The organism is Morganella sp. EGD-HP17 (assembly GCF_000512315.2).
In the GTDB taxonomy this organism is placed as follows: domain Bacteria; phylum Pseudomonadota; class Gammaproteobacteria; order Enterobacterales; family Enterobacteriaceae; genus Morganella; species Morganella morganii.
On the sequence record NZ_AZRH01000011.1, the window covers coordinates 57,672 to 115,342 of the forward strand.

Sequence of the window (57,671 nt, forward strand, 5' to 3'; positions counted from 1 at the left end):
GCCCAGGCGGTAACCCCAGCGGGCACGGCTGTCGAGCAGATACGGCGCCTGACTCATATTTTCCGTGCCGCCCGCGATAATAATGTCCGCGTCACCGCTGCTGATCGCCTGTGCGCCCAGCGCAACACTCTTCAGGCCGGAGCCGCACACTTTATTGACGGTGAAAGCACAGGCGCTTTCCGGTATACCGCTGCGCAGCAGGATCTGGCGCGCAGGGTTCTGTCCGAGTCCGGCCTGTAGCACGTTCCCCATAATCACTTCATCCACCAGCCCCGGTTCCAGCTGCGTTTTTTTCAGTAACGCGCTGACCACTGCCGAGCCGAGTTCCACGGCACTGACACCCGCCAGTGCGCCGTTAAAGTTGCCGATTGCGGTACGTACGGCACTGACAATAACGATATTTTCCATTGCGAAATCCTTACTGTTTAGTATCTGTCAGAAGAAAGCGAGGCCGATAATGAAAATCGGTGCCGAGAGCAGCAGGGCGGTGATGCAGTACCCCATAATGTCCCTGACCCCCAGCCCGGCGATCGCCAGTGCAGGAAGCGCCCAGAACGGCTGCGCCATGTTCATCCACTGTTCACCGTAGGCAATCGCCATCACGGACTTACCGAGATCAGCCCCCAGCGCCTGGGCAGCCGGAATAACAAACGGCCCCTGAATCACCCAGTGACCGCCGCCTGACGGCACGGCAAAGTTGATCAGCGCAGAGCTGAAGAACGTCATCAGCGGGAAGGTTTCTTTGTTGGCGACGTTGATAAAGAATTCAGTGATAAGCCCGCCCAGTCCGGAGCCTTCCATCATGAGCTGGATACCGGCATAGAACGGGAACTGCACGAGGATCCCGGCGGTACTGCGGGCGGCGGCACTGACGGCACGCATATACGCCATAGGGGTTTTATGCAGCAGCAGACCGGTCAGCAGGAAAATCATATTCACGGTGTTAATGGTGATGTTGAAACCGTTTTTGATGAAATACATGCCGAGGAACGTGAAGCCCAGAATCCCGATAATCCATGCGATAAGGCGGCTTTCTTCCATCCGGAGAGAAACCGGCGCGTCTTCCGGTAATTTTTTCTGGAAATCCGGCTCTTCTTCGAGCAGCGCAGGGTCGATCATCATGATGTCGTCTTTGCGCGGCATCATCATGCGGGTGACAAACGGCATCACCAGAATCAGTGTCAGGGTGATAAACAGGTTATACCCGGTGAACATGGTCTGGCTGACAGGAATAAGCCCGGCGATATGCTCGACAGGGTTACCCGGTGTGGCGGCCAGCAGCGGCATAGAGCCGGAGAAACCGCCGCCCCAGGTCATAAACCCGATATAGGCACAGGCGATCAGCAGCGGGTAGTCAGAGCCCGGTACACGGCGGGCCACTTCGCGGGCAAACATCGCCCCGACCACCAGGCCGAATCCCCAGTTAATGACACAGGCAACCGAACCGAAAAACGTCACCAGCATCACCCCCTGAACCGGGGTTTTTGCCAGTGAGGCAGTCAGCCGCAGAATACGTTTAACCGGCGGGGAGCTGGCCAGCGCGTGACCGGTCACGATGATCAGCGCCATCTGCATCCCGAACGCCAGCAGGTTCCAGAATCCGTTCCCCCATAAGTTCACCAGATCCATTGGTGTGCTTGGTGTGAGTGCCAGCGCGATGATAAACGTCAGCATGGTCAGCAGCATTGCGAAGATCAGCGGATCCGGCAGATAGCGGCTCACCACACGGGTCATGACTCGTGAGATGCGTCCTATCATACGGCTTCCCCCGCAGTCACCAGCGGCATTTCACAGACATCCGGTGACACAATAAAATGCGCTGCGGTTTTTTCGCGGATGGTATCGATATCCGTACCCGGCGCGTATTCGCACAAAATCATCTGATCGTTTTCAAAGCGGAATAACGCCAGTTCCGTCACCAGTACATCCACCGCTTTTACGGCGGTCAGCGGCATGGTGCACTCCGGCAGGATTTTGGCGGAACCGTCTTTTGCACAGTGCTCCATGGCTATGATCACTTTGCGCGCACCGGTCACGAGATCCATCGCACCGCCCATACCCGGCACCATTTTGCCCGGTACCACCCAGTTGGCGAGGTTTGCCTGTTCATCCACCTGTAAGCCGCCCAGTACGCTGGCATCCACATGACCGCCGCGGATCAGCGCGAAAGAGAAGGCGCTGTCAAACATCGACGCGCCCGGCAGGATGCCGCACGGCTGACCGCCTGCATTGACCAGATTCTTATCCGGCGTGGTTACCGGCCCGAGGCCGAGAAAGCCGTTTTCTGACTGTAATGTGATATGCACGCCTTCCGGCAGATAGTTCGCCACCTGTGTCGGCAGCCCGATCCCGAGGTTCACCACATCACCGTCATTCAGTTCAAGTGCCACACGGCGGGCGATTAATTCTTTTGCATTCATGATGTTTTCCTTATTCTGCAATCAGCCAGTCAATAATTGCCCCTGGTGTGGCAACACAATCCGGGTCGATATCCCCCACCGCGACCATTTCATCCGGCTCGGCAATGGTGATATCCGCCGCCAGTGCCATCAGCGGGTTAAAGTTGCGGGCACTGAGGTCATAGGTGAGGTTGCCGAGCGGGTCGGCTTTTTGTGCCTGAATCAGCGCCAGGTCAGCGCGGAGGGGAAGTTCGAGGAGATAATCGCGGCCATCGAGGGTAATTTTCTGTTTGCCTTCTTCCACGACCGTACCGACACCGGTCGGGGTGAGGAATCCGCCCAGCCCGGCACCGCCGCAGCGGATTTGCTCTGCCAGCGTGCCCTGCGGGATCAGCTGTACTTCCATTTCACCGGCGATCATGCGCCGCCCGGTTTCCGGGTTTGTCCCGATGTGGGAAGCGATGACTTTTTTCACCCGTCCGTTGACAATCAGCGGGCCCAGGCCGGTATCCACGAATGCGGTATCATTGGCGATAATGGTTAACTCTTTGACGCCGGATTCTAATAATTCAGTCATTAAACGCGGCGGTGTACCGACCCCCATAAATCCGCCGACCATAATTGTCATGCCGTCACGAAAAAATTCACCGGCTTTTTTCACCGTTATTTGTTTATTCTTCATAGCACTTCCCTTTTATAAAAAAATATAGACACAAAGGTAATAGCAAGCGCTATGCCAATAATAAAACCTGTATTTTGTTATATTTACATCACTCTAACTTACTGATATATATTGCTTTAAATATTATAAAAATAAACTTATTAACATATTATAAATAAATGATTCATTCCTGATGGTGAAATAAAATGCACAGTGTGAAAATTTATTCACAACAAAAAAAGCACGGTGAATTTATTTTCACCGTGCTTTTTAAAATTATTTTTATAAAATTATTATTAATTATTCAATATCGTATTCCTGCAATTTATACATTAATGCCCGGCGGCTGATCCCCAGCGCAGATGCGGTATGGGTTTTGTTATTCTGAAATTCCGCCAGGGCGGAAATAATCAGCTCTTTCTCGTAAGCTTTAATATTCTCTTTCAGGTTCAGGCCCGGCTCCTGCGTGACCGGAATCAGTGCCACCGGCTGGCTGCGGACCTGTGCCAGTAACTGCTCCGGCAGATCTTCGGGGAAAATCACATAACCGGTGCTCATAATCACTGCCCGCTCAATCACGTTGGAAATCTCCCGCACATTACCCGGCCACTGGTAGTTCATCAGTAATGCCAGCGTTTCCGGCGCCAGCTCGACAATATCGCGGTTATTTTCCTGACTGAATTTCTGCAGAAAATGGGAAGCCAGCAAACCCACATCCTCCGGCCGCTCACGCAGCGGCGGCAGATTCAGGTGAATGACATTGAGGCGGTAAAACAGATCCTGGCGGAAATACCCTTCCCGCACCCGTTCATGCATATCACGGTTGGTCGCGGCAATAATGCGGATATCCACACGGATAGTTTTACTGCCGCCGACCCGCTCGAATTCTTTCTCCTGCACCACCCGCAGCAGTTTCACCTGTAAATCCGCCGGCATCTCACCGACCTCATCAAGCAGCAGTGTACCGCCGCTGGCGCGTTCAAATAATCCCTGACGCTGTACCTGTGCCCCGGTAAATGCGCCCTTTTCATGGCCGAACAGCTCACTTTCCAGCAGCGAGCCGGGCAGCGCCCCGCAGTTCACTTTAATAAAGGGACCATTGGCTCTTTCGCTGTTGTAATGGATCGCCCGCGCCACCACTTCCTTCCCGGTGCCGCTTTCCCCGGTGATAAGCACTGTCGCCTGACTGCGCGAGACTTTGGCGATATCGCGGCAGATTTCCATCATTTTCGGGTTACGGGTCAGCACCCGTCCCCACTGGTAGCTGTCGCTCAGTTCGCGGTGCAGCAGATTGATTTCCTGTTTCATCTCCTGCAACTGTAATGCACGGGAGATAAGCAGTTTCAGCTCCGTCAGGTCAAAGGGCTTTATCACATAATCAAACGCCCCGAGACGCAGCGCGTCCACTGCGGTTTCCACAGCGGCATAGGCGGTCATCAGAATGACCGGCACTTCCGGGTTCAGCTCCCGCATCCGTTTGAGGGCCTCAATGCCGTCCAGTTTCGGCATACGGATATCCATCAGTACCACATCCGGTTTATCCTGCACAAAGCTTATCAGTGCCGCCTCGCCGTCCTCCGCCACCCGGGTTTCATGACCATCAATAGAAAAGGCGGTCTGTAACATCCGGCAGAGATTCTTTTCATCATCAACTATCAGAAGCCGGTACGATTTATGTGTAATCATTTTTCTTACCCTGCGTTATCGGCAACGTTATGGTGAACGTCGTTCCATGATGTTCCTGACTTTCAAGGAAAATATCACCGCCGTGACCGGCAATGATCCGCTGGCTGATAGCCAGTCCCAGCCCGGTTCCCGAGGCTTTGGTGGTAAAGAACGGGTCAAAAATTTTCTTCTGCAGCGCCGCCGGAATTCCGGTGCCGTCATCGCGGATCACCACCATGACCCGCTGCTCTTCCATGTAACAGGTGGAGATAAAGAGATTGCCTCTGGCCGGAATCGACTGCACCGCGTTTATCATGATATTGAGCAGCACCTGACGCAGCAGCTCGCTGTTGGCCTCAATCAGCGGCAGTGTGTCATCCGGCTCCCAGGTAAAGGTGACCCGCGCTTCCACCCCTTTGGTTTTGACCAGCACCAGGGCTTCCTCAATCAGCCGGTTGACGCTGATCGGGCGGAATGTGCCGGTCTGCGGCCGGGAGAAATCAAGCAGCTGGCGGATGATCCGGTCAATGGAATCCACTTCCTTGAGAATAATACTGATGTATTCCAGTTTATCCGGGTGATTTTCCAGTTCTTTGAGGATCTGCACGAAACCGCTGATCGCCGTCAGCGGGTTACGCACCTCATGGGCCACTCCCGCCATCAGCTCGCCGAGTGTCGCGAGTTTTTCCGCCTGCTGCATACGGCGCTGAACCTCTTTCTGCGCAGTAAGATCTTTAAATATCACCAGCGCGCCGATAAGCTCCCCGCCCGCATTACGGATGCGGCTGGTGCTGACGTTTATCTGAATGGTGCGGTCACGGGCGGGATAGGCAATTTCCAGACTGACGTGCTCAATACCGCGCTTCAGGGTATCGAGAACCGGGCTGGAGAAACTGCGCCCCTCAAAAACATCACCGTAATATTTGCCGTGCAGATCCCGCTCCAGATAGCCGGTTATCTCTTCTGCCGCCGGGTTAATCATGGTGACGCAGCCGTTGATATCCACCGCGATCACACCGTCCGCCGCACTTTCAATAATCAGTTCGTTGAGGGTTTTCATCTCCCGCAGTGTCTGTGCCAGGGCGTTGACGCTGTCGCTGATCTCCCCCATTTCCCCTTTCATCATCGGCAGATGGGTATTGAGATCACGGGAGAGATCACTGAGGCCGCTTTTTATCGCGCCGATATCCCGGCTGAAATGACGGGAAAAGACAATAATAATCAGCAGACTGAACAGGATCCCGAGAGCAATGACAGCGATAATTTTGACATCCATCGCCAGCGCCTGGCGGTCAATATCATCTGTCAGTTCATTCGCCCAGATATAGCCGATCACCTCGCCGTTACGCCTGACCGGAATCATGGCGTTCATAATATTACCGCGCACCTGGCTTCCCCAGCCGACCTCCGGCTCTCCCGTTGCCATCACATGACGGCCGGGGTGATCCTCACTGATTCGGGTGCCGGTTTTGTTACCGTAACGGGCACGCGGAGAATAGGTCACAATACCGTCAAGCTCACGGTGGTAATACCCTGCGCCGACCCCCGGGAAGGTGGAGGTGATAATTTCCGCCGCCGGATACAGCTTTTCGCTGATCAGCGCCAGGCGCTGGTCACGCGGCAGGGATGCGGCAAGGTCATATTCATCATTCAGCGCCTGTTCCAGCAACCCGGCAACAGAATAGAGTTTGTTCCGTTTCTCCTGCAACAACGCGGAACGCCCCTCTGTTTCCACAAAATAACCGATGATAAGTGTCGGTACGGTGACCAGCAGAATAGCCATCAATATGAGTTTGTCACGCAGACTGAATGGATAATATTTATGCAACACAGAAGGCCCGTCTGAAAAGCAGTATGATTCACCAGCATATACAACTGATTAAAAAATATCTTTGCGAACGGTCATAGTTCCGGAATCTCTGTAAAAACAACAGGATAATTGATGATTTAGAATGTTACAGGCAGGAGAAAACAGATAATACGGCAGCAGAGAGGGGATCTGCTGCCGGAACGGTAAAAAATCCTTACTTCACAAACTCACTGGCTTCACGCGCCAGTTTGCCGATGGCTGCCCAGTCTTTTGCTTTGATAAGCGAAGCCGGAACCATCCACGAGCCGCCGCAGGCCACAATCTGCGGGATAGCCAGATAGTCGCGGATATTGTTCAGCCCGATACCACCGGTCGGCATCACCTGTAACTGGTGATACGGCGCCAGCATGGCTTTGATCATCGGAATACCGCCTGACGGCTCCGCCGGGAAGAATTTCACAAAATCGATGCCCAGCTCCAGAGCCTGCTCAACCGCGCTCGGGTTGTTGATCCCCGGAACAATCGGGATATCAATCTGCTGACACGCCTGCACGGTGTTCGGGTTCAGACCGGGAGAGACGACAAACTGCGCCCCGGCGGCTTTCGCCTGACGCACCTGTTCGCGGTTAATCACGGTTCCCGCGCCTACCAGCATATCCGGGCGGGCTTCGCGCAGCAGTTTGATCGCTTCCGCCGCACACTCAGTACGGAAAGTGATTTCCGCCACCGGCAGACCGTTGTCCGCCAGCGCATTGCCTAACGGGATAATATCTTCCGCGTTATCCACGGCGATCACCGGCACAATTTTCAGCTGCCGGAAACGGGTAATCATTGCCTGTAATTCGGACATCTCGTTCTCCTCTTTTCCCGTTAAAACGTGTTATTCAGTAAAGTATCAGTGACCGGGCGGGTCGCCGCCTGCGGGATAATCGCCCCTTTGTGCTGAATCACCACACCCGCAAGCCGGTGGCCCATCCGGGCAGCGCGTTCAATATCCGCGCCGGTCAGCCAGCCCGCCAGGAACCCTGCGTTAAAGGCATCACCGGCAGAGGTGGTATCAACCACCTGTTCAGCCGGGGTGGTGGCAATATTGATGGCCGGTGCGTCAGTGCGCAAATCACGGTAGTCACACCCCTGAGCACCCGCTTTGATAATCGCCTGCTTCACCCCGGCTTTTGCCAGACGGGCAAAGGTGGCATTGCGGTCGCTGTCGCCCCACAGACGTGCTTCATCATCATCAGTAACCAGTGCCATGTCAGTCAGTGCATACATCGCCTGATAACAGTCACGGGTTTCATTTTCATCCGCCCACAGTGCCGGGCGGTAGTTGCTGTCAAACAGAATGGTTTTGCCCTGCTGTGACAGTGTTTTCAGGTCATCCAGCAGTTGCAGCCGGTCTTGCGGCGGCAGAATGGCGAGGCTGATCCCGCTGAGGTAGATGGCATCCATCTGCGCCATCTGTGCCAGCAGCGCCGGGTATTCCGGATGGCGGACAAGATAACGCGCTGCGGAATCATTGCGCCAGTAAAGAAACGTGCGCTCGCCCTGCTCATCCAGCTGGATAAGGTATAACCCCGGCTGATGATGCGGGTCGATCAGTACATGCGCAGTATTGACCCCTTCCGCCTGCCAGCGGCTGATCATGCCTTTACTGAGCGGGTCGGTTCCCATGGCAGAGATAAAATTCACCTCAACGGCGTCTCCGGCCGCGCGGGCCAGATAAACCGCACTGTTCAGGGCATCACCGCCGTAGCGCTGAACCATCTCCCCGAACGGCGCACCGTTGAGTTCAATCATGCACTCGCCGATCAGACCAATGCGTTTCACTGTCATTATTCACCTTTTGCAGCGGAAAAATAACGCTGTGCATTATTGAAGCAGATATCACGCACCATCTGCCCCAGCATATTCTCATCCGCCGGAATTTCACCGTTTACCGCCAGCGTGCCGAGCATATTACACAGAATGCGGCGGAAGTATTCATGACGAGTATAGGACAGGAAACTGCGTGAATCTGTCAGCATCCCGACAAACTGGCTTAACAGTCCCAGTTGTGACAGCTGTTCGAGCTGACGCTGCATGCCGTCTTTCTGGTCGTTGAACCACCAGCCGGAACCGAACTGCACTTTACCTGCGATACCGCCGCCCTGGAAGTTGCCGATCATGGTCGCCAGCACTTCGTTATCACGCGGATTCAGGCAGTAAAGGATGGTGCGCGGCAGTTCATCGGTTTTATCCATTTCATCAAGCAGACGTGAAAGCGGATAAGCCACCGGCGCGTCACCGATGGAATCAAAACCGCTGTCGGCACCGAGCAGCTTAAACATGCGCGTATTGTTGTTACGCAGCGCACCGATGTGCAGCTGCATCACCCAGCCGCGTTTCGCATACTGCTTTCCGAGCCAGACCAGCACCGCCGTTGCGAACTGCGCGGTGGCGGTTTCATCAGGGATTTCCCCGGCGAGACGTTTCTGCAGAATCGCATCCAGCACCGATTCATCCGGTACCGGTGCGTAGCGCAGGATCTCAATACCGTGGTCAGAGGCAACACAACCATGCTGCGCAAAGTGTGCCAGACGGCGTTCCAGCGCGGTCAGCAGGTCGCTGAAACGGCGGATATCCACATCGGCACTCTGTCCGAGCTTCGCGATATAGTCCGTGAAGCCGTCCAGTTCAATTTTAAAAGCGCGATCCGGACGCCAGCTCGGACGCACTTCAATATCAAAGCTGTCATCCTGTGCAATCTGCCGGTGGTATTCCAGCGAATCTGCCGGGTCATCTGTTGTGCCGACCATATGCACATTCATCTGCTGCATAATGCCGCATGAGGAAAATTCCGGCTGTGCCAGTTTTTCATTGGCTTCATCCCAGATGCTCTGCGCCGTTTCCGGCCCGAACACTTTGCCGGAGATACCGAACGGGCGGCGCAGTTCCAGATGTGTCCAGTGATAAAGCGGGTTACCCAGGGTCATCGGCACGGTTTTTGCCCACGCCTGATATTTTTCATAATCACTGCTGTCGCGCCCGGTGATAAGCTGCTCCGGGATCCCCGCCGAACGCATGCCGCGCCATTTGTAGTGATCCCCTTCCAGCCAGATCTGCCCGAGGTTATCAAAACGGCGGTTTTCCGCGATTTCACGCGGATTCAGGTGGCAGTGATAATCATAGATTGGCATGTCCGCCGCGTAGTCATGATAAAGACGGCAGGCAATGTCGCTGTGCAGTAAAAAATCTTCGCAAAGAAACTGTTTCATAAACTCTCCGGGATTACAGTGCGGCAACGGCCTGACGGGCACCGACATCAAGTAACTGCTGATACGCGCGCTTCACCGCATCAACAAAGCCCTGCTGTTTCGGCAGCTCGTTACCGAAAATGGATTCAATTGCCAGCAGCTCATCCACCACCGCCACAGACAGGCCGTGTTTTGCGTAGATTGCCGCGAAGGTTTCTGCCAGCGGGTCACGCACATCGATTTTATTGCCCTGTTCATCGGTGCCGCTGACATAACGCATCCAGCCCGCCACGCCCAGTACCAGATGGCGGTAATCACTGCCGTCCGCGATATGCTGTGCGACCGGGTCCAGCAGACGCTGCGGAAGCTTCTGGCTGCCGTCCATCGCAATCTGCCATGTCTGGTGTTTCAGGGACGGATTGGTAAAGCGGTCAATCAGGTTATCCGCATAGGCGACCAGGTCGGTTTCTTCCGGCATGGTGAGGGTCGGCGCCTGTTCATCCAGCATCAGTGCACGGGCAGCTTTGCGGTAATCCGGGTTGGTCATGGTATCGGAAATATGGGCATAACCGCCGAGATAGCCGAGATACGCCAGGAAGGAGTGACTGCCGTTGAGCATCCGCAGCTTCATTAATTCAAACGGCACCACATCCTGCACAAACTGCGCACCGGCGCAATCCCACTCAGGACGGCCGTTGACAAAATTATCTTCAATCACCCACTGACGGAACGGCTCACAGGCGATAGCACAGTTATCCTCTGTTCCCAGAAGCTGCGCGATTTCCGCCAGTGTTTCCGGGGTGGCCGCCGGAACAATACGGTCAACCATCGTGCACGGGAAAGTAACATTGGCTTCAATCCACGCCGCCAGCGCCGGATCCTGTAACCGCGCCAGGCCGAGTACGGCTTCACGGGCAACATGACCATTCTCACGGACGTTGTCACAGGAGAGCACAGTAAACGGCGGCAGACCGCGTTCACGACGGCGTTTCAGTGCTGCAGTGATGTAGCCGATAGCAGAGCGCGGGGTCTCCGGTGTGGCCAGATCCTGTTTAATCAGTGCATTTTCCGGGTCAAGCTGCCCGGTCGCCGGATCGGTGCAGTAGCCTTTTTCGGTCACAGTCAGGGAAACAATACTGACATCCGGAGACGCCATTTTCTCAATCACCGCATCAATACCGTCGATCAGCGGGTGCATCGCTTCCTTCATTGAACCAATAATTTTCAGCTCTGTTTTATCCGCCCCTTTCTCCGCCACGGTATACAGCATGGACTGGGCTTTCAGCCCTTCGATCAGTGCCGCATCCTGTGCCGACATCAGGTTAACTTCGCAGTAACCCCAGTCGCTGTCTGTTTTTTCTAATACGTGATGGGTATACAGCGCCTGATGTGCGCGGTGAAACGCGCCGCAGCCGAGGTGAACAATACGGGTGGTGAGACGATCAGTCGTCCAGTCAGGACGCGTTGCGGTGATGTCCGCAGTGACAAGATTCTTTTCCATTACAGGCTCCCGGGGAGCAGGCTGCGGGAGAGATCCCGCAGCCCGGCAGGTACAAAGGTATGAGATATTATTTTGTATAGAATGCGCGGTGAATACCCATTTCCAGACCACGGATTTCAGCCAGCCCTTTCAGACGGCCGATGGCGGAATAGCCCGGGTTGGTTTTTTTCTTCAGGTCATCCAGCATCTGATGACCGTGATCCGGACGCATCGGGATCAGAGACTCAGAGCCGCTCTCACGGCGGCGGTTCTCTTCGGCGGCAACCGCGCTGATCACATTATACATATCCACATCACCGGCCAGATGCGCCGCTTCGTGGAAGGTATTCGGGTTTTCTTCACGCATGGTTGAACGCAGATGCAGGAAGTAAATCCGCGGACCAAAGGTCTGAATCATATTGACCAGGTCGTTGTCAGCACGCACGCCGTAAGAACCGGTGCACATGGTGTAACCGTTGGCATCACTGTTGACGGTATCCGCCATCCACTGCATATCTTCAATCGTGGAGACAATGCGCGGCAGGCCGAGGATAGGACGCGGAGGATCATCAGGATGCACAGCCATTTTCAGGCCGCACTCTTCAGCCACCGGAATGATTTTATTCAGGAAATACGCAAAGTGCTCACGTAATTTCGCTTTATCGATACCGGCGTAACGTTTCAGGTGCTGGCGGAATTGTTCAAGTGTATAGCCTTCTTCCGCACCCGGAAGACCGGCAATAATATTGTTTATCAGTTTTTGTTTTTCGTCATCCCGCATCGTTTCAAAGCGGGTTTTGGCCTGCGCCAGTTCTTCTGCGGTGTAGTCCTGCTCAGCCCCTTCGCGCTGTAAGAGGTAAATTTCGAACACCGCAAATTCAATCTGATCAAAACGTAATGCTTTTGAGCCGTCCGGCAGCTCATATTCCAGGTCAGTACGGGTCCAGTCGAGAACCGGCATGAAGTTGTAGCAGACAGTATAAATCCCGCAGGCGGCGAGGTTACGCAGCGATTGCTGATAGTTGGCAATCCATTTTTCATACTCACCGGTCTGTGTTTTGATGTCTTCGTGGATAGGCACACTCTCAACCACGGTCCATTCCAGATGGTTAGCTTCAATCAGCGCCTTGCGCTTCTGAATTTCGTCTGTGGTCCAGACTTCACCGTTCGGGATATGGTGCAGCGCTGTCACGATACCGGTAGCGCCCGCCTGACGAATATCAGATAAAGTAACCGGATCTGCCGGTCCGTACCAACGCCAAGTTTGTTTCATACTAAACCTCGTTTATGCTCCGCGAATATCATCACTGTGTATTTGGTTGACCAATTAAATCCCCGGTGTGGCGAGTATTGCTGTCAAACCTTGCTGTCACGTGTACAGCGTTGTCATCTTCCTATCAACACAGAGAGACGTCAAGCCTGAAAACAATATTGGTCAACCAATATCACATTTTGTTTTATGATTAATTTATTGTTTTTACTGTAAATAAAAATACATCAACGAAAAGTGCGTTTTTGTTACTTTCATTTCACTAAATCGGTAAACCAAAACGGTCACTCATCCGGCAGGGCAGATGAGTGACAACACAGGTATTACGATGGTGTATAGTTCAGGACTAACTCAGGCAGCCACAGGCTGAGCTGAGGGAAATAGGTCACCACCGCCAGCGCCGCAATCAGTGCGATATACATCGGCACCAGTGGTTTCAGGACTTTATCAATACTGACGCCGCCCACGGAACACCCGACAAACAGTGCGCTGCCGACCGGCGGGGTACAGATACCGATAGCCAGGTTGAATGTCATGATGATCCCGAAGTGTACCGGGTCAATCCCCATATCCATGGCGACAGGCAGGAAAATCGGGGTGAAAATCAGCACCGCCGGCGTCATATCCATAAAGATACCGACAATCAGCAGGATGATGTTAATGACCAGCAGGATAGTCAGCGCATTATCGGAAATCGCCATCAGACCGTCAGCAATCAGATACGGCAGATCCGCGTTCGCCATCGCCCATGACATCCCCATGGAGGCACCGATCAGGAGCAGCACGATAGAAGTCGTCACTGCCGATTCCAGAATAATTTTCGGCAGGCGGCTGAAACTGACTTCACGATAAATAATCACGGCCAGAACAAAGCTGTAGATCACGGCAATCGCGGATGCTTCTGTCGCGGTAAAGATACCGGCGATAATCCCGCCCATAATCACCACGATCAGCATCAGTGACGGAACAGCTTTCCAGACGGTTGAGAAAAACTCATTCCATGTCGGGCGCGGTGCAACCGGATAACCGCGTTTTTTCGCGATAATCCCGGAAACGATCATCAGAGACAGCCCCATCAGGATGCCCGGAATATACCCGGCCAGGAACAGCGCGGCAATCGACGTACCACCGGAAACCAGCGAGTAAACAATCAGCGTGTTGCTCGGCGGGATCAGCAGACCTGACGGGCAGGACGCAATATTCACCGCAGCGGACAGTTCCGGGTCATACCCCTCTTTTTTCTGCATCGGGGACATGGTGCCGCCGACCGCAGCCGCAGAAGCCACAGCAGAACCGGAAATCGCACCAAACAGCATGTTCGCCATGATATTCACGTGCAGCAGTGAGCCCGGCAGACGACCGCCGATCACTTTTGCCACATTAATCAGCCGGGCTGCGATACCGCCCTGGTTCATAATGTTACCGGCCAGAATAAAGAACGGGATCGCCAGCAGCGAGAAGTTATCCACCCCTGCCGCCATACGCTGGGCGACAACGGTAATCGCGGAGTCGAGCGGCAGCGTCATGGCTATCGCCACTAACGATGACAGGCCGATAGCGAAGGAAACCGGAACACTGAGAACCAGCAGAAACGCAAAGGTGCCGAAGAGCGCGGCAATCACATACCAATCCATAATTAACCTCTCATCGCACCATTAATGGCTGTCAGTCAGTTCAGTATTTGCTGAACCCGGCTGAAAGAGTGAAAAGATATCAACCAGTGCATACATAATCATCAGTAAGCCGCTGATTGGTAAACAGAGATAGATGTAACCCATCTGCCAGCCCAGTGCCGGGGTGATCTGACCGCTTTCCAGTGTGGAAGAGACCAGTGTGCTGCCGCCGTACACCAGCACAATGCCTGCAAAGGCAATAATGGCAATCTGGATAAATAAACTGACAAACTGCTTTCTTGCACCTGACAGTTTCATAACGAGAAGATCAATCGCGAGGTGCCGGTGTTGTCCTGTGGTGTAAGCCGCACCAATCATGGCGACCCACATAAAAAGGTAACGGGCGAGTTCATCAGTAATGGTACTCGGGGAGCTGAGGATATAGCGGGATAACACCTGCCATGTCACACAGAACACCAGGAATGCTGATAAACAGATAGTAAAAACAGCAAGCCCTTTATTAATCAGCGCTACAAGGTTTTTCATTGGCCTTGTCCTTGTTTTTATTTTGGTTAACCAATTTGGCAACTGTCACACCAAATACAAATTTTGCTGTTCGAGCATAGTCTATCCCGCTGAAAACAGTGAGTGACGGTGATCACATTATGATTTGGTTAACCAGAGATTGGGGTTATTTTGTGATAGTGGTCAACCAATGAAGGTTTACCTTTTGACCACTTAGTGACTTGTGATTAAGGTGAGACAACATAATAAGAAGCTCATTTTCCTCCGGAGAACCCTAACGTGAAAAACAGCAAACGTATCCTCAGCACTGTTATCGGCGCGGTATTTGCTCTCAGCGCTACCCAGGCTTTCGCCGCCACCACGCTGAAACTCAGCCATAACCAGAACCGTGATCATGCTGTTCACAAAGCCATGACACAGTTTGCGGATGACGTAAAAACCAAAACAAACGGTGACGTCCGCATCCGTATCTACCCGGACGCGCAATTGGGCAACCAGCGTGAATCCATGGAATTAATGCAGAACGGTGCACTGGATATCGTCAAATCCAATGCTGCTGAACTGGAAGCTTTCTCACCGGCTTACTCCGTCTTTAACCTGCCTTACCTGTTCCGTGACAAACCACACTACGAAAAAATTATCTACGGTGATATCGGACAGGAGATCCTCGACTCCAGCAAAGACAGCGGGTTTGTCGGTCTGACTTACTATGATGCGGGCGCGCGCAGCTTCTATGCCAAGAAACCTATCCGCACACCGGACGATCTGAAAGGTCTGAAAATCCGCGTACAGCCGAGCCCGACGGCTATCTCAATGGTAAAAGCACTCGGCGGTAACCCGACCCCGCTGGCTTACGGTGAACTCTATACCGCCTTACAGCAGGGCGTGGTGGATGCGGCAGAGAACAATATCCCGTCCTATACACTGAGCCGTCACAGCGAAGTCACCAAATTCTTCTCTCTGGATGAGCATACAATGGTGCCGGATGTGCTGGTGATGTCGACCAAATCACTGGATAAGCTGACACCGGAACAGCAGGAAATTGTGAAGCAGGCAGCCAAAGACTCCGCACAGACAATGGCGAAACTCTGGGAAGCCTCAGAAAAAGAAGAACGTGCGAAAGTTGAGAAGCAGGGTATTGAATTTATCACCGTAGATAAAGTCACCTTCCAGGATGCGGTAAAACCGATGTATGACGATATTGCCAAGTCCAACCCTGAGTTATCCAAAATGGCAGATCGTATCCGCGACGTGAAATAATCTTCGTTGCACCTCTCAGATAAACCACCCTGTATTACCAATATTGGGTGGTTTATTTTATATTATAGTCATCAAAATCATTTTTGGTTGACCAATATCTGGTAAACTGACTCCGATTTCATTTTATTTATGGCACCACAGATGACTCAATTTATCGAATCAAAACGTCCTTATCAGGAAGTTGGCCACGCATTGCGTCAGATGATCACCAATATGCACTATGCTGTGGGTGATAAGCTTCCTCCTGAGCGCGAAATTGCTGAGATGCTCAGTGTGTCCCGTACCGTGGTACGCGAGGCACTTATTATGCTGGAACTGGAAAACCTGATAGAGGTCCGTAAAGGATCCGGTATCTATATTACTGACCTGCCGCATCAGAAAGACGGTTATACGGATAACGGTTCGCTCAATGCCGCCGGTCCGTTTGAGCTGTTACAGGCGCGGCAGCTGCTGGAAAGCAATATCGCGGAATTTGCCGCCACCCAGGCCACACCGGTGGATATCGCCAATATGCGCAGTGCCCTGCAGCGGGAACGCGACGAACTGAAAACCGGGGAAGATGAAACCGGCGACCGCGAGTTTCACCTGGCCATCGCGCAGGCGACCCATAACAGCATGCTGGTGGAGTTACTGAAACAATCCTGGGCATGGCGGGAAAACAACCCGATGTGGCTGAAGCTGCATACGCGCATCACCAATAAAGATTACCGCAAAGAGTGGATGACCGATCACCAGGTGATCCTCGCCGCCATGATTAAGAAAGACCCGGCGGCGGCCAAAGAAGCCATGTGGCAGCATCTGGAAAATGTAAAACAGCGCCTGCTGGAGCTGTCGGATGTCGATGACCCGGACTTTGATGGTTATCTGTTCAATTCCTATCCTGTTGACCTGGTGCGGAACTGATCCCCCTGCACACCTTTTTTACTCTCAGACACCAGAAACCGGGCAAAATCAACCCGGTTTTTTTGACCGTAAAATAAAAATAATAACCTTATTATTCATAGTGTGATTCACCTCTCATTCATATAAAACATGCAATTATCTGATATATAACACTTATTTTATAACAGAGAAATTTATTCTCTGCCGTCTGCGACAGCGGAATTTTTTTAGAAAATTTTTTCTGACTACCTGTGCCACTATCCGGCCATTACAATAACCATTAAATATTCATCGCATATTTTACAGGACACCAACTATGAGTAAGAAAATTGCCACTGTGCTGATCCACGGCGGACAGCAGCAGGATAAAGTAAACCATGCTATTTTCCCGGCGATCACCACCGCCAGTACGTTTGTGCAGACCAGCCTGAGCGAACACGGCGAATATGCCTATTCCCGCGTCAGTAACCCGACCCGCCACGCCTATGAAACACTGCTGGCCGATGTCGAGGAAGGTACTTACGCCACCGCGACCGCCTCCGGTGTGGCGGCTGCGGCACTGGTGCTGAATATCTTCCCGCAGGGCTCCCATATTATTGCGATGAAAGGCGTGTACGGCGGGACATTCCGTCTGTTTGAGCGCGTGGCAAAAGAGAACTGCGGCCACGAGTTCGATTATGTTGATCTCAATGATTTAGCCGCAGTACGCAGCAAAATCAAAGACAATACCCGCATGATCTGGATAGAAAGCCCGACCAACCCGTTACTGGAACTGGTTGATATTGAAGCCATCTGCGGACTGGCCAGAGAACACAATATCGTAACCTGCATCGATAACACCTTCGCGACACCGTGGAACCAGAAGCCCCTGACCATGGGTGCGGATCTGATCATGGTCTCCTCCAGTAAATATATCGGTGGTCACTCTGACTTGATCGGCGGCGCGGTGATCACCAACCGTGACGATCTCGCGGAAAGACTGAATTTCCTGAAAACCACCACCGGCGCGATTGCCTCTCCGTTTGATGCTTATCTCGCTCTGCGCGGCCTGAAAACCCTGGCACTGCGGATGGCGGCACAATGCAGCAATGCACAGGCCGTGGCGGAATTCCTGTCCGGTCACGACAAGATTGAAAAAGTATTTTATCCGGGCCTGAAAGATCATCCGCAATATGAGTTATGCAAAAAACAGATGCGCACCGGCGGTGCCGTGGTCACTATTCAGCTGAAAGGTGGCCTCGCAGAAACCGAAGCATTTGTGAAAAAACTGCGCTATTTTGTGCTCGCTGAATCGCTGGGCGGCGTGGAAAGCATGGTGAATCACTCCGCGACCATGTCCCACGGCTCCATGACCCGCGAAGAGCGCGAATCCATCGGTGTTTTTGACAGCACACTGCGTTTGTCTGTCGGCATCGAAGATATCGGCGATTTACTGGCTGATTTACAGCAGGCTCTGGCCTGACACAGCATCACTACCACAATAATAAAAGAGAAAGCGTATGCAGGACTATGGTATCTGGACGGTCATTACCCCGGTCGTCACAATTATTCTGGCCATCTGTACCCGTCAGGTGATTTTATCACTGCTGATCGGGATACTTGTCGGCTTTACTGTTATTCATGATCACAACCTCTTACTGGGGATCCGCGCGACCCTCGAAGGGATTATTGATGTCTTTAAATCATCAGGAAACGCCAAAACCATCATCTTTATGCTGATGATTGGCGGGATTATGCGGCTGGTCGTGGTGACCGGCGGTGTACGGGCGCTTGTCCGCCTGCTGACCAACAAAACGCAGATCATCAAAGGCCGCAAAGGTGTTCAGCTGCTGGCGGTGATTATCACGTCGCTGATTTTTATCGAAAGCTCGATTAACCAGCTGGTTTCCGGTGCTTCCACCAAAGCGCTGGCAAAAAAATACGGCGTGCCGCCGGAGAAAATGTCTTACATCATCCAGACCGCCTGTGTGTCTGTCTGTTCTTCCGCCATGATCAACGGCTGGGGTGCGGCAATGATGGGCGTTATCGGTGTGCAGATCTCTCAGGGGCTGATCACCGGCGAACCGTTTGATATCCTGGCACATTCCATGGTTTACAACATCATGGCCTGGTTCTCACTCGCCAGCATTCTGTTCTATATCTTCAGCAATGTCTCCTGGGGACCGATGCGCAAAGCAGAAATGCGTGCGCAGGCACTCATCAGCTCTGCGGATGTGATCACCGGTACGCCGGAAGAAACGCACGACGAGCCGGAAGATGATAAAGACATTATCGATCATCCGAACTGCCATACTTCACTGAACTTCTTTATCCCGATCCTCTCCACCATTCTGATGGTGCCGGTCGCGCTGTATATCACCGGTGACGGCGAGTTCAGCAAAGGCAGTGGTTCCACCTCGGTTTACTGGGGCGTAATGTTCGGGACGGCGGTGTCATTTGTCTGGTTCCTGGCGCGCCGCGTGATGAATGTCGATACCTTCTTTAAAGAGCTCTATATCGGCTATGCCAATATGATTAAAATCAGCTCGGTGATGATCCTCGCCTTCCTGATGGGCTCTGTCTCTTCCGACCTTAACACCGGTGCCTATATTGCTCAGGTGACATCAGGGGTTATCGCGCCGGGCTTCTCTGTCGGCTTTATCTTCCTGATCAGTGCCATTATGTCACTGGCGACCGGCACCTCCTGGGGTACATTCGCCATCATGATCCCGATTGGTGTGCAGCTGGGTCTGTCTGTCGGTATGCCGCCGGAATATATGATTGGTGCGGCTATCGCCGGGTCTATCTTTGGTGATATGACCTCCCCTATCTCCAGTGATGCGATCGTGGCATCGATGGCGACAGACTGTGACCATATTGAGCATATCCGTACCCAGATGCCGTATGCGGTATTAACCGCGAGTTTTGCGCTGGCCGTCTATCTCTGGTTAGGATTCACCTACTGAGTATGACTGCGAATTCAATAAGGAAATGATATGTCTTCTTCTGTAAACACTGCCGGGGCAACCCGGCTGCAACAGACACTGGCGCAGTTCAGTAAGCTTAATCTGCTCAGCGGTGTCACGCCGCTGAATAAACTGAATAATCTCTCCCGCCTGCTGGGACGGGAGATTTACATCAAACGTGATGATCTGACACCGCTGGCGGCAGGCGGCAACAAGCTGCGCAAACTGGAATTCCTGATGGCGGATGCCCTGGAAAAAGGCGCACAGTTTATTGTCACTGCCGGAGCCATTCAGTCCAACCACGTCCGCCAGACAGCGGCTGTTGCGGCAATGTACGGCCTGAAATGTGTGGCGCTGCTGGAAAACCCGATCGGCAGTCAGGAAGCCAATTTTCTGAATAACGGCAACAAGCTGCTGACGGATTTATTTGGCACACACTGTGTGATGTGTGATGCCCTGACTGACCCGGATGCGCAGATGCAGGCACTGATCAACCATATGCAGCTCAGTGATGCGTATATCGTGCCGGTCGGCGGCTCCAATATGCTGGGTTCCCTCGGCTATGCGGAGTGCGCCATGGAAATCGTGCAGCAGACACCGGAAGGCACAGAATTCGGTGCTGTCGTGGTCGCCTCCGGCAGCGCCGGAACACACGCCGGGCTGTCTGCCGGATTACAGCTGGTGATGCCGCAGACCCCGGTTATCGGTGTCACCGTATCGCGGGTATATGCTGACCAGGCGCCGAAAGTGGTTAAACTGCAAAACGAACTGGCACAGCTGTTTGATATTGAAACACCGGCACCGATTGTGCTGTGGGACAGCTATTTTGCCCCGGAATACGGCATGCCGAATGCCGGCGGGCTGGAAGCCATTGAACTGCTGGCGCGTCACGAAGGTATTTTGCTGGATCCGGTTTACACCGGTAAAGCCATGGCCGGGCTGATTGACCAGGTTCGCAGACACCCGGAAGATACTTCACCACTTCTGTTTGTGCACACCGGCGGTGCCGCCGGACTGTTCGCTTATCAGGAAGTGAGCGCAGCAATATAAAGCTGTCCGCCATAATATTATAATTTACAGATAACATCTGACAGATACCGGCAATATCCCCTGTTCCGGTATCTGTTATTTCCCGCCTCTCTGATAATACCTCTCATTTCCGGAAAAAATCACACATCAAATTCCGATGTAAATCATTATTCAGGCCGATAAAAAATCATTTCCTGTGTTCTTTTTTAAAAAAAATACGCGTGTGAGATGTAAGTAAATAATGCATATCCTTCCCGTTTTTTTTTCATTTATTATTCCGTAACATACTGATATTCATTACATTATTATAAATTATTTTTATTACCCTTCATTACAAATGGAATAAAACAAACCAAATACAATAAAAATGCACATAAAAATCAAAAGATTATAACCAGAACTCTAAACGCAATAGTTTGAAACATCAGATTACACAGAGATACACCGCAGGGTATTCTCAATACATTATTTCGATATACTCATTCCGTGAGTGATTCAGAAAAGCTCATATATCTATAAATTAAACCAGACAACCAGTAATCAGCAGAAAAAAATAATCTTCAACTCCGGATAATGAAAATTGTATTTATCATTGCCAGAATTTTTTCTGCCTTTATTTATTATTGTTTCGCATATAACACCACGATTTCATTTTTATTCAGCTGACACTGAATAATAAAAAACTCATTTAAATAAGGTTTAAGATGAAAAAATCTTTAATTGGTAACTCATTAATTTCTGCATTACTTGCCGGTACTGCCATGAGTGCATCCGCAGTTGATCAGACAGGTACAATTTCCTTTAAAGGCTTTATTTATAATGCCACCTGTTCGATTGATCTTAACGATACTAACTCTCCTAATGTTGATGTGTTAATGGGTCGTTATCCGACCAGTGCATTTACAGAAACCGGCACTATGGTTGGCGGAAAAGATGGCTACGGTGAACTGAATATTTCATTAACAGACTGCCCGGATCAGGGAAAAGTAAAATTACAGTTACATGGTAAACCAAAAGATGGTGATAACGAGCTGTTAGAATTAGATAACCCGAACGCAAGTACAACGGCTAAAAATATTGCTGTCCTTATATTTGAGAATGGCGATACCAATAATGACCCTGTTGTGATTGATGGCTCAAAAACAGAGGAATATAACGTATCTTCCAGTGCATCATGGAAGGGAAGTTATACCGCATACTACTACAGCACAGCTGACGATGTTGAAGCCGGCCAGGCGGATGCAACGCTGAATTATACGCTCTCATATAATTAATATTTATGCGCAGATGAAATACTCTGCGCGCCCTCACTATAATAAAATAACTAAGGCTTAATCATGTTCACTAAAACAAACATTCTCTCTGCTTGTGCATTACTTCTTTTGGTATCAGAAAGCTATGCCGGTTTTGGTTTAGAAACAACCCGCGTTATTTATCATGAAAAAAATAACAGCGAGGGTGTTGTTGCCTTTAATACCGACAAAGGCAGAAATTATCTTTTGCAGTCATGGGTTGAAGATAAAGCAGGAAATGTCAGCCCTGATTTTGTTTCAACACCACCACTCGTCAAATTACGGGCTGAAAAAAAGAATACATTACAGATCACAAAAGTGGCGTCATTACCGGCTGACAGAGAGTCTCTTTACTGGCTGAATGTTAAGTTTGTGGCGCCGAGTGAGGAAGGCCAGGAAAACGTTCTGCGCTACTCGATGACCAACAGAATAAAAATCCTGTATCGTCCGGCGGCTCTCGATAACAGCCGTGATATTGAAATCTATGCGAATAAGTTAGACTGGTCTGTTTCAGGTAACCGCCTTACGGTTAATAACAGCACGCCTTATTATGTAAATATTTCAAAAATCACCGTCAACAACCAGGAAGTAAAACTACCTGCCGGATATATATCGCCTAAATCGGTGGAAACAATAACTGTCCCGCAGGCAATTAAAGCACCTGCAAATGTAAAACTGACATACATAAATGATTACGGTAAAGCCGTTGAATTAAGTTATTCTGCTAAATAACAGATGATAATGATGATGAAAAAATATCATAATAAAAACCATTTTATGTCATTATCCGTGATGTCTGTCCTTATGGCAGGGACATCTTTCTCCGTTATGGCCGATGATTATTATCCGGCCAGTTTATTTAACATTCCCGGCAGTAACTCACAACTGACTAATGAAGATGTCAATGTTTTCAAAGAAAATGATAATGCGCCCGGAAAATACAAAGTAACTCTTGTTATTAACAATAATAAAATTACCACAAAAGAGATTGATTTTGTTTTGAAAAAAAACAAAGCTGGTAATGAAAAGCTCATTCCCTGTTTTTCAAGAGAAGAATGGGAAAACACAGGACTCGATTTTCCGTCATCAGATAATGATGATACCGGTGGCTGTTTTAATATCAATGACATTGAATATACGCATGGCTATCTCGACCTTAACACCCGGATTTATGCACTGACAACACCACAGTCATACATTAATAAAGATAAACTGGAAGCATTAGAGCAGGAAAACTGGGATAATGGTATCCCTGCACTTTTTGTTAACTATTTATTTTCGGCAGTAAATCGTCAGCACAATGGCGAAACAAAAGACAGCTATTATGGAAATATCCAGACCAGAGTCAATCTGGGCGCATGGCGTTATCAGAATTATTCTACCTGGATGAATGATGATAATAATAAAAACAAATGGAAAAATATCAGTAATACCTTATCGAGAAACATAAATTCACTGAAAAGTGAATTTACTGTCGGTAATTTATATTCATCATCACAGTTATTTGATTCTGTTAAATTTCGTGGTATTCGTCTGACAACAGACAAAACCATGGATCCGGTCAGTAAAACAAACTATGTTCCGTCAATTTCCGGCATGGCAAATTCAGAAGCCGTTGTCACTGTTGTTCAGAATGGTGAAATTATCCTGAGACAAAGTGTTCCTGCCGGTCCGTTTAATCTCACCGAATATTACCCGATGAGTAATGGCGGAAACCTGTATGTTAATGTTAAAGAAACTGATGGTAGTGAGAAAAATTTCATCGTTCCTTTCTCTTCAATTTCCACACTGGAAAAGAAAGGAAATATGCGTTACAGCATTTCCGGCGGAACCTATGACAGCAATAACAAAGGTAACGGAAAGAAAATCAATCAGGCAGAAATATTTTATGGCCTGACCGATTTTGTCACCGTTTTCGGCGGAGCATTTGTTGCCAAAGATTATCAATCCGGCGGTATCGGTGCTGCATTTAACTTTGGTGCTTTTGGTGCAATCACAGCCGATATCCTGCATGCAAAAGCAACTCTTAATCACGATAAAGCCTCTGCCGGGAATGCGTTTCGCGTTAACTACTCGAAGAGAATAGAAGCAACAAATACCAGCGTATCCCTGGTGGGTTACCGTCACTTTGATGCTAAATTTTATCGTTTCGAGGATGCAATGTCATATGATGAAAACCGGAACGACCATAATAAACTTAAAAATGAATACACTTTATCACTGAATCAGCCTGTTTTTTCCGGCAATTCATCGCTTAATCTGTCGACTGTTATTTATGAATATACATCCGGTAAAAGACAAAAATCCTATAATGCCGGGTTCAACAGCTCATTTAACAAAATGAACTACGGTATATATTATAATTATTATCAGGGCACAAGAACTGAGAATGGTAAAAATAATACCTATAATGTCAGTATGAACCTTAATATTCCGCTCAATATTAAAGATAATACCATCTGGGCAAATTATAATATTTCTTCCGATGCCGATCATCAGACGTTACAGACTGCCGGGCTCAGCGGGAATTATGGTGAGAACCAACAAGGCAGCTGGGATATTTATCAGAGTCAGGGTAATAAAGGCACCGGGAATTCAGGCGGTCTGAGTAGTTCCTATCGCTCACAATATGCGTCTGTTAATGCCGGTTATTCATACAGTAAAAATAATAAAAATCTCAGCTATGGCATGAATGGTTCATTGCTGGCCACACAATATGGCGTAGTTACCGCTCCCGCATTGCAGAATACCAATGCACTGGTACTGACCAAAGATACTGCCGGTGTGGGTATCATTAACGGTCAGTCTGCTCAGACAAATAATTCGGGCCTTGCTGTTGTTTCCGGTATGACGCCATACCGGAAAAATAATATTGTGATTGATACTCAGACCATCCCCGGTGATACCGAGATCGAAAATAATATTATTAACGATATTGTTCCGACAAAAGGCGCGCTGATTCTGGCCGATTTCAATGTGAAGAAAGGCTACAAACTGCTGATCACACTGAAAACACCTGATAATAAAGAAATACCGTTAGGCGCAAAAGCAACGATGGGTGGTGATACTGAATACCTGGTATCTAATTTTAATACGCTCTATTTCATTGCGGATAAAGAAAAAGGTGATATCCGCGTGACCTGGAAGCAGGACGGAAATATGCAGCAATGCATTATCCAGTATGACATTACCGGCACTTTACCCACGAACGGAATATATATTACAAAGCTGAATTGTCAGCGGGAGATTTGATGAAATACTGTCACCTGATAAAAAAAACCAGACATCTGATATTATCTCTGATAATTACCGCAGGCGGATTAGGTACGGCCGGCCATGCTTATGCACTCGAGGACTGTATCAGAGGCGGAAATCAGAACCATTCCACAATGACGTCAACCATCAATCTGCGTCTTACCGGCAGTATAAAGCAGAATCAGGAAGTCGGCCGCTTCACATTTGTCCGTGAAGGCGGTATCGGCGGCGTGGCAGACTGCGGACCGGATGCCGGTATTCACGGCTATACCAGCTACAGTGAAGGCAGTGGTATTGTCGCCAAGCATTATGGTGATATTGACGGCTATCCTGCATATCATATTTATCCGGGCGGAGATCGGAATTTTGTTTATGTTCTGATCGATAACAGAACCGGTATGCATTTTCAAAACCAGCCGGGAAGTAATATTCCGGTTCCGGCAGGTCCGCTCCTGCCGCTTGACTTAACAGTTATTATTTATGCCGCAAAAGATAATCCGGATACGCTTTCTTTAACCGGCGGAGCATATATTGGTACTGTCTTAATTCAGGCATATAACCCCGGCGGCGGCACAACAGCGGTAGGATACAGTTACAGACTGAAAGGCAAGATTGAAAGCGCACCGTCATCATGTTCGCTGGAAAATTCTGACCTGGAATTTAAATTACCACGGGCACCGGTAAATGCCTTTTCGTCCAAAGGATTTCCGGACGGTAATTATAAAGCTGAAGATAATTTATTTATTTCATGTAACGGCGATCTGTCTGCTCATATGAAATTAATGGCGGCTAAAACAGAAAATTATAACGGAAAAGAGTCTGTTATCGTTCCTGATGATGAAGGTAATAATAATGCGTCCGGTGTCGGTTTTGTTGTCACATCACCGATGAATAATGATGCCGTACTGGTTAATCAGGAGTTTGTTAAAATCGCGGACTTACAGGACGGAAAAACACGTGTTCCGCTTGTTGCTGAATATTACCGCTATGGCGATTCCGTTAAACCCGGCAGGCTGGAAGCAAACACACAATTTATTCTGCAGTTTGACTGATACAGCAGCCGTCCGGATCTCCCGGACGGCTGCTGCTGTTCAGCTGATACCGGTGCATCCCCGCCATGCCATCGGTACTGTGGCAAGATTATAGAGCGGCGTACCCAGCAGGTAGTGGTCATACACCGTCAGCCCCGGCGTTTTATCTTTTTCCATCGCGTAATATTCAACGGGCAGAATAAACGAGAGTAATAACAGCGAGATACCGGCATTACGGATAGCACGGCGCGGCAACGCACGGCTCAGCAGGTGAACCACCGCGAAATACGCCACAGAAACCACGATAAAAAACAGTACGATACCACTGTTTTCAGACAGGAAATCACCGGCTGATAACGGATAGCCCTGATGGAGCAGCTCAGGAAGGTTCGTCAGATATTCAGCGCCCGCCTCGCGGCGGAAAAGCGCAGAGGCAGATAAATTCAGCCCCCACAAAATGGTCAGCAGGCCAACAACTATTTTGCCCGCGGTATAGCGGCAGAGATACACATTCGCCAGCAGCAATAATGTGCCCATCACCGTAATTTTCACATTGTACTCCGCCCCCGGTCCGCCGGATAACACCGCCGGTGCCAGAGCAATCAGCACAATCAGTAAAACAGAAGAAAACAGACGCATAAATTAACTTTTAAATAACATAAACAAGCGGGTTGCAGTAAACCATTAACAACCTGATAAAACAAGTGCCGGAGAGAAAGAAAAACGCGGCCTCCGGAACGGAGACCGCGCTGTGACGTCTGTCAGTGAGATTTGCCCTGCTCGATTCCGATGCCTATCTGAGAGCGGATAAACTGCGCCTCAAAGCGGCTGCGTTCTTCCTGACCCTGTGCAGAGTTATCCGTCACAGACACCAGCCAGGCCGCAATAAAGGCAGCAAACATTGAGAAAAGTGCCGGATATTCATACGGATAAATCGCTTTTTCGTGCCCGAGAATATTGACCCAGATAGTCGGTCCCAGGATCATCAGGATCACAGCGGTTAATAATCCCAGCCAGCCTCCGGCCAGTGCACCGCGTGTGGTCAGGCGTTTCCAGTACATCGAGAGAAGAATGATCGGGAAGTTACAGCTCGCCGCAATAGAGAAAGCCAGTCCCACCATAAAGGCGATGTTTTGTTTTTCAAACAGCACACCCAGCCCGATAGCGACAATCCCGAGAATAATCACCGTCACTTTGGAGACTTTTAATTCATCCCGCTCATTGGCTTTGCCGTCTTTGATAGCACAGGCGTACAGGTCATGGGAAACCGCAGAAGCGCCCGCCAGGGTCAGACCGGCAACCACCGCCAGAATAGTCGCGAATGCCACGGCAGAAATAAAGCCGAGGAACAGATTACCACCGACCGCATCCGCCAGATGCACCGCCGCCATGTTGGTGCCGCCGATCAGTGCCCCCGCCGCATCTTTAAATACCGGGTTCGGGCTGACCAACAAAATAGCGCCGAAGCCGATAATAAAGGTCAGGATATAGAAGTAACCAATGAATCCGGTGGCATAGAACACACTCTTACGCGCTTCTTTGGCATCACTGACCGTGAAGAAACGCATGATAATATGCGGTAGCCCGGCGGTACCGAACATCAGCGCCAGCCCCAGCGATAATGCGGAGATCGGATCTGATACCAGGCCGCCCGGGCTCATAATCGCCAATCCGTTTTTATGTACCGCAACCGCGTCTTTAAACAGGGTGTTAAAGTTGAAATCTACAGCTTTCATCACCATCAGTGCCATAAAGCTGGCACCGGCGAGTAACAGAACCGCTTTGATAATCTGCACCCAGGTCGTTGCCAGCATGCCGCCGAACAGGACATAAAACACCATCAGGATGCCGACCAGCACAACCGCCACGATATAGTTGAGCCCGAATAACAGCTCAATCAGCTTACCGGCCCCGACCATCTGCGCTATCAGATACAGCGCCACCACCACCAGCGAACCGCTGGCAGACAGCACACGAATCGGCCTGGCTTTCAGACGGTAAGAAACCACATCCGCAAAGGTGTAGCGCCCGAGGTTACGCAGACGTTCCGCAATCAGGAACAGGATCACCGGCCAGCCGATCAGGAAGCCGATGGAGTAGATCAGGCCGTCATAACCGGAGGTGTAAACCAGTGCGGAGATCCCGAGGAAGGAGGCGGCAGACATAAAGTCACCGGCGATCGCCAGCCCGTTCTGAAACCCGGTAATTTTTCCCCCGGCGGTGTAATACTCTGCGCGGGAACGTGTCCGTTTTGCCGCCCAGTAAGTGATGTACAGTGTCAGGCCGACAAAAACCAGGAACATAATAATGGCCTGATAGTTTACCGGCTGGCGCTCCACCGGCCCGCTGATGGCATCCGCATGACTGACCAGCGGAAACAGCAGGGATAACAGAAGAGCAGAAAGGCGCGTTTTCATTGTTTCACCCCGCTGATGATTTCGGCGGTCAGACGGTCAAATTCCCCGTTTGCACGGATGGTATAAATACCGGTCAGGACAAACGCACTGACAATCAGCCCGACGCCGACAGGGATCCCGCGGGTAATCGTCAGACCTTCGCCGAGTGGCGTGCCCAGCCATTGCGGATCAAATGCAATCAGAATAATAAAGCTGACATACAGCACAAGTGTGATAGCGGACAATGTCCATGAGAACCGACTGCGCTTTCTGACCAGTTCCTGAAAGCGAGGGTCATTCTCCACCTGCTGATAAATGGATGCGCTCATTGAGGATACTCCTCTGTTTTTGTTATCCGGAGTGTCAGTGCCGCGTAACACGGCACTGACTGAGGTTAGCGTGCTAGTTCATTTTGATGGCCTGCTTTTCTTCGAGCAGTTTTTCGACCACACCCGGGTCGGCCAGTGTTGATACATCACCCAGATTACCGGTATCACCGGCGGCGATTTTACGGAGGATACGGCGCATAATTTTACCGGATCGCGTTTTCGGCAGAGAGTCGGTCCAGTGCAGAATATCCGGGGTGGCAATCGGGCCGATTTCTTTACGGACCCAGTTCCTCACTTCCGCATACAGCTCTGGTGTCGGCTCCTCGCCGTGATTGAGTGTGACATAGGCATAAATAGCCTGCCCTTTGATACTGTGCGGGATCCCGACCACGGCCGCTTCGGCAATTTTCGGGTGTGAAACCAGTGCGGATTCCACTTCGGCGGTACCGAGGCGGTGCCCGGAGATATTCAGCACATCATCCACCCGCCCGGTGATCCAGTAATAGCCGTCTTCATCACGGCGGGTACCGTCCCCGGCAAAATACATACCTTTAAAGGCGGAAAAATAGGTCTGTTCAAAACGTTCATGATCACCGAACAGAGTACGGGCCTGGCCCGGCCAGGAGTCGAGGATCACCAGATTCCCCTCGGTTTCGCCGTCCAGAATTTCACCCTGGTTATCCACCAGCGCAGGCTGAACACCAAAGAACGGGACGGTCGCGGAGCCCGGTTTCAGTTCAATCGCCCCCGGCATCGCACCTATCATGCAGGCACCGGTTTCGGTCTGCCACCAGGTATCGACAATCGGGCAGCGGCTGTCACCGATAGTTTTGTAATACCACTCCCAGGCTTCCGGGTTAATCGGCTCGCCGACTGATCCCATAATGCGCAGTGATTTGCGGGAGGTGCCTTCAATCGCACTGAGACCTTCCGCCATCAGGGCGCGGATAGCTGTCGGCGCGGTATACAGGATATTGACCTGATGTTTATCGACAATCTGACACATCCGGTTGACCTTCGGATGGTTCGGCACGCCTTCAAACATCAGCGTGATAGCCCCGTTGGAGAGCGGGCCATAAACCAGGTAGGTGTGTCCGGTTACCCAGCCGACATCCGCTGTACACCAGAACACTTCATCACCATGATAATCAAAGATATATTTAAATGTCAGTGTGGCATAAACCAGGTAACCGCCGGTGGTGTGCAGCACGCCTTTCGGCTTGCCGGTGGAACCGGAGGTATAGAGGATAAACAGCGGATCTTCCGCATTCATCTCCTGCGGCGGACAGTCCGCACTGACACCACTGACAGCATCGTGCCACCAGATATCACGCCCTTCCTGCCACTCCACCGGATTACCGGTGCGGCGGAAAACAATCACACTGCTGACTGTGGTCACACCCGGGTTTTTCAGGCCGTCATCCACATTTTTCTTCAGCGGAATAGTACGCCCGGCGCGCAGACCTTCATCTGCCGTGATCACCATTTTTGCCCCGGAATCAATGACACGGCCGGACACCGCCTCCGGTGAGAACCCGGCAAAAATCACCGAGTGCACCGCACCGATACGGGCACAGGCCAGCATGGCGACCATTGCTTCCGGTACCATCGGCATATAAATCGCAACCACATCACCTTTGCGGATCCCCTGCTGTTTCAGGACATTGGCAAACTGGCAGACATCATGATGCAGTTCACGGTAAGTGAGTGTGCGGGACTCATCCGGGCTGTCACCTTCCCAGATCACCGCCGGTTTATCACCACGCTCCGCCAGATGCCGGTCAAGACAGTTGGCACTGAGATTCAGTGTGCCGTCCTCAAACCACTTAATACTGACATGGCCCGGATCAAAAGAGGTGTTTTTCACCCGCGTATAGGGCTTTATCCAGTCTACAATCTGACCTTTCTCACGCCAGTAGCTGTCGGGATCCTCAACAGACCGCTGATACTCGTCCAGATACTGCTGATGATTGATTAGCGCGTTTTCTGCAATTGCTTCGGGTACAGGATATTTCGTTATTTTTGTCATGATGCATCTCCTTTCAATTGTTAATGCTATGTCAAAATCACGTTAAATAAAGTTACCTTTCCGCCTTTGTTTCTTTTTTGCGCTAAAGATCACGGATTGAAAAAGGGGGTATTCACAGCGTTATCATTTGATGCGAAAACCACCGGCGATATAAAAAATCACCTGTTACATAAAAAACAGCACATGACATCAGATGAGAAGCGCCAACTAAAATATTTAACTAAAATAAGACAGTAAACTAACAAATAAAAAGAATCCGCACAGATCGCACAGATCTGATAATCGTTTTCATTATCATCTGTTTCATTATAATGTCTGCCTGTTCACACACGGTGTGAGCGGTTCGGTCAATTACTGGAGTTATAATTATGAGCTATGTATTACCTGCATTACCGTACGCTTATGATGCGTTAGAACCGCATTTCGATAAAATGACAATGGAAATTCACCATACCAAACATCATCAGACGTATGTGAATAACACCAACACCGCGCTGGAAGCCTTCCCTGAGATGGCAAATCTGGATATCGACGATCTGATCGCACAGCTCGATAAATTCCCGGCGGACAAACGTACCTTTATCCGCAACAACGCCGGTGGTCATTCCAACCACAGCATGTTCTGGAAAGGCCTGAAAACCGGCACCACATTACAGGGCGACCTGAAAGCAGCGATTGAGCGCGATTTCGGCAGCGTTGAGGCGTTTCAGGCTGAGTTTGAAAAAGCCGCCGCAACCCGTTTCGGTTCCGGCTGGGCTTGGCTGGTGCTGAAAGACGGCAAACTGGCTGTGGTTTCAACCGCCAACCAGGACAGCCCGCTGATGGGTGAAGCGATTTCCGGTACTTCCGGTTATCCGATCATCGGTCTGGATGTGTGGGAACACGCCTATTATCTGAAGTTCCAGAACCGCCGTCCGGATTACATCAAAGCATTCTGGTCTGTGGTGAACTGGGATGAGGCAGCAGCGCGTTTCGCTTCTGCAAAATAAGTCCTGAAATATGTGCGGACGCTGTCCGCACATATTCTTCTTTCCCGCTTTCGATTATGATATCCGTCTCACTCAATACGGAGGCGGCATGGCATACACACCTTTAGTTTTCACCGGTCCCGTCAGGGATACAGCCCGCTGCGGGCGCAGCGCAATTGAAAAGCGTCAGACCGAAGGCGTGATTGCCCTCAGTGCCACCGGACTCGCCGGTGACGAGCAGGCGGAAAAAGCCTTTCACGGCGGCCCTGACCGTGCGTTGTGTCACTATCCCCGCGAACACTACGACTACTGGAAAATGATGTATCCGGAGATTGAGGATCGCTTTGTCGCGCCGTTCTTCGGGGAAAATATATCCACCCTCGGTATGACAGAAGAAACCGTATTCATCGGGGATATTTATCAGTGGGGCAGCGCCGTGATTCAGGTCACCCAGCCGCGCTCACCGTGCTACAAACTGAATCCGCTGACAGATGTGTCTGATTTTGCACAGGTGATGCAGGATTGCGGCCGTACCGGCTGGCTGTACCGTGTCGTCGGGAAAGGGGATGTCAGCAGTGATCAGCCGCTGAAACTGCTGACCCGCACCAGCGCGGTGTCTGTCAGGGAAGCCGCTGCCATCGCTTTTCATCTGCCGTTTGATGAAACAGAATACCGTTATCTGTTACAGGCATCCGGACTTTCCGCCAGCTGGACACTGACCATGCAGCGCCGTCTGATGACCGGTAAAATCGAGGATTTTAACCGCCGGTTATTCGGCTCCGCCGCAGCCGTGTAAGAATATGTAATCCCGGGTTCTCCCTGCTTTAAACCCGTTCCGGAATGTGTGATTATCATACTCGTTTCACGATGACCGCTGCTGACCCCGCAGCACACACAGACGACCTTTTAAACAGGAGACACGGATGAAATACCTGATAATGCTGCTGAGCCTGGCAGCGCTTTCACTGCCCGCCGCCGCGGCAGATCAGAACAGTGCGGATGAGCTGGAAATCTTTACGGATAATGCAGAAAACTGCATCCATTTTGCCGGTGAATGGGATGTGTCCCTGCCGGCAGATCAGAAAAAAGATATCAAAAAAGCACTGGATGAAACCTGTCCTCCGGCCAAAGAGCAGCAAAAAGTCTTGCGTGAAAAGTACCGCAATGACCCGGAGATGCTCGCAAAAATTAATGAATTTGACCTCGGCCAGTAACATCCGCCGTAAAAAAAGCCCTTCCGGTCTGCACCGGAAGGGCTTTTTGATCTGATAGTGTGATATCTCAGGCGAAAATGGTTTTCTCTGCCGGGATCACCAGCAGTGCATCCTGCCAGCCTCTGAGAGTCAGAGCCGTCAGAGCAGATAATCCTTCATAGAACGGGCTGCCGCATTTTTCCTGCATCCGCGCCAGATAAAAGCGTGCCCACAGCAGAAGGTGTTCCGCCAGCAGTGAATTCAGGGCATCCGGACGATTTTCCGCCGTCCAGGCCGCCATCATCAGTAACAGGCCGATGTGATCTTCCGGCTCATTCTGCGACAGCACAATATCCACCTGATGTGCACGCATCCACTCACGCAGGGCAACAGTGGAATCCCCGAACAGCACCTGTTCTTTATCCAGCCAGACAGAGCCCCACGGCGATGCGGGCAGTGCCTGCGGGCCGATAAACAGCCGCTGATAGGCCTGCGCTAAAGTTTCCTCACCGGTGACAGTCAGACCCAGTTTCTGTGCGGCGGCCTGCTTTTGCGCATCATTACCGTACGGCCATTCCGCCACCCACTCCCCGGAAGAGAGCAGTTCCGTTATCTGTACGATTTCTGACGGCGGGTAGTAAAATGCCGCCCCGAGAATACGGGCCGTTAAGGCAACATCACTGACAGCTTGCTCACTCATAACTCAGGACTCTCACAATAAAATATCCGCGTATCCTGCCACGATTTCCGTCCGGAAAACAGTAACAGGATACGCGCTGATTGTATCAGGACAGATAGGCCATACCGGCTGTCATGTGCAGTCCGTAGAAAATACCGCGGCCGATAATTTCCCCGGATAACACCAGAACAAAACCAATCAGCATCATAATCACCGGCGGATTTGTCCGTTTCACCAGCGGCAGGATCCAGCAGGTCAGACCCAGCGCCAGCAGAACCAGACGCCAGCCCATATACAGGCCGAATTCCGGTACCAGCGCGGAAGCGCTCTGTACGGAACTGCGGATAAAGGCCAGATCAAACGCCTGTGACGTCACTGCGACCGCACTCGCCACCAACGCAACGATACCCACCAGCGGCAGCCAGCTGATGCAGCGCAGGTCAAACCCGGCAATCCGCAGCAGCAGAGCAGCCAGTACCGGCCCGCCCAGCAGCGCTGTCAGCACAAAGTGAACCGTGGTGTACGGGGTATACCAGGTCGGCACCGTGGCAATCTGGTAAACCTGCGGAATGGCGTAAATAAAGACCACCGCCAGAACCATTACCACCAGCAGCCAGAGCTTACCGAGCGCCGCCGGCATTTTGTTCAGTACCGCCAGCAGCCAGTAAAAACCACCGGCAGCGAAGAAGACCGAACCGGCCGCAATTTCATTACTGAGCGATGAACTGCCGAGGCGGTTAAACGCATTAAACGCACGCAGCGGCGTGCCCATGTGCATCATGGAGAGCAGGAAACCCACGCCCATCAGCACCCACAGGCCGAACATGCTGTAATGCACTTTACGGTTCAGTTCCGGTGACAGTTTTCCGGACAGCAGCACTGCCGCCATCACAATAAATGCCCCTGCCACACTCTGCCCGATGGTGGTAAAAAACATCAGCGGCCATTCATGAATTCCCGATCCCATGTTATACCTCCTCCGGGTTCGCCAGATGGCCTGTGGTATCCCCGACAGGACGGCTGTTGGCATTCAGTTTTAAAACGATATTCGGATGTGTGTATTCCGCAGACGGCAGCGGCGCGATTTCCGCCAGTGTGCCGTATTTAGCCCGCAGCTCTTCAATCGGTCCCATATCCAGTGCCCGCAGCGGACAGGATTCAACACAAATCGGCTTTTTGCCTTCCGCGACGCGCTCATAGCAGCCGTCACATTTGGTCATATGGCCTTTGACCTCATCAAACTGCGGTGCGCCGTACGGGCACGCCATATGACAGTAACGGCAGCCGATACATACTTCCTCATTCACCACCACAAAGCCGTCTTCCCGCTTGTGCATTGCACCGCTCGGGCAGACTTTGGCACAGGCCGGATCATCACAGTGGTTACAGGAGATGGAGAGATAGTAAGCAAACACATTCTGCTGATACACACCATCCTGCTCTGTCCAGTCGCCGCCCGCATATTCATAGATACGGCGGAAATTCACTTCCGGAGATAAGTTTTTAAAGTCTTTACAGGCCAGCTCGCAGGTTTTGCAGCCGGTGCAGCGACTTGAATCAATGTAGAAACCATATTGCGTTGACATAAATCGCTTCCTCAGGCCTTAACGACTTCAACCAGGTTGGAATGGGACGGATTCCCTTTCGCCAGCGGCGACGGGCGCTGAGTGGTTAACACGTTAATGCTGCCCGCGTGATCGATGCGATCGCCGTCCGGGCTGTACCATGCACCTTCACCCAGACCGACAACGCCCGGCAGAATACGCGGTGTGACTTTCACATTGACGCGCACTTCCCCGCGATCGTTGAAGACCTTCACATTATCGCCGTGCGCAATCCCGCGTTTCGCGGCATCAACAGGGTTAATCCACAGTTCCTGCGGACAGGCGGCTTTCAGCACATCAACGTTGCCGTAAGTGGAGTGCGTCCGGGATTTGTAGTGGAAACCGGTCATCTGTAACGGGTATTTTTCCTGAAGCGGATCACCGGCATGCTCAAAGCCTGCGGAATAAACCGGCAGCGGATGGATTTCATCCCCTTCGTTCAGTTCCCAGGTATCACGGAGTTCCGCCAGCTGTGCGGAATAGATCTCGATTTTACCTGACGGCGTGGTCAGCGGGTTTGCCTGCGGGTCGTTGCGGAAATCACGGTACGCCACATGGTGTCCCTGCGGGTCACGTTTTTTGAAAATACCCTGTTTGCGGAACTCATCAAACTCCGGCAGTTCCGGCAGCGCGGCGCGGGACTGCTCATACAGGTGACGCAGCCACTCTTCCTGGGTACGGCCTTCGGTAAACTGATCACCGACCCCCATCCGTTTGGCGATTTCGCTGGTCATATCATAGATATTGCGGCTTTCAAAGCGCGGGGCGATTGCCTGATCGGCAAAAATCACATACCCCATGTTGCCTGCAGAGGCATCCATGCAGAAATCCATCTGTTCGGAAGCGGTGCAGTCCGGCAGCAGGATATCCGCATATTTGGCGGACGAGGTCAGATGGTTATCGATCACCACAATCATCTCGCACTTGCTCTCATCCTGAAGGATGTCATGGGTGCGGTTGATTTCGGAGTGCTGGTTCACCAGACAGTTACCGGCATAGTTCCAGACCATTTTGATCGGCACATCCAGTTTGTCTTTACCGCGCACACCATCCCGGGTGGCGGTCATCTCTTCGCCGCGCAGAATCGCATCTGTCCACATAAACATGGAGATACTGGTTTTCACCGGGTTAGTCAGGGTCGGCATACGGACAAACGGGATTGCGTAAGAGCCTTCACGCGCACCGGTGTTACCGCCGTTAATCCCCACGTTACCGGTCAGAATAGAGAGCATGGCAATGGCACGGGATGCGGTTTCGCCGTTTGAGCGGCGCTGCGGCCCCCAGCCCTGGGTGATGTACGCCGGTTTGGCAGTACCGATTTCCCGCGCCAGTTTCACAATCCGCGCTGCCGGAATACCGGTGATTTTGGCTGCCCACTCCGGGGTTTTCGCCACGCCGTCCGGCCCTTCACCTAAAATATACGCTTTATAGTGGCCGTTGGCCGGTGCACCGGCAGGCATGGTGGTTTCGTCATAACCGACACAATATTTGTCAAGGAACGGCTTATCCACCAGGTCTTCTTTGATCATCACATACGCCAGCGCGCTGACCAGTGCGGCATCCGTACCCGGACGGATCGGGATCCATTCATCCTCGCGCCCTGCACCGGTATCGGTATAACGCGGATCGATGATAATCATGCGGGCATTTGATTTTTCGCGTGCCTGCTCAACATAATAGGTCACACCGCCGCCGCTCATGCGGGTTTCGCCCGGGTTGTTGCCGAACAGAACCACCAGCTTGCTGTTTTCAATATCTGACGGGCTGTTACCGTCCGCCCAGCCGCCGTAAGTGTAATTCAGACCGGCTGCAATCTGCGCGGTACTGTAGTCACCGTAGTGATTCAGATAACCGCCGCAGCAGTTCATCAGACGGGCAATCAGTGTTGCTCCCGGCGGCCAGGATTTGGTCATGGTGCCGCCGAGAGTGCCGGTGCCGTAGTTAAGATAGATAGATTCGTTGCCGTAATCGCGGATCAGGCGTTTCATGGTACCGGCGATAGTATCAAACGCCTCTTCCCAGGTGATACGCTCGAATTTGTTCTCACCGCGTTTACCCACACGTTTCATCGGGTATTTCAGGCGATCCGGGTTGTACACCCGGCGGCGCATGGAACGGCCGCGCAGGCAGGCGCGTACCTGATGCAGATCTTCGTAGACATCATCACCGGTATTGTCGGTTTCAACATATCTGATTTCGCCGTCAACCACATGCATCCGTAACGGACAGCGGCTGCCGCAGTTAACCGTACAGGCACTCCAGACCACTTTCTCATCAGAAGCCGCCGCAGGTGCCGGGGTAGTTTCAGCGGCAGACGCCGCATGGCTGAACGGGAGGGATAACCCGCCCGCTGCAACTGCCAGACCGCCGGCCGCACCGGAGGCTTTGACAAACCCGCGCCGCGTCAGCGGCGCAGTGAACAACGCCGTTTCTTTCATCTTTGTCATATACATTGCTCGCTTAATTGATTTTGTAATCGTTATTATTATTGTTGTTGCCGGATAACGGCTTATTGTCAGATTGCGACTGGTAACCATTCGCAATAAATCATTTGTAATACAATAACCTGCAGTTATTAACCTATAGTTATTTTACGGTTTTACGATTCAGCCGGGTTGTTTTGCATCAAAAAATGAGTGCGTGAAAAGCAGATTATTGATCCCGTCAGTAGCAGACGGCATCCGCTCATGGGAAAATAGTGACCAGCTCAATATTATGATCAGGAAAAGGAGTTAACGTTATCAGACGCAGCGCACTCAACTACCTGATAAACGGCGAAAAAACCACACCGCCGTCAGTGAATGATCACTGTGTCAGGAAGAAACTCAAAAACAGTCAGTGTGATAACTGCGCCGCCTGCTGCCCGGCAGATGCGGTCACATTCGGCTATCTCGACGTCAAAATTGATAATGACCGCTGTTTTCAGTGCGGAAACTGCCTGTTTGTCTGCCCGTCTGATGCTATTGAACACATCCCTGTCCGCGAACGCAACTACAACAATAACGGGCAACTGGTGATTGAGAAGAAAGAAACCCCGGCCAGCGCGGAAGAGCTGCTGGTCTGGCACCGGCAGTACCATATCCGCGGGATGCAGATAGCAGAGCCGGAAGTTGATAACTGGCTGCCGGTACTGGCAGCGCTCAATCTGCGCCTGAAAGCCCTCGGCGAACCAATCTGGCAGTTGACTATCATCCCGCCGCCGCCGGTGGATACCGGAAAACGTTTTGCGCTGTTCCGGCAGAAAACCATCAGTAGCGGGCTGAATACCGGCCGTGCCAGAACCGGTCTGAATGAGCGAAAAAAACTCTGGCCGGATGACAGCTGGTTTGATGTGCGCCCGGATACGGAAAACTGTATTTTATGTACCGCCTGCGCGGCAGTGTGTCAGGAAGGGGCTATCACTATTGCGGATAATCAGTTTACCGTGGATAAGACAAAATGCAGCGGATGCATGAGCTGCCGTGACGTCTGTTTCCCGAAAGCGATCGATGTCATACCGCAGGCAGAAAAAAACAGTCAGCCGGTCCGCTATGCTTATTTTGATGCTCATTGCAGCAGCTGCCATCTGCCTTTTATGAGCTGGCAGCCGGGACAGACATTATGTCCGGTATGTCGTTCCCGGAAAGAAAAGGGCTGGCTGTAACGACAGAGATAAAAAAAGCGCCGAAAGGCGCTATTTTTATTTGTATATCATGTAATTACAGCGGACGGCGTACAAAACCAATCGCGTCGTGTACTTTATCCAGCGTGACCTGTGCACGGGCAGAGGCTTTCTCAGCACCCTCTTTCATTACACGGTTCAGTAACACATCATCGTTACGGATTTCGTGATAACGGGTCTGTAACTCTGTCAGCATGCCGGAAACCGCATCCGCCACCGCACCTTTCAGGTGACCGTACATCTGGCCTTCAAATTCAGCTTCCAGCGCAGCAACCGGTTTGCCGGTCACACCAGAGAGAATATCCAGCAGGTTGGAAACACCCGGTTTATTTTCCAAATCATAAATCACGCGTGGCGGCTCTTCAGAGTCTGTCACAGCGCGTTTGATTTTCTTCGCTGCCGCTTTCGGATCTTCCAGCAGGGCGATCAGGTTGTTACGGTTATCATCGGATTTCGACATTTTTTTCGTCGGATCCTGTAACGCCATCACACGGGAGCCGCCTGCCGGGATAAACGGATCCGGCACCACAAACACATCACCGTAAATGGCGTTGAAGCGCTGCGCGATATCACGGCTCAGCTCCAGATGCTGTTTCTGGTCGATACCGACCGGCACCTGGTTAGTCTGATACAGCAGGATATCTGCGGCCATCAGCACCGGATAGTCAAACAGACCGGCGTTGATGTTTTCGGCATGACGGGCAGATTTATCTTTAAACTGTGTCATGCGGCTCAGTTCGCCGAAATAGGTGTAGCAGTTCAGTGCCCAGCCCAGTTGTGCATGCTGCGGCACATGGGACTGAACAAACAGCGTATTTTTTGCCGGTTCCAGACCACAGGCCATATAGAGCGACAGTGTATCCAGTGTGCGTTTGCGCAGCTCCGCCGGATCCTGACGGACAGTGATCGCGTGCTGGTCAACGATGCAGTAAATGCAGTCAAAATCATCCTGCATTTTTACCCACTGGCGCAGTGCGCCCATGTAGTTACCGATGGTCAGTTCGCCGGAAGGCTGTGCGCCGCTGAATACAACGGGTTTATGTGCTTTGGTGTTAGTTCCGCTCATGATTATCCTTCCTGATGAGTTAACGGAGGCAGTCCGAGTGCAGGCAGCAGACCCGCGAAGTCGGACAGTACGCAATCCGGATTGCTGTCAGCAATCGGAATACCGTAGTTGTAGCCGTAGGTCATGCCGACACAGGGACATTCCGCTGCCCGTGCCGCCAGGATGTCATTGCGGGAGTCCCCGACAAACAGCATCTCTTCCTTACGCAGCCCGAACTCACCCAGCGTCAGGTAGAGCGGAGCCGGATGCGGCTTCTTATTTTTCACATCATCCCCGCCGAGCACGACAGAGAAAAATTTATCCAGACCGGTTTCAGCCAGCAGCGACGGAATAAACTGAGACGGTTTGTTGGTCACGATCGCCAGATCCAGCCCTGCGTCTGCCATCACCTGCAATGTCTCTGCCACATGCGGGAATGCCGGACTGCCGGTTTTAACGGTCTCAGCATAAAAATCATCAAACAGCTGACGGCATTTCGCGTGCAGTGCAGCATCAGGTTTTTCACCGGTTGCATGAGTCAGGGCACGTTCCAGTAACATATCAACGCCGTTACCGACCCAGACAGATGCCATTTCCCGGCCCGCTTTCCGGTAGCCCAGTGCTTCCAGTGCGCGATCAGTCGCTTCCGCCAGTCCCTGAATACTGTCAGTCAGTGTGCCGTCCAGGTCAAATGCAACGGCTTTAATCCCTGTGAATTGCTGTACTGCTGTTTTGTCTGTCATGCTGAAACCTTTGTTAATTCTTTACGCATATCATCAATCACGGCTTTGTAATCCGGTTTGCCGAAAATCGCAGAGCCGGCCACAAACATATCCGCACCGGCCTGCGCCACTGCCGCGATATTTTCAGTCTTAATTCCGCCGTCGACTTCCAGGCGGATATCACGGCCGCTGGCATCAATGCGGCGGCGGACTTCTTCCCCTTTTTTCAGTGTTTCCGGAATAAAGGACTGACCACCGAAGCCCGGGTTTACCGACATCAGCAGGATCAAATCCAGTTTATCAATCACATAATCGAGGTAACTGAGCGGCGTGGCCGGGTTGAATACCAGGCCCGGTTTACAGCCGCATTCGCGGATAAGCTGAATGGTGCGATCAACGTGCTCGCTCGCTTCCGCGTGGAATGAAATGTAGGTTGCGCCCGCTTTGGCGAAGTCCGGCACAATGCTGTCCACCGGTTTGACCATCAGATGCACATCAATCGGCGCGGTAATACCGTAATCACGCAGCGCCTTGCACACCATCGGTCCGATAGTCAGGTTCGGGACATAATGGTTATCCATCACGTCGAAGTGAACCACATCGCCGCCTGCGGCGAGAACTTTCGCGGTGTCTTCCCCCAGACGGGCAAAGTCAGCAGATAAAATGGACGGAGCAATCAAAAACTCTTTCATTCCTGTTTCCTCTTAATAAGACGCCGCCGGGTTCAACGGCTTACTGTCCGCGGTAAAGCGCCAGTAATTCATTCACTTTCTGGCGGTTAAGTGTGTTGCGGCTGATAGTGCGGCGCACTTTGACAATATGCAGTTGCGCCTGATGATACCACTCCCGGGTCAGCGGGGTGTCATGATTCGAGATCAGAACCGGAATTTTGCGATCCGACGAAAGCATTTGTGCCAGTTGTGCCAGATTCTGCTGCTCCGGTAACCCGAATCCGCTGGTGTGATACGCCGTAAAATTGGCTGTCAGTGATAACGGCGCATAAGGCGGATCACAATAGACGATATCCCCGGTGCCTGCATTTTCCATGCTGGTCACATAAGACTGGCAGACAAACAGGGCGTTGCGGGCTTTTTCCGCGAACCACAGCAGTTCAGCTTCCGGGAAATAGGGTTTGCGGTAGCGCCCGAAGGGCACATTAAACCGGCCTTTGGAATTATAACGGCACAAACCGTTATAACAATGGCGGTTCAGATAGAGAAACAGAATGCTGCGCTCGAAATGATCCGTGCTCTGATTAAACTGTTCCCGCAGCGCATAGTACTGTAATTCATCATTAAACTGCGGCGTGAACAGCTTGCGGGACTCATCGATAAATTCCTGAGTCCGCTGCTTCACCATCGTGTAGAGGTGGATCAGATCACTGTTGATATCCGCCAGCACATAGCGCGGATAATCTGTATTGAGAAAAACCGACCCCGCGCCGACAAAGGGCTCAATAAGACAATCACCCTCCGGCAGATGCCGTTTTATTTCATCTGCCAGAGTGTATTTTCCGCCGGCCCACTTCAAAAATGCACGTTGTTTCTTCATGCTGTCTGTAATCATTGCTCAAAAAGGCCAGAGCCGCCGATTCTGCTCTGTTTCAGACAGCAAATCAGCACCTGACGGAATCCGTGTTTATTATTTCATGTCCTGATGCACTTGCTGCATCTTTCTGACCCACGGTTTTTTCCCCTGAATTTCGGCAGGCAGACGCTCAACTTCCCGTTTTGCATCCCCGACTGTCGGGAAATTACCGTACACCAGGACGTACCACGATTTTCCGTTACGTGTTGTCTCATAAACCTGATAGTTGGATAACCCGTGCTTCTGCGCAAAGGCTTTCAGCGTATCCGCACGGCTCGCGCTGCTCAGCTGCAGGGTATAGTTCCCGGCAGGGGCTTTGGCGATCGCGGTGCCGCTTTTTGACGGAGCCGGTGCCGCAGTAGCCGGTTTGGTGGTTTCACGCGGTTTGGCTGGTGTTGCCGTGGTGGTTTTCACCGGCTGCGGTTTCACCTGTTGTACCGGTTTCTTCGGCTCTTCCTTCGGAGTGACCACCGGCGGCAGATTATTCATATTCTGCTGCGCCGCATTATTAATACCCACCTGCGTATTTCCCTGATTCAGGGCATCGTTAATATCCCCCGGGATATCCACGCGCTGGCCGGTGCCGGTTGTCTGTGACGGCGGCTGTGCCTGTGTCGGCAGGTTATTGATAGCAGGGAGATTCACGCCGGTCTGCCCGGTCTGTGACGGAACCGGTTCGGTTGGCTGTAACTGTGTTGCACCGTCATTGCTGCCGGTGCCGAGGGTAATCGGGCGCTCGCCGTTCTGTGCCTGCGGCTGGGCTTCCGGTTCTGACGGCGATTTCAGCGCGGAGCTTATCGCGATAATCAGTAATACCAGGACCACAACCGCCACGCCGATCATCATCTGCTGGCGGGAGACGGCAAACTTAGGCCGTGACTGCTGCGGGCGCGGACGCGGATTACGGCGTTCAGGGCGCTCCGGTCTGTCAGATGCGTCCGGACGGATAGATTCATCATCCGGCTGGCTGAAAATCTGTGGTTCTTGCTTTTCGGGTTTAAAGCCGTCCATTTTGCCCTCCCATCAGAGCAGAAACTGTGTCTTTGGATATAACAGAAGAGAACTGACGCCCGGTGAGTGCGTCATAATGCGTAGTGTAACCATTTTCCCGGCACTCAGCGAGACAGATATCAAAAAACTTCTGCCGCCGCTTCCGTTACACGGACTGAATGGCAGCCAGCACCCTGTCATGCGGGATATCCGCACGGACAACTGACCGGCCGATTGTTTCCGGGACAATCAGGTGCAGTTTACCGCCCTGCACTTTTTTATCCCGCATCATGTGCGGCAGATACGCATCCGCCGGCATGGATTCCGGTCCGCGCACCGGCAGCCCGGCGCGGATAAGCAGCGCAATGACCCGCTCTGTCTCTTCCGGGCGGAAGGTCCCGAGCAGTTCAGCCGTGCGTGCAGCCATCACCATCCCTGCGGCGACTGCCTCGCCGTGCAGCCAGACACCGTAGCCCATTTCCGCCTCAATGGCGTGGCCGAATGTATGGCCGAGATTCAGCAGTGCGCGCAGCCCGCTGGTCTCTTTTTCATCCGCAGCCACCACCTCTGCTTTCAGTTCACAGCAACGGCGGATGCAGTACGCCATCGCCTGCGGCTCAAGTGCCAGCAGACGGTCGATATTATTTTCCAGCCAGATAAAAAAATCGTGATCCAGAATAATGCCGTATTTGATGACTTCCGCCAGCCCTGACGCCAGTTCACGGCGCGGCAGGGTTTTCAGGCAGTCGAGATCAATCACCACACTGACCGGCTGCCAGAAGGCACCAATCATATTTTTACCCAGCGGATGGTTCACGCCGGTTTTACCGCCGACAGATGAATCCACCTGAGACAGCAGCGTGGTCGGCACCTGAATAAAACGGACGCCGCGCTGATAGCTCGCTGCCGCAAATCCGGTCAGATCACCGATAACACCGCCGCCCAGCGCAATCAGCGTGGTATCACGCCCGTGATTGTTTTCCAGCAGCGCGGTAAAAATACGGTCAAGGGTGGTCAGGGATTTATACTGCTCGCCGTCCGGCAAAATCACGGAATCCGCCTGTACGCCGGCTTGCGCAAGGTTATCGGTCAGTGTCTGAAGGTACAGCGGGGCAAGGGTTTCGTTGGTAACTATCATTGCACGCTGACCGGTGGTCAGCGGCGCAAAGGTGCCGGAGAGGGAAAAGAGACCCGGAGCAATTGAAATAGGATAAGCACGCTCACCCAGAGTCACAGTCACTTTTTCCATGGCACCTCCGCATGTTGCCGGTAAAATGAAATTAACTGTTGGTTTCTAACAGTTCAATAATTTGATTTGCAACCACTTTTGCACTCTGATCATCGGTGTGGATAGTAATATCCGCGATCTCTTCATACATCGGATTGCGTTCATCGGCCAGTTTGACCAGGACTTCCCGGACCGGCTCATCGACCTGTAACAACGGACGCTTTTTATCGCGCTGTGTCCGGGCCAGTTGTTTTTCAATATTGGTCTCAAGGTATACAACCACACCCCGCGCAGACAGGCGGTTGCGGGTCTCCCGTGACTTGACGGAACCCCCGCCGGTAGCCAGGACGATACCCTGCTTTTCAGTCAGTTCATTGATGATTTTTTCTTCACGCAGGCGAAAACCTTCTTCACCTTCGACATCAAACACCCAGCCCACATCGGCTCCGGTGCGGCGTTCAATTTCCTGGTCGGAATCAAAGAATTCCATATTTAATTGCTGAGCCAGCTGACGACCAATAGTACTTTTGCCGGCACCCATCGGGCCGACAAGAAAGATATTGCGTTTCTCTGCCATGTTTTTGGTATAACTAAGAATATTCGTTAATGATAACCCGCCCCGCTCACCCGATCAGCGGCGGGACCTCAAATGAAACCTCATGAGTGAATCTGCGTGAGTAACCTGAAATTATCTCCGCACATTCTGCCCGATTGCAACCATACCGGCACGAAACCGGAAAGATACCTCAGGTGCTGCTGTGTGACGCCTGTCGCAATCCGGCCTCTGAACATCCGCACATACTATCATAACGCCTGCGAAAAACCGCGCCTTATATTTCCGTGAATCCTCCTGAAAACAGGAGCTGTACAGAAACATAAGGCGCGATCTGAGAATCAGGACGTTGTCCGTCAACGGATTAACGGCATATTTTACGGCGGCAGTGATTTCATACCTGCTAAATTTGCTAACTCTTGTATGCTAAATCGTTGCAATCGTCAAATGTATAACACCGCAGAACCGGTAAAAAAACCCGTTATTCTGCGCATATAATCCGTGAATAATGATACAACATGCTGATATTGATACAGTTACTAAATATCGATCAACTGCGGTGTAATGAATATCACTAATTCACGGCGGCTGAGTTTATCGTATTGATGAGTAAAAAGCTTTCCCATCAATGGGATCGACGATAAATACGGCACTCCGGTCACCTGTCTGCCTTTATCCTGCTGAAAAATCCCGCCGAGGATCAGGGTTTCCCCGCTGCGGACAATCACCTGTGTGGTGATTTCCTGCTTATCAATGGAATACTGCTCGCTGCCGTTCTGCATCAGCGCCGCACCGGGGGCATTACGGCTGATATGCAGTGTCAGACGCACCTTATTATCCCGCAGGATCTGCGGTGTTACCTCCATCCCCAGCACTGCCTCACGGAACTGTACCTGTGAACCGGACTCATGGTTTTGTGTGGTATAAGGAATTTCCGCCCCCTGCTTGATACTGGCGGGATGCTCGTGCGCCGTGGTCAGGCGCGGGCTGGCGACAATATCCAGCTGCTGCTCCTGCTCCAGTGCACTCAGCTCCATCTCCAGCAGATGGCCGCCGAGACGAGCGATATTAAAGGTGAACGTGTTATTTCCCCGCGCCTGATGCAGCTGCAGCCGGTTGCCGGATTCCGGTGACGGCAGCACGGTTCCCCACTGCAGCCCCAGCTCATGCAGCCCTTCCCGCGAGCCGGACACAATATGCGCCGTAATCTGCACCTGCTGCTGCGGCTGATCCATCTGTGCCAGCCAGGCTTCCGCCCGCGACAGCACATCCGGTTGTGCTTCTATAAAGAGGGAATTTGTCAGCGGGTCGGCCTCCGGCGCTTTGTTATCCGCAAACCATTCCCCGTGATACTGTTTCAGCAGGACCAGCATGTCCGCCGCATCCGCGTATTGCAGGGGAAACATACGGCTTTGCCTGCTTTCCGGTATCAGCGGCGGGGAATAGATCACGGGGAATTCTGTCAGCGCGGCCGGTTCCTCACTGATGATGACAGGCTGGAAAAGATCCCGCGAATGCTGCCCGCCGGGAGCCGCTGCCGCAAACAGCAGGCAACAACCGGTGATCAGCCGGGCAGCTGATTTTGCTTTATTCATCATCATGCCATTCCTTTTCCGGATCCGGTGAACCCGCACCCGGTAATGCCAGATGCAGTGTCATCTGCAACAACGGCGGGGATGAGGAGGTTCCGGGTGTCAGCGGATACAGAGAAAGCCGGGTGATCGGCAACTGAGTCAGCTCCCCGCTGAGGGTATCGAGCAGTGCCGCCAGCTCAGGGTAATGCGCCTCAAAGGTCAGCACCCAGCGCTCCGGCTGTTCCGGCGGCTCCTGCTGCCAGCCGGTCAGCAGCGGCAGCGCATTTTCAGGCAGTAAGGTAAACAGCGGCGGGATATCCGGGGGCGGCAGAACCACCGTTTCCGGCACTGCCTGTTCTGACAGTGCTGTCAGCCTCTGCAACTGCCGGAACCGCATTTCCGTTTCCCCGGCTGCCGGTTGCAGATAAAAACACCAGAACACCACACCGGCCGATAACCAGATCCCGGCAGTCACTCCCCACTGCACGCGCCGGTACTGCGCACAGCGCCATACTGTGTTCAGATTCATGACCGGCTCCTCCCGGTCACCAATATAAACTGCCGGATCCCGGCTGTTCTGTGATGTTGCAGGCTGATCAGCCTGAGCGGCATCAGCCCCGGCGGTGCCCTGTGTAATAAAGGATGAGACGGAGCGATCACCTGACGGCGGTTCACCGACAGGGCATGGCGCACACTGCTTTCTGTATCATGCTTTTGCTGCTCTGCCTGATAACGTGCCAGCCAGGCATCTTCCGGCAGCTGAGCCTGCAAAAAAACCAGCAAATCCCGGTAACGGCGGTTTTCCCGTGCAGTTTGCTGCTGCCGCAGATTTTCCGTTTCCGCCTGCCGCTGTAGCGCGCGCTGACGGGCAAGTTCAGCCCGCTGCGGCTCAAGACAGATTTCCCGCTCATCAAATGCGGCCTGTAACAACGCCAGATGCTGCACATTCAGTGAATGAAACAGATAAACCGGCAGCAGTGCGGATAACAGCACGCCGCCAGCCATCAGAAACCGGAAAACTATCCTGCGGCAGATTTGCCGTTTCAGCCGGGAGCGCTAGGCAGTCAGATTCACCCGGTGTGTCATAGCCGCTCCTCCCCGCAAAGCACCATCCCTGCCGCCGCCGCGTAGCCCGGCGGGACATCATCCGCTTCCGCATTGCGGTAACGCCGGCATTCCCGCTGCCATGCCTGCGGCAGCAGTGCAGTATCGTGCAGACAGCACAGTGCCGCCTGTGACTCATCAAAACCCTGTGTTTTCAGCTCTGTCAGTAATGACGGCAGGGTCAGGTCAGCCCGTCCGCTCAGTACCGGCTGCGTTTCACCGGCAGTCCAGCAAAGACTGTTCCCCTGACGGAAAACCAGCCAGTCCTGTGCGGCCACCCCCCTGGCGCAGGCAAAACAGCGCAGCGCACAGGGAATAATGCTGAGTACCGTCAGATCCGCGCGGAGTTCCGCCGCCAGCGACAGCCACTGATCACGGACAGTACGGTGCAGCGCCGTCAGAATAATATCGCCGGAAAACCACCGGTAATCATAGATAAGATCCTGATGACGCCCCGGAAATGTGCGCGCCAGCCAGGTATCTATCAGCGGCACCACCGCAGACTGCGCGACACGGCTCTCCGGCAGGCGGATCTGCTGCTGAAGACAGAGTGACACCGGCAGTGCCGCCCGGCAATCCGGCCGCCCGCGGATACGCCGCCGCCATGGCGCCAGTGCAGCCGCAACCGCAGACAGGCCGGGCACACCGTTTTCGGCTGATTCCGTTTCCGGCAGTGTCAGCGTGATAAAATCCTCAAAACACCACCTCCGGCGTATGCGCCGCGCCAGTGCTATCCTGATCTCCCCGTCCTGAAGTGAAATTCCCGCCATCCGTGAAGCAATCCGCATAAATTATCCCTGTATTATTGATATGAGAAATACTTTTTTCTCTTAATTTTCCTGTGGTTACAAAATACGTATTCAAGAAACGCATGAACCTTTATACTACAGGGTCGCTGTTTATAAACTGTCCACCACACGGCTAACGGAAATTTTCAGGTGAAGTTCTTAAAGTATTTATTGATCTTTGTTGTCTGTTGCATTTTTCTTGGAGCAGCATCGATATATGGCATGTACAAATATGTCGAGGCTGACCTGCCCGATGTGGCCACACTGAAAGATGTCAAATTACAGACACCAATGCAGGTCTACAGCGCGGATGGCGAACTGATTGCCCAGTTCGGTGAAAAACGCCGTATTCCGCTGACACTCAGCCAGATCCCGCCGATGGTAAGGAATACCTTTATCGCGACGGAGGACAGCCGTTTCTATGACCACCACGGAATCGACCCGATCGGGATTTTCCGTGCCGCTTCTGTTGCCATGACCTCCGGTCGTGCCTCACAGGGCGCCAGTACCATCACACAGCAGCTTGCCCGTAACTTCTTCCTGAGCCCGGAAAAAACCGTTATCCGTAAAGTAAAGGAAGCGTTCCTGGCCATCCGCATCGAACAGATGCTGACCAAAGATGAAATTCTCGAGCTGTATCTGAACAAAATTTACCTCGGCCAGCGCGCTTACGGCGTGGGGGCTGCGGCTTATGTCTATTTCGGCAAAAGCCTTGATCAGCTGACTCTCAGTGAGATTGCGGTGATCGCCGGGCTGCCGAAGGCACCGTCCACCTTTAACCCGCTTTACTCCAAATCCCGCGCCCTGGCCCGCCGTAATGTGGTGCTGACGCGGATGCTGGAAGAGAATTACATTACCCGCGCCCAGTATGATGAAGCGCGTAATGAGCCGATCGAAGCCCGTTATCACGCCCCGGAAATTGATTTTTCCGCGCCGTATCTGGCAGAAATGGTTCGTATGGCAATGATTGAAAAGTACGGTGAAAATGCCTATACCGATGGTTATAAGGTCTACACCACCGTTAAACGCAAAGATCAGCTCAGTGCTGAAGATGCGGTTCATACCGGTATCATCGACTACGATATGCGCCACGGTTATCGGGGAGCTCAGCAGGTTTTGTGGCCGCAGAACAGTGCGGCATGGGATACAGAGCAGATCCTGAGCAAACTGAAAACGTTACAGGTCTACGGCCCGCTCAACCCGGGTGTTGTGCTGAGTGCGGATGCTAACCGTGCACAGGTGATGCTCAAAGACGGCTCCACCATCGACCTGACCATGGACAGCATGCGCTGGGCGCGCAAATTTATCTCTGATCGCGCTATGGGTCCGGCACCGCGTGCGGTAAACGGTGTGGTGCATGCCGGTGAGCAGATCTGGGTGCGTCAGAACAAAGACCGCTGGATGCTGGCACAGATCCCGGATGTCAACTCTGCCCTGGTGGCACTCAATCCAACGGATGGTGCGGTGATCGCACTGGTCGGCGGCTTTGATTTCGGGCTGAGCAAATTCAACCGTGTCACCCAGTCTCTGCGCCAGGTCGGCTCCAGCATCAAACCGTTGCTGTATACCGCCGCACTGGATAAAGGTCTGACACTCGCCTCCCTGCTCAATGACCTGCCGATTGTCCGTGCGGACGGCGCTGGTCCTGACTGGCGACCGAAAAACTCACCACCGCGCTATGACGGCCCGATCCGTCTGCGTCAGGGGCTGGGACAATCGAAGAACGTGGTGATGGTGCGGGCCATGCGGGCAATGGGCGTGAATTATGCCGCCGATTATCTGCTGCGCTTCGGCTTCCCGGACAGTAACATTGTCCGGACAGAATCCATGGCGCTCGGCTCTTCCTCATTCACCCCGATGCAGATGGTGCGCGGCTATGCCGTGATGACCAACGGCGGCTATCTGGTCGACCCGTATTTTATCAGCCGGATTGATAACACCGAAGGCAAAGCTCTGTTTACCGCAGAGCCGAAAATTGCCTGTCCGCAGTGCACCAACATCCCGGTGATCTACGGCGAAGGTTCACATGACCTGGAAAGCAGCCTGAACAAGGATGCTCTGGAAAACGACGTGGCGAAATCAGACAGCCAGCCGCAGGAAAATGACCAGCCGGCAGCCCCGGAAGCCGACCTGGAAAAAGCACCGCAGGCAGGAAGTGATTCCCCGTATGCACCGCATGTAGTCAGCACCCAGGTGGCCTTCCTGATCAAAGACGCCATGAACTCCAATATCTATGGCGAACCGGGCTGGAGCGGAACCGGCTGGCGGGCAATGCGGGATATCAAACGCCGTGACCTCGGCGGTAAAACCGGTACCACCAACAGCTCAAAAGATGCCTGGTTTGTCGGCTACGGCCCGGACATCGTTGCTGCGGTCTGGATTGGTTTTGATGAAAACGCCCGTGACCTCGGCCGTGGTGAGGCCGGTGCGAAAAGCGCCCAGCCTATCTGGAACGACTTTATGAAAGTTGCGCTGGAAGGTGTGCCGGAACGCAAAGATCCGCCGCCACCGGGAATTATCTCCGTTCAGATCAACCGCAGCACCGGTAAGCTGGGCTCCGGCGGCAACTCCCGTTCCGAATACTTTATCAAAGGCACCGAGCCGACTGATTACGGCGTGTCGGAAGTGGGTACAACGATTATCCAGCAGGACGGCGGTTCGGAAGAACTGTTCTGATTAAGCGGATAAAAACAGAAGGGCTGCCTGAAGGCAGCCCTTTTTTTTCAATCGTTGTTACTTAACACAAATGAATGTCTTTTTTCGATGATTAACACAAACAGATTTGTGTTAAAAATAGCTTAGTGACCGGTACGCTGTAAAAATTGCTGCGCCAGGAACAGCGCGGTAATATTGCGGGCCTCGTTAAAATCCGGATGAGTCAGCAGATCCATCATCTTACTGACCGGCCAGCGCTCCTGAACCAGCGGTTCCGGCTCATCGCCCTCCAGCTTTTCAGGATACAGACCTTCCGCCAGCAGGATATTCATCTGCCCGGAGAAATAGGACGGGGACATGGTGACGCGGCGCAGCGGTGTCAGTGTGCGGGCACCAAACCCGATTTCTTCTTTCAGCTCACGGTTAGCGGCAGTCAGCATATCCTCACCGGGATCGACTGCACCTTTCGGGAACCCCAGCTCATAGCTGTCCACACCCGCCGCATATTCCCGGATCAGGATAAGTTCGTTATTTACCACAGGGACAATCAGGACAGATTCACGGGTTGCAGGACGCATACGTTCATAAACCCGTTCCGCACCATTACTGAATTTCAGTGCAACAGACTGGACAGTAAACAGGCGGGATTGGGCAACAGTCTCGATGCGGATAATTTTCGGTTTTTGTAATTCAGCCATGTATGCCTCTGTACGTAATATAAAAACGCAGTACAACCATACAGAGTAAAACTGTACAGGGTGAAAAAGTACCGCTTTGCGAATAAGTAAAAACCGGGGTAAATTCCCTGGTTCACTCACTTATTGCTCTGCTTCATATTACCCGTTCCTGAGACAAAGAAAAGCACCGGGCGGGATGAATAAATAACGGTAACATACAGCATAATCAGCAGGTAAAAGTGAAAATAATCAGTTATAACAGACTGTTATTTCAAATAATTTTTTTTGCATAATCAGAAAAGGCCGATTTTTTAACGGCTTCCTTCACTGTTATGCTGCACAGGCAATTACGACGGGGAAAAAATGACTATCACCCTCATTATAACGGCCGCTCTGGTGATCGGTTGTCTTATAATGGTTTCTGTTATCAGTCACCGGCGGAGACAGCGCCGGGCAGGTTATGTATTACCTTCACTGGCCAGTCTGACACACCACCGGCCGGGTGCCGGTGAAATTCAGGCCATTGAGCACCATCTGACCTGCGCTGCCCGGCAGGCGGTCAGTAATGATCTGCACTTTACATTACCGGCTTTCCCCAAAAAAAGTGATCACGTCTATCGTCTGTGCAACCGCATCACCCGGTATGCTATCCCGGAGAAAAACGGACAGCAGTGGCATTACTACATTGAAGGCAACGAGGTTTATCTGCCTGCGGTTCTGGATGAATTTATTCAGGCCACAAATGTCATTGATGTGATGTTTACTGACGGGATACCGATGATTGTCGGGCTGAACGGTCATGACTTACGTGAGTTTACTGATGACCACGCGCTGGCAAGGCCAATGACAAAAAATAACAACGTACCGGTACAGGCCGCGATACTGACTAACAGCAATGCTGATATTGAGTTTCTCGGCACACGCAGAGAGAGCCGGCAGGAATATAACCTGCAGCACAGTCACGGGTTTATCAGCGGCACGCTGATTGTCTGCGGCGTGCTGACGGCGCTCACTGCGGTCTTTATGCCGCCGTTTTTATTTTACTGGATGATGGCCGCCGGAGCCGGGCTGCTGCTGCCGGGCATCATTTTATCCCTGATCCCGATCAGCAACCGCCGCCGTCTGCGGGATATTCAGTGCTACCGGGGGATCCCGAAACGCTGGGGTCTGTTCGGCGATTTTGACCACAGTCAGAAGCACAGCATTTCACTCGGCGGTATTGACCTTATCTACCCGCGCCACTGGGAACCCTGGCTGCATCAGGATCTCGGGTCTGTCACACAGATTGAAATGTATGAGGATCAGCAGGTTGTCCGCCAGGGGAAATACCTCTCCCTGCGCGAGGAATCCACCCGCTTCCCGTATCGCCGTTACGGCAAAAATCTGCTGATCGCCCTGACCAGCGCCTTTGCCCTGCTGGTTCTGGCCTGCAATCAGCCGGTCAATTTACCGGTTAAACTGGCCCTGAACTGGCTGACCGGCACAGAAACCAAAGTCACCACCAATTTCAGTGAACTCCAGAATATGCCGCTCTATGTGGGGGATTTTCTGGAAGCCAAAGGCGTGGGGATGTGTTACATGCCGCCGAACCTCTCCGCCCAGGATAAACCCAATTTCCGCGCATTTGACTGCTCCGGTATTTACTGGAACAACACCTCCCCGCTTCCGGTTCCCGAGTCCGAACAGGTTGATCGCGCCGCCGCGCTGCTTGCCGAACTGAATAACCAGCTGCATCCCGATGCCGGAGCCCGTAAGGTGAACGACAGTCTGCGCAATGTTATCACCCGCTCCGGGATGAGCCTGTTGGATGACTTTTCCTCCCTGGTTCTGAAAACCCAGGCGTTATGTGAATTTGAAAACAGTGACTGTGTGCGGCTGAAAAACGCCCTCGTCAATCTGGGGAATTCCCCGAACTGGGAAAATTTATTAGCCCGCGCCAAAGCCGGTAAACTGGAGCAATCGAATGTTTTATTGCGTCCGGCAAGTGCAGAGGCCTTGGAAAAGCTGGTTATCGCCACCACATCTACAGCTATAAACAAAGAAGTGGAAAATGCGGCAATGCGGCTGAACAGTCCGCCGCCTGGTGGTGTGCTGCTGATCAGTGACGAAGGCAAATCCCTGGTGGAGAACGCCCCGGTCAATGAACAGACAGAGGAAATGACACCGCTGGCACACTGGCAGTCCCTGCAGAAGCTCTCCAATATGCTGCTGCACACCCCGTTTGAGGTTCAGGGTATTGTCACGGATGTGTCTGTGGATGCCAACGGCACCCGCCATATCCTGCTGCACTTTCAGCCGGATAATGTCATGCTGGCGCGGTTTATCGGCAGCTGCATTTTACTGGTCGTATTTTCCCTTCTGGCCATTATCAACGGCATCTATACGTTTATCCGCTGGCGTCAGCGCCGCCGCCGGATGACGGATATCCGCCGTTATTATGACAACTGCTTCCGGCACGACTACCCTTCCTCTGAGGTGCAGCCGTAACGGCTGCACTGTCTGTCACGGAGTAACCATGCAACAGGCTTCACAGGTCACAGAGCCTGTCCGCCTTGATAAATGGCTCTGGGCGGCACGGTTTTATAAAACCCGCTCCATCGCCAGAACCATGATTGACGGCGGCAAGGTTCATTATAACGGGCAGCGGACCAAGCCCGGAAAACTGGTCGAAAACGGCGCGGTTATCGTCCTGCGTCAGGGAAATGATGAACGGACAATCCGCGTGCTGGGGATCACGGACAAGCGCCTGAGCGCGCCGCTGGCACAGACACTCTGGGAAGAAACCCCGGAGAGCATCGAAAAACGTGAAAAAACCGCGCTTGCACGTAAAATGAATGCCCTGACGATGCCGCACCCGGAACGACGTCCTGATAAAAAGGAACGACGGACATTGTTAAAATTTAAACACAGTAATTCAGATACCGCGGAATAACCGGCGGTTAAGACGAGAGAAAATTATGTCTGCACGACAAGATACATTACACCGGTTCCTGTTTAACAAAAGCGATGTCCGGGGAGAATTGGTCAATGCTTCCGGCACATTACAGCAGATCCTGGATAATCATCATTACCCGGAGCCTGTCCGCCGCCTGCTCGGCGAACTGCTGGTCTGCACCAGCCTGCTGACCGCGACCCTGAAATTTGAAGGGGATATCACCGTTCAGATCCAGGGCGACGGCCCGGTCCGTCTCGCTGTGATCAACGGCAACGACCGCCAGCAGATGCGCGGTATTGCCCGTATGAACGGCGATGTGCCTGCCGGTGCCGGTTTCCACGATATGATCGGCAAAGGCTTTATGGTCATTACTATTACGCCACGTCAGGGCGAGCGTTATCAGGGTATTGTGGCGCTGGAAGGGGAAACGCTTGAAGCATGTCTGGATGACTATTTCCGTCAGTCCGAACAGCTGCCGACCAGCCTGTTTGTCCGCGTTGCGGAACACGACGGCAAAATGCAGGCCGCCGGGATGCTGTTACAGGCACTGCCGGCATCAGCAGAAGCCCGTACTCAGGAAGAAACACAGAACATGTTCAGCCACCTGATGCAGCTGACTGCCACTATTTCGTCTGATGAGCTCTTTACCCTGGATGCCGAAACCATCCTGTACCGTCTCTATCATGAAGAAGACGTTGTGCTGTATGAACCGGCACCGGTAGCGTTTCATTGCGGTTGTTCCCGAGAACGCTGCGCAGATACGCTGGTAACACTGCCGGAGGAAGATGTTAATCATATTTTGCAGGAAGATGGCAAAATTGATATGGAGTGTGAATATTGCGGTGCTCATCATATCTTTGATGAACAGGATATTCATGAAATCCGCACTCAGAAAAACGCTTCGCTGCACTGATTCGTTTTAGCTGACGCAACACCAGGCCGCACCGGGCTCCCCGGATGCGGCCTTTTTGTTTATTTTTTCTTATGGTATCGAGCCAGCTCACAAAATAAACCCAAATAAAATCCGGATTTTCATTTATTTGATAGCAATCGCTGTTAACCAGTCGTAAATAATTATGATATATGGAGATATTCCGACAACCCGGAGGCTTTGGATGAGCGTAAAAACAATGGCTGTGAGTGAACTGGAGCAGTATGGTATCCGCGATGCCGCAGAAATAATCTATAACCCGAGTTATGACTTACTCTTTGATGAAGAAACCCGTCCCGGCCTGACCGGTTATGAACACGGTGTTGTCACCACCAGCGGCGCGGTCGCGGTAGACACCGGTATCTTTACCGGCCGCTCACCGAAAGACAAATATCTGGTCAGGGATGATCTCACCCGCGACACCGTCTGGTGGGCGGATCAGGGAAAAGGCAAAAACGACAACAAACCGCTGTCACAGGACACCTGGAATTCCCTGAAACACCTGATCACCAATCAGTTATCCGGCAAACGCCTGTTTGTGGTGGACGCCTTCTGCGGCGCCAATGCCGATACCCGCCTGAAAGTCCGCTTTATTACCGAGGTTGCCTGGCAGGCACACTTCGTCAAAAACATGTTTATCCGCCCGGATGAAAACGAACTGCATGATTTTGAACCGGACTTCATTGTGATGAACGGTGCGAAATGCGTGAACCCGGACTGGCAGGCGCAGGGGCTGAATTCGGAAAATTTTGTGGCATTCAATCTGAGCGAGCGCATCCAGCTTATCGGCGGTACCTGGTACGGCGGTGAGATGAAGAAAGGCATGTTCTCCATCATGAACTATCTGCTGCCGTTACAGGGCATTGCCTCCATGCACTGCTCGGCAAACGTGGGTGAAAAAGGGGATGTGGCGATTTTCTTCGGCCTGTCCGGCACCGGTAAAACCACCCTCTCAACCGATCCGAAACGTAAACTGATCGGCGATGATGAACACGGCTGGGATGATGACGGCGTCTTTAACTTTGAGGGCGGCTGCTACGCCAAAACCATTAATTTATCTGCAGAAGCAGAGCCGGATATTTATCACGCCATCAGCCGCGATGCACTGCTGGAAAACGTGGTTGTCCGTCCGGACGGCAGTGTGGATTTTGATGACGGCAGCAAAACCGAAAATACCCGGGTTTCTTACCCTATCTATCATATTGAAAACATTGTTAAACCGGTTTCCAAAGCGGGTCACGCCAACAATGTGATTTTCCTGACTGCCGATGCCTACGGTGTGCTGCCGCCGGTGGCGGAACTGACACCGGAACAGATGCAGTATCATTTCTTATCCGGATTTACCGCAAAACTGGCCGGTACCGAGCGCGGCGTCACAGAGCCGACACCCACTTTCTCTGCCTGCTTCGGTGCGGCATTCCTGACGCTGCATCCGACACAGTACGCAGACGTACTGGTAAAACGGATGAAAGCGGCCGGGGCAAAAGCGTATTTAGTGAACACCGGGTGGAACGGAACCGGAAAACGCATTTCAATTAAGAATACTCGTGCTATCATAGACGCCATTCTTAGTGGGGATATTGATAAAGCGGCAAAACATACGCTGCCGGTCTTTAATCTGGCCATTCCTCACGAACTGCCGGGTGTCGACAGTCATATACTCGACCCGCGCA

Annotated in this window: 51 protein-coding genes (2 of these 51 cut by a window edge); 18 read left to right on the forward strand and 33 right to left on the reverse strand. The window is 52.1% G+C overall.

Going from position 1 to position 57,671, the window contains the following annotated elements:
• The 13 genes from X965_RS12560 to X965_RS12620 form a co-directional block, all read right to left on the reverse strand.
• Positions 1–408, reverse strand: partial view of an acetyl-CoA C-acetyltransferase gene (locus tag X965_RS12560; protein WP_004237939.1) — the beginning only. Its footprint begins 774 nt before the window's first position; only the first 408 of its 1,182 coding nucleotides appear in the window; the start codon lies at positions 406–408; the stop codon falls past the left edge of the window.
• A 27-nt stretch (positions 409–435) separates the two neighbouring features.
• Positions 436–1,758 (reverse strand): TIGR00366 family protein, encoded by a 1,323-nt coding sequence (locus X965_RS12565; RefSeq protein ID WP_015422346.1) that lies wholly within the window; start codon positions 1,756–1,758, stop codon positions 436–438.
• Positions 1,755–2,420 carry a 3-oxoacid CoA-transferase subunit B gene (locus X965_RS12570; protein ID WP_015422347.1) on the reverse strand — a complete coding sequence of 222 codons (666 nt, stop codon included), beginning with the start codon at positions 2,418–2,420 and terminating at the stop codon, positions 1,755–1,757. The genes X965_RS12565 and X965_RS12570 overlap by 4 nt, the downstream gene beginning before the upstream one ends.
• Before the next feature lie 10 nt (positions 2,421–2,430).
• Positions 2,431–3,081, reverse strand: a complete 651-nt coding sequence (gene atoD, locus X965_RS12575) for an acetate CoA-transferase subunit alpha (RefSeq protein WP_004237936.1) — start codon at positions 3,079–3,081, stop codon at positions 2,431–2,433.
• Between the two features lie 279 nt (positions 3,082–3,360).
• A complete protein-coding gene (gene atoC / locus X965_RS12580; RefSeq protein WP_036418263.1) occupies positions 3,361–4,746 on the reverse strand; it encodes an acetoacetate metabolism transcriptional regulator AtoC in 1,386 nt (461 codons plus the stop codon).
• On the reverse strand, positions 4,733–6,553 hold the full coding sequence (atoS, locus tag X965_RS12585; protein WP_032098645.1) for a two-component system sensor histidine kinase AtoS: 1,821 nt from the start codon (positions 6,551–6,553) through the stop codon (positions 4,733–4,735). Before atoS ends, atoC begins: the two co-directional genes overlap by 14 nt.
• 196 nt (positions 6,554–6,749) lie before the next feature.
• A complete protein-coding gene (locus tag X965_RS12590; RefSeq protein ID WP_004237933.1) occupies positions 6,750–7,385 on the reverse strand; it encodes a bifunctional 4-hydroxy-2-oxoglutarate aldolase/2-dehydro-3-deoxy-phosphogluconate aldolase in 636 nt (211 codons plus the stop codon).
• Between the two features lie 20 nt (positions 7,386–7,405).
• Positions 7,406–8,368 (reverse strand): sugar kinase, encoded by a 963-nt coding sequence (locus tag X965_RS12595; RefSeq protein WP_004904639.1) that lies wholly within the window; start codon positions 8,366–8,368, stop codon positions 7,406–7,408.
• A complete protein-coding gene (uxaC, locus tag X965_RS12600; RefSeq protein WP_036418264.1) occupies positions 8,368–9,789 on the reverse strand; it encodes a glucuronate isomerase in 1,422 nt (473 codons plus the stop codon). Before uxaC ends, X965_RS12595 begins: the two co-directional genes overlap by 1 nt.
• 13 nt (positions 9,790–9,802) lie before the next feature.
• Positions 9,803–11,269, reverse strand: a complete 1,467-nt coding sequence (locus tag X965_RS12605; RefSeq protein WP_036418265.1) for a fructuronate reductase — start codon at positions 11,267–11,269, stop codon at positions 9,803–9,805.
• A 67-nt stretch (positions 11,270–11,336) separates the two neighbouring features.
• Positions 11,337–12,521 (reverse strand): mannonate dehydratase, encoded by a 1,185-nt coding sequence (gene uxuA, locus X965_RS12610; protein ID WP_004237929.1) that lies wholly within the window; start codon positions 12,519–12,521, stop codon positions 11,337–11,339.
• A gap of 320 nt (positions 12,522–12,841) precedes the next feature.
• Positions 12,842–14,152, reverse strand: a complete 1,311-nt coding sequence (locus tag X965_RS12615) for a TRAP transporter large permease (protein WP_004237928.1) — start codon at positions 14,150–14,152, stop codon at positions 12,842–12,844.
• 21 nt (positions 14,153–14,173) lie between these two features.
• The gene (locus X965_RS12620; protein WP_004237927.1) at positions 14,174–14,677 is read right to left on the reverse strand and encodes a TRAP transporter small permease; all 504 of its coding nucleotides are present in this window, start codon (positions 14,675–14,677) and stop codon (positions 14,174–14,176) included.
• Between the two features lie 258 nt (positions 14,678–14,935).
• On the opposite strand from X965_RS12620, the gene X965_RS12625 reads away from it, so the two are divergent.
• From X965_RS12625 to X965_RS12665, 9 genes are all read left to right on the forward strand, one after another.
• A complete protein-coding gene (locus tag X965_RS12625) occupies positions 14,936–15,916 on the forward strand; it encodes a TRAP transporter substrate-binding protein (protein WP_032098618.1) in 981 nt (326 codons plus the stop codon).
• 141 nt (positions 15,917–16,057) lie between these two features.
• Positions 16,058–16,819: an FCD domain-containing protein gene (locus tag X965_RS12630; protein ID WP_370597971.1), complete on the forward strand. Its 762-nt coding sequence runs from the start codon at positions 16,058–16,060 to the stop codon at positions 16,817–16,819.
• Between the two features lie 295 nt (positions 16,820–17,114).
• The gene (locus X965_RS12635; protein ID WP_004237924.1) at positions 17,115–18,260 is read left to right on the forward strand and encodes a PLP-dependent aspartate aminotransferase family protein; all 1,146 of its coding nucleotides are present in this window, start codon (positions 17,115–17,117) and stop codon (positions 18,258–18,260) included.
• A gap of 37 nt (positions 18,261–18,297) precedes the next feature.
• Positions 18,298–19,743, forward strand: coding sequence for a Na+/H+ antiporter NhaC family protein (locus X965_RS12640; protein WP_004904626.1), 1,446 nt, complete (start codon positions 18,298–18,300; stop codon positions 19,741–19,743).
• Between the two features lie 30 nt (positions 19,744–19,773).
• Positions 19,774–20,793 (forward strand): D-cysteine desulfhydrase, encoded by a 1,020-nt coding sequence (locus X965_RS12645; protein WP_004237922.1) that lies wholly within the window; start codon positions 19,774–19,776, stop codon positions 20,791–20,793.
• A 683-nt stretch (positions 20,794–21,476) separates the two neighbouring features.
• Entirely contained in the window at positions 21,477–22,046 is a 570-nt protein-coding gene (locus tag X965_RS12650) for a fimbrial protein (RefSeq protein WP_036418269.1), read from the forward strand.
• A 63-nt stretch (positions 22,047–22,109) separates the two neighbouring features.
• Positions 22,110–22,796, forward strand: coding sequence for a molecular chaperone (locus X965_RS12655; protein WP_036418271.1), 687 nt, complete (start codon positions 22,110–22,112; stop codon positions 22,794–22,796).
• A gap of 96 nt (positions 22,797–22,892) precedes the next feature.
• A complete protein-coding gene (locus X965_RS12660; RefSeq protein WP_253280776.1) occupies positions 22,893–25,316 on the forward strand; it encodes a fimbria/pilus outer membrane usher protein in 2,424 nt (807 codons plus the stop codon).
• A 137-nt stretch (positions 25,317–25,453) separates the two neighbouring features.
• Positions 25,454–26,371, forward strand: a complete 918-nt coding sequence (locus tag X965_RS12665; protein WP_228342870.1) for a fimbrial protein — start codon at positions 25,454–25,456, stop codon at positions 26,369–26,371.
• Between the two features lie 39 nt (positions 26,372–26,410).
• Here X965_RS12665 and X965_RS12670 read toward each other — a convergent pair whose 3' ends face one another.
• The 4 genes from X965_RS12670 to acs form a co-directional block, all read right to left on the reverse strand.
• Entirely contained in the window at positions 26,411–26,989 is a 579-nt protein-coding gene (locus X965_RS12670; protein ID WP_004237917.1) for a hypothetical protein, read from the reverse strand.
• A 122-nt stretch (positions 26,990–27,111) separates the two neighbouring features.
• Positions 27,112–28,767, reverse strand: coding sequence for a cation acetate symporter (locus X965_RS12675; RefSeq protein ID WP_004237916.1), 1,656 nt, complete (start codon positions 28,765–28,767; stop codon positions 27,112–27,114).
• Complete coding sequence (locus tag X965_RS12680; RefSeq protein ID WP_004237915.1) at positions 28,764–29,075, reverse strand: DUF485 domain-containing protein; 312 nt, start codon at positions 29,073–29,075, stop codon at positions 28,764–28,766. Before X965_RS12680 ends, X965_RS12675 begins: the two co-directional genes overlap by 4 nt.
• Positions 29,076–29,148: 73 nt before the next feature.
• Complete coding sequence (gene acs / locus X965_RS12685) at positions 29,149–31,104, reverse strand: acetate--CoA ligase (RefSeq protein ID WP_024474702.1); 1,956 nt, start codon at positions 31,102–31,104, stop codon at positions 29,149–29,151.
• Between the two features lie 368 nt (positions 31,105–31,472).
• Here acs and sodA point away from each other — a divergent pair, with 368 nt between their 5' ends.
• The 3 genes from sodA to X965_RS12700 all read left to right on the forward strand — a co-directional run bounded on the left by sodA (position 31,473) and on the right by X965_RS12700 (position 33,286).
• Positions 31,473–32,093: a superoxide dismutase [Mn] gene (sodA, locus tag X965_RS12690; RefSeq protein WP_004237912.1), complete on the forward strand. Its 621-nt coding sequence runs from the start codon at positions 31,473–31,475 to the stop codon at positions 32,091–32,093.
• 88 nt (positions 32,094–32,181) lie between these two features.
• Entirely contained in the window at positions 32,182–32,868 is a 687-nt protein-coding gene (gene yiiM, locus X965_RS12695; RefSeq protein WP_015422349.1) for a 6-hydroxyaminopurine reductase, read from the forward strand.
• Positions 32,869–32,995: 127 nt separating this feature from the next.
• Positions 32,996–33,286 (forward strand): hypothetical protein, encoded by a 291-nt coding sequence (locus X965_RS12700; RefSeq protein WP_004237910.1) that lies wholly within the window; start codon positions 32,996–32,998, stop codon positions 33,284–33,286.
• A gap of 67 nt (positions 33,287–33,353) precedes the next feature.
• Here the strand turns inward: X965_RS12700 and dmsD are convergent, their stop codons facing one another.
• The 4 genes from dmsD to dmsA form a co-directional block, all read right to left on the reverse strand.
• Positions 33,354–33,965, reverse strand: a complete 612-nt coding sequence (gene dmsD, locus X965_RS12705; protein ID WP_036418275.1) for a Tat proofreading chaperone DmsD — start codon at positions 33,963–33,965, stop codon at positions 33,354–33,356.
• 85 nt (positions 33,966–34,050) lie between these two features.
• The gene (locus tag X965_RS12710) at positions 34,051–34,911 is read right to left on the reverse strand and encodes a DmsC/YnfH family molybdoenzyme membrane anchor subunit (RefSeq protein ID WP_004237908.1); all 861 of its coding nucleotides are present in this window, start codon (positions 34,909–34,911) and stop codon (positions 34,051–34,053) included.
• 1 nt (position 34,912) lies between these two features.
• Positions 34,913–35,530, reverse strand: a complete 618-nt coding sequence (locus tag X965_RS12715; protein ID WP_004237907.1) for a DMSO/selenate family reductase complex B subunit — start codon at positions 35,528–35,530, stop codon at positions 34,913–34,915.
• Positions 35,531–35,541: 11 nt separating this feature from the next.
• A complete protein-coding gene (gene dmsA, locus X965_RS12720) occupies positions 35,542–37,995 on the reverse strand; it encodes a dimethylsulfoxide reductase subunit A (RefSeq protein WP_036418277.1) in 2,454 nt (817 codons plus the stop codon).
• A 350-nt stretch (positions 37,996–38,345) separates the two neighbouring features.
• Between dmsA and X965_RS12725 the strand changes: the two genes are divergently transcribed.
• Positions 38,346–39,191 carry a 4Fe-4S binding protein gene (locus tag X965_RS12725; protein ID WP_015422351.1) on the forward strand — a complete coding sequence of 282 codons (846 nt, stop codon included), beginning with the start codon at positions 38,346–38,348 and terminating at the stop codon, positions 39,189–39,191.
• 55 nt (positions 39,192–39,246) lie between these two features.
• On the opposite strand, the gene trpS is transcribed toward X965_RS12725, so the two are convergent.
• The 11 genes from trpS to X965_RS12780 form a co-directional block, all read right to left on the reverse strand.
• Complete coding sequence (gene trpS / locus X965_RS12730) at positions 39,247–40,275, reverse strand: tryptophan--tRNA ligase (protein ID WP_004237902.1); 1,029 nt, start codon at positions 40,273–40,275, stop codon at positions 39,247–39,249.
• Between the two features lie 2 nt (positions 40,276–40,277).
• Entirely contained in the window at positions 40,278–40,997 is a 720-nt protein-coding gene (locus X965_RS12735; protein ID WP_004237901.1) for a phosphoglycolate phosphatase, read from the reverse strand.
• On the reverse strand, positions 40,994–41,668 hold the full coding sequence (gene rpe / locus X965_RS12740; protein ID WP_036418279.1) for a ribulose-phosphate 3-epimerase: 675 nt from the start codon (positions 41,666–41,668) through the stop codon (positions 40,994–40,996). Before rpe ends, X965_RS12735 begins: the two co-directional genes overlap by 4 nt.
• A 40-nt stretch (positions 41,669–41,708) precedes the next feature.
• Positions 41,709–42,527 carry an adenine-specific DNA-methyltransferase gene (dam, locus tag X965_RS12745; RefSeq protein WP_036415636.1) on the reverse strand — a complete coding sequence of 273 codons (819 nt, stop codon included), beginning with the start codon at positions 42,525–42,527 and terminating at the stop codon, positions 41,709–41,711.
• 90 nt (positions 42,528–42,617) lie between these two features.
• Complete coding sequence (locus X965_RS12750; RefSeq protein ID WP_004237898.1) at positions 42,618–43,574, reverse strand: SPOR domain-containing protein; 957 nt, start codon at positions 43,572–43,574, stop codon at positions 42,618–42,620.
• A 145-nt stretch (positions 43,575–43,719) separates the two neighbouring features.
• The gene (gene aroB / locus X965_RS12755; RefSeq protein WP_004237897.1) at positions 43,720–44,802 is read right to left on the reverse strand and encodes a 3-dehydroquinate synthase; all 1,083 of its coding nucleotides are present in this window, start codon (positions 44,800–44,802) and stop codon (positions 43,720–43,722) included.
• A 31-nt stretch (positions 44,803–44,833) separates the two neighbouring features.
• Positions 44,834–45,358, reverse strand: a complete 525-nt coding sequence (aroK, locus tag X965_RS12760; RefSeq protein WP_004237896.1) for a shikimate kinase AroK — start codon at positions 45,356–45,358, stop codon at positions 44,834–44,836.
• Positions 45,359–45,873: 515 nt separating this feature from the next.
• Positions 45,874–46,935, reverse strand: coding sequence for a secretin N-terminal domain-containing protein (locus tag X965_RS12765; RefSeq protein ID WP_371257985.1), 1,062 nt, complete (start codon positions 46,933–46,935; stop codon positions 45,874–45,876).
• Positions 46,922–47,437, reverse strand: coding sequence for a hypothetical protein (locus X965_RS12770; RefSeq protein ID WP_036418281.1), 516 nt, complete (start codon positions 47,435–47,437; stop codon positions 46,922–46,924). The genes X965_RS12765 and X965_RS12770 overlap by 14 nt, the downstream gene beginning before the upstream one ends.
• Positions 47,434–47,913: a hypothetical protein gene (locus tag X965_RS12775; RefSeq protein ID WP_036418283.1), complete on the reverse strand. Its 480-nt coding sequence runs from the start codon at positions 47,911–47,913 to the stop codon at positions 47,434–47,436. The genes X965_RS12770 and X965_RS12775 overlap by 4 nt, the downstream gene beginning before the upstream one ends.
• Positions 47,914–47,990: 77 nt before the next feature.
• Positions 47,991–48,800 (reverse strand): hypothetical protein, encoded by an 810-nt coding sequence (locus X965_RS12780; RefSeq protein ID WP_032098627.1) that lies wholly within the window; start codon positions 48,798–48,800, stop codon positions 47,991–47,993.
• Between the two features lie 150 nt (positions 48,801–48,950).
• Here X965_RS12780 and mrcA point away from each other — a divergent pair, with 150 nt between their 5' ends.
• Positions 48,951–51,476: a peptidoglycan glycosyltransferase/peptidoglycan DD-transpeptidase MrcA gene (gene mrcA / locus X965_RS12785; protein WP_036418284.1), complete on the forward strand. Its 2,526-nt coding sequence runs from the start codon at positions 48,951–48,953 to the stop codon at positions 51,474–51,476.
• Between the two features lie 122 nt (positions 51,477–51,598).
• On the opposite strand, the gene nudE is transcribed toward mrcA, so the two are convergent.
• Positions 51,599–52,153: an ADP compounds hydrolase NudE gene (gene nudE / locus X965_RS12790; protein WP_004238577.1), complete on the reverse strand. Its 555-nt coding sequence runs from the start codon at positions 52,151–52,153 to the stop codon at positions 51,599–51,601.
• A 342-nt stretch (positions 52,154–52,495) separates the two neighbouring features.
• Here nudE and X965_RS12795 point away from each other — a divergent pair, with 342 nt between their 5' ends.
• The 4 genes from X965_RS12795 to pckA all read left to right on the forward strand — a co-directional run.
• The gene (locus X965_RS12795; RefSeq protein WP_036418285.1) at positions 52,496–54,619 is read left to right on the forward strand and encodes an IgaA/UmoB family intracellular growth attenuator; all 2,124 of its coding nucleotides are present in this window, start codon (positions 52,496–52,498) and stop codon (positions 54,617–54,619) included.
• Between the two features lie 28 nt (positions 54,620–54,647).
• Positions 54,648–55,064, forward strand: coding sequence for a ribosome-associated heat shock protein Hsp15 (gene hslR, locus X965_RS12800; protein ID WP_004238575.1), 417 nt, complete (start codon positions 54,648–54,650; stop codon positions 55,062–55,064).
• A 25-nt stretch (positions 55,065–55,089) separates the two neighbouring features.
• Positions 55,090–55,980, forward strand: coding sequence for an Hsp33 family molecular chaperone HslO (hslO, locus tag X965_RS12805; protein WP_004238574.1), 891 nt, complete (start codon positions 55,090–55,092; stop codon positions 55,978–55,980).
• Positions 55,981–56,182: 202 nt separating this feature from the next.
• On the forward strand, positions 56,183–57,671 hold the 5' portion of the coding sequence (gene pckA, locus X965_RS12810; protein WP_036418286.1) for a phosphoenolpyruvate carboxykinase (ATP). It continues 131 nt past the right edge of the window; only the first 1,489 of its 1,620 coding nucleotides appear in the window; its start codon is at positions 56,183–56,185; the stop codon falls past the right edge of the window.

Coding starts and splice junctions, on each gene's coding strand:
- dam (WP_036415636.1), bottom strand. CDS start 42,527: ATGAAGAAACAACGTGCATTTTTGAAGTGGGCCGGCGGAAAATACACT.
- X965_RS12750 (WP_004237898.1), bottom strand. CDS start 43,574: ATGGACGGCTTTAAACCCGAAAAGCAAGAACCACAGATTTTCAGCCAG.
- X965_RS12710 (WP_004237908.1), bottom strand. CDS start 34,911: ATGGGATCGGGAATTCATGAATGGCCGCTGATGTTTTTTACCACCATC.
- X965_RS12670 (WP_004237917.1), bottom strand. CDS start 26,989: ATGCGTCTGTTTTCTTCTGTTTTACTGATTGTGCTGATTGCTCTGGCA.
- dmsD (WP_036418275.1), bottom strand. CDS start 33,965: ATGAGTGAGCAAGCTGTCAGTGATGTTGCCTTAACGGCCCGTATTCTC.
- nudE (WP_004238577.1), bottom strand. CDS start 52,153: ATGGCTGAATTACAAAAACCGAAAATTATCCGCATCGAGACTGTTGCC.
- X965_RS12565 (WP_015422346.1), bottom strand. CDS start 1,758: ATGATAGGACGCATCTCACGAGTCATGACCCGTGTGGTGAGCCGCTAT.
- X965_RS12650 (WP_036418269.1), top strand. CDS start 21,477: ATGAAAAAATCTTTAATTGGTAACTCATTAATTTCTGCATTACTTGCC.
- atoC (WP_036418263.1), bottom strand. CDS start 4,746: ATGATTACACATAAATCGTACCGGCTTCTGATAGTTGATGATGAAAAG.
- sodA (WP_004237912.1), top strand. CDS start 31,473: ATGAGCTATGTATTACCTGCATTACCGTACGCTTATGATGCGTTAGAA.
- X965_RS12595 (WP_004904639.1), bottom strand. CDS start 8,368: ATGACAGTGAAACGCATTGGTCTGATCGGCGAGTGCATGATTGAACTC.
- X965_RS12795 (WP_036418285.1), top strand. CDS start 52,496: ATGACTATCACCCTCATTATAACGGCCGCTCTGGTGATCGGTTGTCTT.
- X965_RS12645 (WP_004237922.1), top strand. CDS start 19,774: ATGTCTTCTTCTGTAAACACTGCCGGGGCAACCCGGCTGCAACAGACA.
- X965_RS12700 (WP_004237910.1), top strand. CDS start 32,996: ATGAAATACCTGATAATGCTGCTGAGCCTGGCAGCGCTTTCACTGCCC.
- X965_RS12630 (WP_370597971.1), top strand. CDS start 16,058: ATGACTCAATTTATCGAATCAAAACGTCCTTATCAGGAAGTTGGCCAC.
- acs (WP_024474702.1), bottom strand. CDS start 31,104: ATGACAAAAATAACGAAATATCCTGTACCCGAAGCAATTGCAGAAAAC.
- X965_RS12590 (WP_004237933.1), bottom strand. CDS start 7,385: ATGTCCGAATTACAGGCAATGATTACCCGTTTCCGGCAGCTGAAAATT.
- X965_RS12655 (WP_036418271.1), top strand. CDS start 22,110: ATGTTCACTAAAACAAACATTCTCTCTGCTTGTGCATTACTTCTTTTG.
- rpe (WP_036418279.1), bottom strand. CDS start 41,668: ATGAAAGAGTTTTTGATTGCTCCGTCCATTTTATCTGCTGACTTTGCC.
- X965_RS12640 (WP_004904626.1), top strand. CDS start 18,298: ATGCAGGACTATGGTATCTGGACGGTCATTACCCCGGTCGTCACAATT.
- atoD (WP_004237936.1), bottom strand. CDS start 3,081: ATGAAGAATAAACAAATAACGGTGAAAAAAGCCGGTGAATTTTTTCGT.
- X965_RS12605 (WP_036418265.1), bottom strand. CDS start 11,269: ATGGAAAAGAATCTTGTCACTGCGGACATCACCGCAACGCGTCCTGAC.
- yiiM (WP_015422349.1), top strand. CDS start 32,182: ATGGCATACACACCTTTAGTTTTCACCGGTCCCGTCAGGGATACAGCC.
- X965_RS12675 (WP_004237916.1), bottom strand. CDS start 28,767: ATGAAAACGCGCCTTTCTGCTCTTCTGTTATCCCTGCTGTTTCCGCTG.
- X965_RS12615 (WP_004237928.1), bottom strand. CDS start 14,152: ATGGATTGGTATGTGATTGCCGCGCTCTTCGGCACCTTTGCGTTTCTG.
- X965_RS12635 (WP_004237924.1), top strand. CDS start 17,115: ATGAGTAAGAAAATTGCCACTGTGCTGATCCACGGCGGACAGCAGCAG.
- trpS (WP_004237902.1), bottom strand. CDS start 40,275: ATGAGCGGAACTAACACCAAAGCACATAAACCCGTTGTATTCAGCGGC.
- aroK (WP_004237896.1), bottom strand. CDS start 45,358: ATGGCAGAGAAACGCAATATCTTTCTTGTCGGCCCGATGGGTGCCGGC.
- hslR (WP_004238575.1), top strand. CDS start 54,648: ATGCAACAGGCTTCACAGGTCACAGAGCCTGTCCGCCTTGATAAATGG.
- uxaC (WP_036418264.1), bottom strand. CDS start 9,789: ATGAAACAGTTTCTTTGCGAAGATTTTTTACTGCACAGCGACATTGCC.
- X965_RS12770 (WP_036418281.1), bottom strand. CDS start 47,437: ATGAATCTGAACACAGTATGGCGCTGTGCGCAGTACCGGCGCGTGCAG.
- X965_RS12665 (WP_228342870.1), top strand. CDS start 25,454: ATGACGTCAACCATCAATCTGCGTCTTACCGGCAGTATAAAGCAGAAT.
- dmsA (WP_036418277.1), bottom strand. CDS start 37,995: ATGACAAAGATGAAAGAAACGGCGTTGTTCACTGCGCCGCTGACGCGG.
- hslO (WP_004238574.1), top strand. CDS start 55,090: ATGTCTGCACGACAAGATACATTACACCGGTTCCTGTTTAACAAAAGC.
- X965_RS12735 (WP_004237901.1), bottom strand. CDS start 40,997: ATGACAGACAAAACAGCAGTACAGCAATTCACAGGGATTAAAGCCGTT.
- X965_RS12780 (WP_032098627.1), bottom strand. CDS start 48,800: ATGCGGATTGCTTCACGGATGGCGGGAATTTCACTTCAGGACGGGGAG.
- X965_RS12570 (WP_015422347.1), bottom strand. CDS start 2,420: ATGAATGCAAAAGAATTAATCGCCCGCCGTGTGGCACTTGAACTGAAT.
- X965_RS12660 (WP_253280776.1), top strand. CDS start 22,893: ATGGCCGATGATTATTATCCGGCCAGTTTATTTAACATTCCCGGCAGT.
- X965_RS12775 (WP_036418283.1), bottom strand. CDS start 47,913: ATGGCTGGCGGCGTGCTGTTATCCGCACTGCTGCCGGTTTATCTGTTT.
- X965_RS12765 (WP_371257985.1), bottom strand. CDS start 46,935: ATGATGATGAATAAAGCAAAATCAGCTGCCCGGCTGATCACCGGTTGT.
- X965_RS12680 (WP_004237915.1), bottom strand. CDS start 29,075: ATGAGCGCATCCATTTATCAGCAGGTGGAGAATGACCCTCGCTTTCAG.
- aroB (WP_004237897.1), bottom strand. CDS start 44,802: ATGGAAAAAGTGACTGTGACTCTGGGTGAGCGTGCTTATCCTATTTCA.
- X965_RS12620 (WP_004237927.1), bottom strand. CDS start 14,677: ATGAAAAACCTTGTAGCGCTGATTAATAAAGGGCTTGCTGTTTTTACT.
- X965_RS12715 (WP_004237907.1), bottom strand. CDS start 35,530: ATGTCAACGCAATATGGTTTCTACATTGATTCAAGTCGCTGCACCGGC.
- uxuA (WP_004237929.1), bottom strand. CDS start 12,521: ATGAAACAAACTTGGCGTTGGTACGGACCGGCAGATCCGGTTACTTTA.